Origin of the sequence: Sphingobacterium sp. UBA5639, from assembly GCF_002421245.1 — a bacterium.
GTDB classification, from domain to species: Bacteria; Bacteroidota; Bacteroidia; order Sphingobacteriales; family Sphingobacteriaceae; genus Sphingobacterium; species Sphingobacterium multivorum.
The window spans coordinates 1-57671 of record NZ_DIJR01000035.1 but is presented as its reverse complement, the minus strand read 5'-3'; the positions used below and the strand labels follow the sequence as shown (position 1 = coordinate 57671).

At 41.4% G+C, this 57671-nt stretch carries 58 protein-coding genes, 3 tRNA genes and 1 pseudogene (1 of these 62 running past the window's edge); 30 read left to right on the top strand and 32 right to left on the bottom strand.

The window, feature by feature from the left end; all coding sequences use genetic code 11:
• From glmS to B4Z90_RS22315, 6 genes are all read right to left on the bottom strand, one after another.
• Positions 1-192: the 5' portion of a glutamine--fructose-6-phosphate transaminase (isomerizing) gene (gene glmS, locus B4Z90_RS22340; RefSeq protein WP_112376348.1), read on the bottom strand. It extends 1650 nt beyond the left edge of the window; only the first 192 of its 1842 coding nucleotides appear in the window; the start codon lies at positions 190-192; the stop codon falls past the left edge of the window.
• A 150-nt stretch (positions 193-342) separates the two neighbouring features.
• On the bottom strand, positions 343-3525 hold the full coding sequence (locus tag B4Z90_RS22335) for an efflux RND transporter permease subunit (RefSeq protein WP_145326907.1): 3183 nt from the start codon (positions 3523-3525) through the stop codon (positions 343-345).
• Positions 3526-3589: 64 nt separating this feature from the next.
• Positions 3590-4645, bottom strand: coding sequence for an efflux RND transporter periplasmic adaptor subunit (locus tag B4Z90_RS22330; protein WP_070561150.1), 1056 nt, complete (start codon positions 4643-4645; stop codon positions 3590-3592).
• Between the two features lie 14 nt (positions 4646-4659).
• A complete protein-coding gene (locus B4Z90_RS22325; RefSeq protein WP_112376346.1) occupies positions 4660-6003 on the bottom strand; it encodes a TolC family protein in 1344 nt (447 codons plus the stop codon).
• A gap of 28 nt (positions 6004-6031) precedes the next feature.
• Entirely contained in the window at positions 6032-6631 is a 600-nt protein-coding gene (locus B4Z90_RS22320; protein ID WP_286803305.1) for a TetR/AcrR family transcriptional regulator, read from the bottom strand.
• A 254-nt stretch (positions 6632-6885) separates the two neighbouring features.
• Positions 6886-7557, bottom strand: a complete 672-nt coding sequence (locus tag B4Z90_RS22315; RefSeq protein WP_075992906.1) for an NUDIX hydrolase — start codon at positions 7555-7557, stop codon at positions 6886-6888.
• A 185-nt stretch (positions 7558-7742) separates the two neighbouring features.
• On the opposite strand from B4Z90_RS22315, the gene pfkA reads away from it, so the two are divergent.
• From pfkA to B4Z90_RS22255, 12 genes are all read left to right on the top strand, one after another.
• A complete protein-coding gene (gene pfkA, locus B4Z90_RS22310) occupies positions 7743-8720 on the top strand; it encodes a 6-phosphofructokinase (protein ID WP_075994837.1) in 978 nt (325 codons plus the stop codon).
• 17 nt (positions 8721-8737) lie between these two features.
• Entirely contained in the window at positions 8738-9589 is an 852-nt protein-coding gene (locus tag B4Z90_RS22305) for a hypothetical protein (protein ID WP_070561153.1), read from the top strand.
• A 4-nt stretch (positions 9590-9593) separates the two neighbouring features.
• The gene (gene gap / locus B4Z90_RS22300; RefSeq protein ID WP_070561154.1) at positions 9594-10592 is read left to right on the top strand and encodes a type I glyceraldehyde-3-phosphate dehydrogenase; all 999 of its coding nucleotides are present in this window, start codon (positions 9594-9596) and stop codon (positions 10590-10592) included.
• A gap of 175 nt (positions 10593-10767) precedes the next feature.
• Positions 10768-10843 (top strand) — tRNA-Phe (locus tag B4Z90_RS22295).
• 50 nt (positions 10844-10893) lie between these two features.
• A tRNA-Gly gene (locus tag B4Z90_RS22290) sits at positions 10894-10966 on the top strand.
• A 5-nt stretch (positions 10967-10971) separates the two neighbouring features.
• Positions 10972-11056: transfer RNA gene (locus tag B4Z90_RS22285), tRNA-Leu, on the top strand.
• A gap of 190 nt (positions 11057-11246) precedes the next feature.
• Positions 11247-11576: an ArsR/SmtB family transcription factor gene (locus B4Z90_RS22280; protein ID WP_112376344.1), complete on the top strand. Its 330-nt coding sequence runs from the start codon at positions 11247-11249 to the stop codon at positions 11574-11576.
• Between the two features lie 39 nt (positions 11577-11615).
• Positions 11616-12185, top strand: coding sequence for a DUF6428 family protein (locus B4Z90_RS22275; protein ID WP_201639152.1), 570 nt, complete (start codon positions 11616-11618; stop codon positions 12183-12185).
• A 15-nt stretch (positions 12186-12200) separates the two neighbouring features.
• Positions 12201-12620 carry an arsenate reductase ArsC gene (locus B4Z90_RS22270; protein ID WP_201639151.1) on the top strand — a complete coding sequence of 140 codons (420 nt, stop codon included), beginning with the start codon at positions 12201-12203 and terminating at the stop codon, positions 12618-12620.
• 22 nt (positions 12621-12642) lie between these two features.
• Positions 12643-13716: an ACR3 family arsenite efflux transporter gene (gene arsB / locus B4Z90_RS22265; RefSeq protein ID WP_286803304.1), complete on the top strand. Its 1074-nt coding sequence runs from the start codon at positions 12643-12645 to the stop codon at positions 13714-13716.
• A gap of 45 nt (positions 13717-13761) precedes the next feature.
• A complete protein-coding gene (locus B4Z90_RS22260; RefSeq protein ID WP_204991107.1) occupies positions 13762-14670 on the top strand; it encodes an SMP-30/gluconolactonase/LRE family protein in 909 nt (302 codons plus the stop codon).
• A 601-nt stretch (positions 14671-15271) separates the two neighbouring features.
• The gene (locus tag B4Z90_RS22255; RefSeq protein ID WP_204991106.1) at positions 15272-17797 is read left to right on the top strand and encodes a GAF domain-containing protein; all 2526 of its coding nucleotides are present in this window, start codon (positions 15272-15274) and stop codon (positions 17795-17797) included.
• Positions 17798-17837: 40 nt separating this feature from the next.
• On the opposite strand, the gene B4Z90_RS22250 is transcribed toward B4Z90_RS22255, so the two are convergent.
• The 7 genes from B4Z90_RS22250 to B4Z90_RS22220 form a co-directional block, all read right to left on the bottom strand.
• Complete coding sequence (locus tag B4Z90_RS22250; protein ID WP_239468852.1) at positions 17838-18077, bottom strand: hypothetical protein; 240 nt, start codon at positions 18075-18077, stop codon at positions 17838-17840.
• A gap of 131 nt (positions 18078-18208) precedes the next feature.
• The gene (locus tag B4Z90_RS22245) at positions 18209-18412 is read right to left on the bottom strand and encodes a cyclic nucleotide-binding domain-containing protein (protein ID WP_236586045.1); all 204 of its coding nucleotides are present in this window, start codon (positions 18410-18412) and stop codon (positions 18209-18211) included.
• 392 nt (positions 18413-18804) lie between these two features.
• The gene (locus B4Z90_RS22240; RefSeq protein WP_112376341.1) at positions 18805-19311 is read right to left on the bottom strand and encodes a helix-turn-helix domain-containing protein; all 507 of its coding nucleotides are present in this window, start codon (positions 19309-19311) and stop codon (positions 18805-18807) included.
• Positions 19312-19732: 421 nt separating this feature from the next.
• Positions 19733-21052 (bottom strand): NAD(P)-dependent benzaldehyde dehydrogenase MdlD, encoded by a 1320-nt coding sequence (gene mdlD / locus B4Z90_RS22235; RefSeq protein WP_112376340.1) that lies wholly within the window; start codon positions 21050-21052, stop codon positions 19733-19735.
• 444 nt (positions 21053-21496) lie between these two features.
• On the bottom strand, positions 21497-22423 hold the full coding sequence (locus B4Z90_RS22230) for a helix-turn-helix domain-containing protein (protein WP_112376339.1): 927 nt from the start codon (positions 22421-22423) through the stop codon (positions 21497-21499).
• Positions 22424-22481: 58 nt separating this feature from the next.
• Positions 22482-23258, bottom strand: coding sequence for an SDR family NAD(P)-dependent oxidoreductase (locus tag B4Z90_RS22225; RefSeq protein WP_201639146.1), 777 nt, complete (start codon positions 23256-23258; stop codon positions 22482-22484).
• A 152-nt stretch (positions 23259-23410) separates the two neighbouring features.
• Positions 23411-24061 (bottom strand): transcriptional regulator, encoded by a 651-nt coding sequence (locus B4Z90_RS22220; RefSeq protein ID WP_201639145.1) that lies wholly within the window; start codon positions 24059-24061, stop codon positions 23411-23413.
• Between the two features lie 330 nt (positions 24062-24391).
• On the opposite strand from B4Z90_RS22220, the gene B4Z90_RS22215 reads away from it, so the two are divergent.
• On the top strand, positions 24392-25387 hold the full coding sequence (locus B4Z90_RS22215) for an aldo/keto reductase (protein WP_286768083.1): 996 nt from the start codon (positions 24392-24394) through the stop codon (positions 25385-25387).
• A 78-nt stretch (positions 25388-25465) separates the two neighbouring features.
• Positions 25466-26389, top strand: a complete 924-nt coding sequence (locus tag B4Z90_RS22210) for a helix-turn-helix domain-containing protein (protein WP_201639143.1) — start codon at positions 25466-25468, stop codon at positions 26387-26389.
• Positions 26390-26452: 63 nt separating this feature from the next.
• On the opposite strand, the gene B4Z90_RS22205 is transcribed toward B4Z90_RS22210, so the two are convergent.
• On the bottom strand, positions 26453-26713 hold the full coding sequence (locus B4Z90_RS22205) for a hypothetical protein (protein WP_112376336.1): 261 nt from the start codon (positions 26711-26713) through the stop codon (positions 26453-26455).
• Positions 26714-26971: 258 nt separating this feature from the next.
• Here B4Z90_RS22205 and B4Z90_RS22200 point away from each other — a divergent pair, with 258 nt between their 5' ends.
• The 4 genes from B4Z90_RS22200 to B4Z90_RS22185 all read left to right on the top strand — a co-directional run bounded on the left by B4Z90_RS22200 (position 26972) and on the right by B4Z90_RS22185 (position 31569).
• A complete protein-coding gene (locus B4Z90_RS22200; RefSeq protein WP_286803302.1) occupies positions 26972-27796 on the top strand; it encodes an SDR family oxidoreductase in 825 nt (274 codons plus the stop codon).
• 64 nt (positions 27797-27860) lie between these two features.
• Entirely contained in the window at positions 27861-28772 is a 912-nt protein-coding gene (locus B4Z90_RS22195) for a helix-turn-helix domain-containing protein (RefSeq protein ID WP_286768085.1), read from the top strand.
• Positions 28773-28954: 182 nt separating this feature from the next.
• The gene (locus B4Z90_RS22190) at positions 28955-30016 is read left to right on the top strand and encodes a fatty acid desaturase family protein (RefSeq protein ID WP_204991101.1); all 1062 of its coding nucleotides are present in this window, start codon (positions 28955-28957) and stop codon (positions 30014-30016) included.
• Positions 30017-30084: 68 nt separating this feature from the next.
• Positions 30085-31569, top strand: coding sequence for a DHA2 family efflux MFS transporter permease subunit (locus B4Z90_RS22185; protein WP_204991100.1), 1485 nt, complete (start codon positions 30085-30087; stop codon positions 31567-31569).
• Positions 31570-31713: 144 nt separating this feature from the next.
• Here the strand turns inward: B4Z90_RS22185 and B4Z90_RS22180 are convergent, their stop codons facing one another.
• Entirely contained in the window at positions 31714-32730 is a 1017-nt protein-coding gene (locus tag B4Z90_RS22180; protein ID WP_112376328.1) for a hypothetical protein, read from the bottom strand.
• 195 nt (positions 32731-32925) lie between these two features.
• Here B4Z90_RS22180 and B4Z90_RS22175 point away from each other — a divergent pair, with 195 nt between their 5' ends.
• Positions 32926-33303, top strand: a complete 378-nt coding sequence (locus tag B4Z90_RS22175) for a hypothetical protein (protein WP_112376327.1) — start codon at positions 32926-32928, stop codon at positions 33301-33303.
• 77 nt (positions 33304-33380) lie between these two features.
• Here B4Z90_RS22175 and B4Z90_RS22170 read toward each other — a convergent pair whose 3' ends face one another.
• Positions 33381-33722 carry a winged helix-turn-helix transcriptional regulator gene (locus B4Z90_RS22170; protein ID WP_112376326.1) on the bottom strand — a complete coding sequence of 114 codons (342 nt, stop codon included), beginning with the start codon at positions 33720-33722 and terminating at the stop codon, positions 33381-33383.
• 105 nt (positions 33723-33827) lie between these two features.
• Here B4Z90_RS22170 and B4Z90_RS22165 point away from each other — a divergent pair, with 105 nt between their 5' ends.
• From B4Z90_RS22165 to B4Z90_RS22155, 3 genes are all read left to right on the top strand, one after another.
• Positions 33828-34790: an aldo/keto reductase gene (locus tag B4Z90_RS22165; protein WP_286803300.1), complete on the top strand. Its 963-nt coding sequence runs from the start codon at positions 33828-33830 to the stop codon at positions 34788-34790.
• 206 nt (positions 34791-34996) lie between these two features.
• Positions 34997-35563, top strand: a complete 567-nt coding sequence (locus B4Z90_RS22160) for a hypothetical protein (protein WP_112376325.1) — start codon at positions 34997-34999, stop codon at positions 35561-35563.
• Between the two features lie 22 nt (positions 35564-35585).
• Entirely contained in the window at positions 35586-36521 is a 936-nt protein-coding gene (locus B4Z90_RS22155; RefSeq protein WP_112376324.1) for a 1-phosphofructokinase family hexose kinase, read from the top strand.
• Positions 36522-36599: 78 nt separating this feature from the next.
• Here B4Z90_RS22155 and B4Z90_RS22150 read toward each other — a convergent pair whose 3' ends face one another.
• From B4Z90_RS22150 to B4Z90_RS22120, 7 genes are all read right to left on the bottom strand, one after another.
• Positions 36600-36770 (bottom strand): hypothetical protein, encoded by a 171-nt coding sequence (locus B4Z90_RS22150; protein WP_172462506.1) that lies wholly within the window; start codon positions 36768-36770, stop codon positions 36600-36602.
• Complete coding sequence (locus tag B4Z90_RS22145) at positions 36757-37113, bottom strand: hypothetical protein (RefSeq protein ID WP_112376323.1); 357 nt, start codon at positions 37111-37113, stop codon at positions 36757-36759. Before B4Z90_RS22145 ends, B4Z90_RS22150 begins: the two co-directional genes overlap by 14 nt.
• Positions 37114-37243: 130 nt before the next feature.
• On the bottom strand, positions 37244-37687 hold the full coding sequence (locus B4Z90_RS22140) for a DUF5675 family protein (protein WP_070561182.1): 444 nt from the start codon (positions 37685-37687) through the stop codon (positions 37244-37246).
• Between the two features lie 14 nt (positions 37688-37701).
• The gene (locus B4Z90_RS22135) at positions 37702-38256 is read right to left on the bottom strand and encodes a DUF6266 family protein (protein ID WP_286803296.1); all 555 of its coding nucleotides are present in this window, start codon (positions 38254-38256) and stop codon (positions 37702-37704) included.
• Between the two features lie 70 nt (positions 38257-38326).
• Positions 38327-38971, bottom strand: a complete 645-nt coding sequence (locus tag B4Z90_RS22130) for a DUF6266 family protein (protein WP_070561184.1) — start codon at positions 38969-38971, stop codon at positions 38327-38329.
• Positions 38972-39391: 420 nt separating this feature from the next.
• On the bottom strand, positions 39392-39775 hold the full coding sequence (locus B4Z90_RS22125) for a hypothetical protein (protein ID WP_070561185.1): 384 nt from the start codon (positions 39773-39775) through the stop codon (positions 39392-39394).
• Between the two features lie 100 nt (positions 39776-39875).
• Positions 39876-40898 carry a hypothetical protein gene (locus B4Z90_RS22120; RefSeq protein ID WP_112376322.1) on the bottom strand — a complete coding sequence of 341 codons (1023 nt, stop codon included), beginning with the start codon at positions 40896-40898 and terminating at the stop codon, positions 39876-39878.
• A gap of 190 nt (positions 40899-41088) precedes the next feature.
• Between B4Z90_RS22120 and B4Z90_RS22115 the strand changes: the two genes are divergently transcribed.
• The 5 genes from B4Z90_RS22115 to B4Z90_RS22095 all read left to right on the top strand — a co-directional run bounded on the left by B4Z90_RS22115 (position 41089) and on the right by B4Z90_RS22095 (position 44315).
• Entirely contained in the window at positions 41089-41475 is a 387-nt protein-coding gene (locus tag B4Z90_RS22115) for a hypothetical protein (RefSeq protein ID WP_286803293.1), read from the top strand.
• Between the two features lie 85 nt (positions 41476-41560).
• Positions 41561-42568, top strand: coding sequence for a helix-turn-helix domain-containing protein (locus B4Z90_RS22110; protein ID WP_112376320.1), 1008 nt, complete (start codon positions 41561-41563; stop codon positions 42566-42568).
• Positions 42569-42602: 34 nt separating this feature from the next.
• Positions 42603-43277 (top strand): hypothetical protein, encoded by a 675-nt coding sequence (locus tag B4Z90_RS22105; RefSeq protein WP_112376319.1) that lies wholly within the window; start codon positions 42603-42605, stop codon positions 43275-43277.
• Between the two features lie 296 nt (positions 43278-43573).
• Positions 43574-43741 carry a hypothetical protein gene (locus tag B4Z90_RS22100; protein ID WP_286803289.1) on the top strand — a complete coding sequence of 56 codons (168 nt, stop codon included), beginning with the start codon at positions 43574-43576 and terminating at the stop codon, positions 43739-43741.
• Positions 43742-43877: 136 nt separating this feature from the next.
• A complete protein-coding gene (locus tag B4Z90_RS22095; protein ID WP_204991099.1) occupies positions 43878-44315 on the top strand; it encodes a hypothetical protein in 438 nt (145 codons plus the stop codon).
• Positions 44316-44380: 65 nt separating this feature from the next.
• Here the strand turns inward: B4Z90_RS22095 and B4Z90_RS22090 are convergent, their stop codons facing one another.
• Genes B4Z90_RS22090 through B4Z90_RS22075 form a run of 4 tightly spaced genes read right to left on the bottom strand, consistent with a single transcriptional unit; the run spans position 44381 to position 50766 of the window.
• Positions 44381-45736, bottom strand: a complete 1356-nt coding sequence (locus B4Z90_RS22090; RefSeq protein ID WP_286803287.1) for a RagB/SusD family nutrient uptake outer membrane protein — start codon at positions 45734-45736, stop codon at positions 44381-44383.
• Between the two features lie 17 nt (positions 45737-45753).
• Positions 45754-48960, bottom strand: a complete 3207-nt coding sequence (locus B4Z90_RS22085) for a SusC/RagA family TonB-linked outer membrane protein (protein WP_112376316.1) — start codon at positions 48958-48960, stop codon at positions 45754-45756.
• A gap of 3 nt (positions 48961-48963) precedes the next feature.
• Complete coding sequence (locus B4Z90_RS22080; protein WP_112376315.1) at positions 48964-50373, bottom strand: TlpA family protein disulfide reductase; 1410 nt, start codon at positions 50371-50373, stop codon at positions 48964-48966.
• Positions 50374-50391: 18 nt separating this feature from the next.
• On the bottom strand, positions 50392-50766 hold the full coding sequence (locus B4Z90_RS22075; RefSeq protein ID WP_112376314.1) for a hypothetical protein: 375 nt from the start codon (positions 50764-50766) through the stop codon (positions 50392-50394).
• 937 nt (positions 50767-51703) lie between these two features.
• Between B4Z90_RS22075 and B4Z90_RS22070 the strand changes: the two genes are divergently transcribed.
• The 3 genes from B4Z90_RS22070 (at position 51704) to B4Z90_RS22060 (ending at position 53620) form a co-directional block, all read left to right on the top strand.
• On the top strand, positions 51704-52105 hold the full coding sequence (locus B4Z90_RS22070) for an XRE family transcriptional regulator (RefSeq protein ID WP_204991098.1): 402 nt from the start codon (positions 51704-51706) through the stop codon (positions 52103-52105).
• Between the two features lie 362 nt (positions 52106-52467).
• Positions 52468-53415, top strand: coding sequence for a zeta toxin family protein (locus B4Z90_RS22065; protein ID WP_204991097.1), 948 nt, complete (start codon positions 52468-52470; stop codon positions 53413-53415).
• Entirely contained in the window at positions 53399-53620 is a 222-nt protein-coding gene (locus B4Z90_RS22060) for a hypothetical protein (protein WP_112376309.1), read from the top strand. The genes B4Z90_RS22065 and B4Z90_RS22060 overlap by 17 nt, the downstream gene beginning before the upstream one ends.
• Before the next feature lie 165 nt (positions 53621-53785).
• Here the strand turns inward: B4Z90_RS22060 and B4Z90_RS22055 are convergent, their stop codons facing one another.
• The 5 genes and pseudogenes from B4Z90_RS22055 to B4Z90_RS25240 form a co-directional block, all read right to left on the bottom strand.
• Positions 53786-55588 carry a hypothetical protein gene (locus tag B4Z90_RS22055; RefSeq protein ID WP_286803281.1) on the bottom strand — a complete coding sequence of 601 codons (1803 nt, stop codon included), beginning with the start codon at positions 55586-55588 and terminating at the stop codon, positions 53786-53788.
• Between the two features lie 287 nt (positions 55589-55875).
• Positions 55876-56157, bottom strand: a complete 282-nt coding sequence (locus tag B4Z90_RS22050; RefSeq protein ID WP_286803280.1) for a hypothetical protein — start codon at positions 56155-56157, stop codon at positions 55876-55878.
• A 162-nt stretch (positions 56158-56319) separates the two neighbouring features.
• Positions 56320-56513 (bottom strand): annotated as a pseudogene (locus B4Z90_RS25250) (integrase core domain-containing protein); the annotation flags it as partial.
• Positions 56451-57110, bottom strand: a complete 660-nt coding sequence (locus B4Z90_RS25245) for an IS3 family transposase (RefSeq protein ID WP_370445169.1) — start codon at positions 57108-57110, stop codon at positions 56451-56453. The pseudogene B4Z90_RS25250 and the gene B4Z90_RS25245, both read right to left, overlap by 63 nt.
• Before the next feature lie 26 nt (positions 57111-57136).
• The gene (locus B4Z90_RS25240) at positions 57137-57427 is read right to left on the bottom strand and encodes a transposase (protein ID WP_414712623.1); all 291 of its coding nucleotides are present in this window, start codon (positions 57425-57427) and stop codon (positions 57137-57139) included.
• Positions 57428-57671 lie beyond the last annotated feature (244 nt).

Genomic DNA, 57671 nt, shown 5'->3' with positions numbered 1-57671 from the left:
CTGTAGATCTTTTCCGTACACAAACTCTTCCAAGTTTGCGACTTTACCTGTTTTTTTGTAAACATCGATCTGCTCACCTTTATGCAATGCCACTCCAGCACTGTCATAACCACGGTATTCTAACTTTTGTAATCCGTCAATGACGATACCATACGCCTGACGATAACCTGTGTATCCTACAATTCCACACATGTATGTCTCAATTTTAAGTGTATATTTTGTTAATGCGCCGCAATGTAATAAAAAATATTTACGCAATCGATTGATTAACCTAAAATTAACACAAAAAAGGCGGCTAATGTTTTATTAGCCGCCTTTTTCTATTGTAAAATGTATTATTTTTTAATGTTCTGCCACGTCGACATGGTCATAATCTTCCTTCATCAAGGCTTCATAATTTGTCTTTTCTTTCTTTCCAAAACGACGTTGAAGACTGTCAAATATGGAGTACACCACCGGTACAACAACCAAGGTTAAAAATAAAGAAGATAACAAACCACCAATGATAACGATCGCCAGACCTCTATTCATATCGGCACCGTCTCCAGTAGCGATTGCGATAGGAATCATACCAAATACCATGGCAATTGTCGTCATCAAAATCGGACGAAGACGCGCGTGATTGGCTGCCACCAACGCATCGTGTGTATTATCGCCAGCTTCCTTACGATGGTTGGCAAAGTCAACCAGCATGATCGCATTTTTGGCCACCAGACCAATTAACATGATGATACCCAAAATCGTAAATATATTCAAGGTCTGATTTCCCAGCGCCAAGAACAATAGGGCTCCGATAAACGACAATGGAATCGAGAACAAGACCACAAATGGTGTGATAAAACTATCGTATAAAGCAACCATTACCAAGTATACTAGGATAATAGATGCCAATAAGGCAATACCCAAAGTACCAAAACCTTCGGTTTGGTTTTCCATATTACCACCCCAGATAAAGACGATACCCGGTTTACGCGGCAGTTTTTCAAACTGTGCCTGCCACTCTTGTGCTACGGTACCCATTGGTCTACCGATTGCCTGTCCCTGAATGGATACTGCCGGCGACTTGTCGCGACGTTCCAACAACGTAGGTCCCGAACCAAAAGTTACATTGGCAAATTGATCCAAAGAAATAGAGGCACCCTGATTATTGATAAATTTCAGATCACGTACGTTGTCGATATTGGCACGACCATTTTCCGCATAGCGGATATTGATATCGTACTCGTTATCACCCGCTCTGTATTTGTTATCCGTATTTCCTGAAAATGCCGTCTGCATTGTCATCCCCACAGTAGAGACATTCAGTCCCAAAGAGGTCATTTTATCACGGTCGATCTTCACATTGATCTCAGGGTTACCCGCTTCAGAAGTCAATTTGACACCCGCAGCCCCAGGAATCTTACGTAATTGATCTGCCGCCTTCTCTGCAAATTCCTGTGCATCTTCGACAGAAGCACCGATAATGGTCAGCTTCAATGGTGCCTGCTCCGCTCCCATGATACCCACGTTGACGGTTTTGATTTTTGCACCGATCAGTTTATTTTCCAGTTCACGCTTCAGCGTCGCTGAATACACCTGTGAGTTACCCTCAAAATTTTCCTTGTCGAGGATCACGTGGATCTCCGATTTATAACGCGAACCCGTTGTTGAAGCCATACCGTCCGAAGACTGCCCCACTGTCGTAATAATTTCTTTGACATCAGGTTTCGATTTAATGTAAGCCTCCGCTTTTTGCGTCAACAAGTTGGTCTTCTCCAGGGAAGCATCTTTATCGAGTTCCAACTGGATGAAAAACTCCTTACGGTCGATACTCGGGAAGAAGTCCGAACCAATATACCCCATACCGACCAAAAAAAACGATGCAACAAGTAAACCGATTGCCAAAAACAACGTAGCCAATTTCGTACCGACGTTCTTTAAAGCCCAGGTCAACAATCCCGCAACCCAATGTGTAAAGCTGTTCAAACCGCTTTCAAAACCATGAATAATACGACCAAAGAAAGAAGTTTTGCTCAAGTGCTCCAATTTACCGAAACGCGAGTATAACCAAGGCACTACCGTAAATGACACCAATAAGGATAATAAAGTCGAGATGATTACCGTCACACAGAATTGTGCCAGGATATTGGCCACCAAACCCGTAGACATCGCGATCGGCAGGAACACTACCACGATAACCAAGGTGATCGCCGTTACGGTAAATCCGATTTCCGAAGCACCATCATAGGCCGCACGCACCTTGTTTTTACCCATCTCCATGTGGCGGTGAATATTCTCGATAACAACGATCGCGTCATCCACAAGAATACCTACTACCAGGGATAAACCGAGTAAAGACATCAAGTTTAAGGTATAGCCCATCAAAAGCAAGCCAATAAAGGTAGCGATCAAAGATAATGGAATCGCCACCATGGTAATCGCCGCATTACGTAAACTTTGTAAGAAGAACAACATGATAAAGCCCACCAATGCAATGGCAATCATTAAGTCATGGATCACGTTATCGGCTGCATTCAAGGTAAATTCTGAAGAGTCATTGGCAACCAGAATTTTAATATTCTGTGCAGCATAATCCTTCTCTACACCAGAAATTACTTTTCCGTCTTTATCGTGTACCGCAATGGTTTTCTTGACAGCTTCGGACACCGCTACCGCATTTGCATCAGACTGTTTAAAGACCTGCAATAAGATTGTATTCTGACGGTCCAGGCGGGCTACTTTTTCAATCTCTTTAATACCATCCCGCACATCGGCGATATCGCGCAGATAAATCTGCACCCCTGCCGGCGTTGTGATCGGGAGGTTACGCAGCTCCTCGATTGAAGTTACTTTACCCGAAAGACGGATGGTTGTCCGGTTATCACGAGTACTGACGTTACCTGTCGGGAAATCGAGATTGGATGATGCTACAATTTGCTGTACCTGCGAAATTGTCAGTCCATAACCTTCAATTTTCTTCGGGTCTACAGAGATCTGGATTTCACGTTCCTCACCTCCGATCAGGTCCACTTTGGCAACACCATTGATCCGCGCAAAGACCGGCTGGATTTTATTGTCCAAAAGATCGTAGAGTTCTTTTTCCGATAAGTTGGACGTGACGGCCAAACTCATTATGGCCACATCATCCAGGGAGAATTTGGAGAGTGAAGGTGTCTTTACATCATCCGGCAGATCGTTGATCACGGCATTGATTTTCCGTTGAGCATCCGTAAGCAGGAAGTTGACATCCGCACCGTTGTTGAGGGTAATCATGACAATCGATACCCCTTCAAGGGAAGTCGACTCCACCTTTTTGATACTTTCCAAGGATGAAATGGCATCCTCTATTTTTTTGGTCACCGAACTCTCCACCTCTGCAGGTGAAGCTCCCGGATAGACCGTCTGTACCGTAATGACGTTAATTTCAAATTTAGGGACCAATTCATAGCCCAATCGCGTATAAGAAAACAACCCGCCTAATGTCAGTATTATAAATAATACGATAATTATACTGGGGCGTTTTATCGATATTTCGGTAATTTTCATTCGAATAATTTATTTTTAATAGCTATGCAACCGAGGTTCCATCTGCTACCGATTACAGTATGCTCTATTTAATAATCTCTACAGGGCTTTGGTCAAATAGATTGATCTGACCCGAAACAATCACTTGATCCCCATTTTGCAAACCACCTAAGATCTCGATGTAATCACCAAAGTTTCTACCTGATTTGACGTTTGTTTCGATGGCTTTACCGTTTTTCAGCACAAAGATCTTGTTGTCGCTCACACTACCCACAAAGGCATTACGAGGTACGATCAACGTATTGCTAGCAACACCTTCACCGAAGATGGCTGTACCGTACATACCAGCACGCAATTGGTTCGATGCATTATTTACCTCGATTTCCACCGGGAAGTTTAAGCTACCATCCGATTTAGGCGCAATAAAAGTTACTTTACCTATAAAGCGTTGGTCTGCATATACACTCGCTGTCACATCAACAGATTGACCGATCCTTAAGGTAGCCACATTCTTTTCGTCTACATTGACACGCAATTTCAAGGTGGCGACATTGACAATATCGAAGGCTGCAGCGCCCACATTTAGGTAAGTGCCCGGTTCGATTTTACGTGCATTGACGATACCCGATACCGAAGTTTTGATGGTCACATCGCCAGCATTCAATTTAGACGCTTTTAAGTTATTTTTCGCATTCTCAAATTGCAATTTCACCTGGTCTAACTGTTGTTTGGTTACACCACCTGTAGAGAAGGCACTTTCAAAGCGATGCAGATCGGCCTGCGCATTGGTAAATGCAGCCTGCGCATTCGCTACGTTCACATTCAGTTTATCGCCCTCGATGATCGCCAAAGTCTGTCCGGCGCTCACATGAGAACCTTCATCAACCAATACTTTCACCACTCTACCTGCAGTCTCAGCTGAAACAGTTACTTCTTGTTTCGGAGAAAATGTTCCGTTAGCCGTATAACGTAAGTCCATGGAAGATACTTTTGCCGTATCGATACGCACTGCAATAGCCACATTTTTCTTTGCTACCTCTGCAGTTTCGGCCTCATTTTTCTTTTTATTTTTATTTAACACAAAAAATATTCCTGCTAGACCAGCAGCAATAATAAGTAAGGTAATAATTCCGCGTTTCATATTGTATTAGTCAATTATTCTTTAATTAGTGATTTAAGATTTCCATTCGCTTTGATCAGCTGCACTTCAGCAATTTTATAATCGAGCAAAGAGGTATTTAAATTATTCTGGGCATCTGCATAGGCATTTTCCGCATCCAAAAGATCGGTCAATGTTGCCAGACCATTTTTGTAATTGTTGTTAGTATCTTCCAGCACTGATTTTGCCAAATCCACGTTCTTACGGTTTGACTCAATTGTTAACAAAGAATTTTTAATCTGAACCTTGGAGTTTTCTGCTGCCAGATTCAGTGCCAATTTTGTATCCGCGATATCAACCTGCAACTTATCGATATCGATCTGTGCCTGACGAACTTTAGAACGTGTGAGGAAACCATTGAAAATAGGAACCGTCAAATTAAGACCAATTCCTGAAAATCCCGACCAATTTACACCTTCAGCTTTCGAAAAGATTGGGAAAACAGGTCCCAAACCCTGACGACCGTAATTCGCAGTCAAAGATAAAGTGGGGTAGTATTTGGATGCTTCAGCTTTTTTGTTCAACTCTAGTAATTCATTTTGTTTAGTGAGCACCTGGATCTCCGTTCTACTGGACACATCAAGCGGGTCATATATGGCATCCAGAGCAACTGTTTCAAACGTTGACGCCGGCATAACAATCTGCTCCGACATCTGCATACCAATGACAAATTTTAGTGCATTCTCTTTTAATTCAACGGCATTAATCAGCTGCTGGCGAGAAGCTTTCAAATTTGTAACGGCTACATTTGTACGGTCAAGGTCAATTTTCTTCGCTAACCCATTCTTAAAAAGTCCTTCGATGACATCCCTAGTTTTGGTGGTACTTTCCAAGTTATTGTCAACCGTTTTTAACTGCAATTTGGATTGATAAACATCATAATAACTATTGGCCACCTTTTCGATCAATTGCTCATCGGTCAATGTTTTGTTGATCACATAAAATTCGCGTGTCGTCTTGGCAGCTTTCAGTCCAGTAAATACAGTTTGATTAAATAGCTGTTGGTTTAAGCTTATCGAATTTGTCGATTGCCATTTTTGTCCAAAAGCAGCCATTACTGTGGTTCCCGGTTGGCCCACAAGCTCTCCTGGTAAAGCGACCTTTTGAATCATTGGATTGTAAGTGATACCACCGTTAAAATTGACCTGTGGTAATGCACCCGATTTAACTTCCGCAATTTTATGTTCGGCATTTACGACATCGAGACCTGCCTTTTTCGCATCAGCCTTGTTCTGCAAAGCAAATTTAATCGCATCACTTAAGCTCAATTGTTGCTGTGCATGACTCTGGAAAACCATCGTACCTAATAAAAGGCTGGCTAGTATTCTGATTGTTTTCATTCCTAATTTATTTATCCTAATTTTATATCTACTTTTTATTTATACCATTAAAAAAAAGCTTGGTAGCCAGCTTTTGCTTTTGCAGCACTTCATCAAAACGATCCTGATTTGGAATTCCTGAAATGATATCGGAGATATTGCACATCAGGGATAAACTCTTCATCAATTCCACATAGATTTCGGCCGTTTCATAGAGATGCTCCCCATCGATTTCACCTTTTTCGGCACCGATCTCAAGGATCTCAAACAAGGCTTTCACATCACGGTCGTGTAGGCACTGGAAAAAATCCTGAATGGAAAGTCCCTTGATCCATTCCAGATTTTCATTCATGTGCAACATATAGTATTTCCGGACAAATGCATCGCGCAGTTCCAAAATTTTAATGATCAGCTCGTAGGTGGTGCCCACATGCACAGCCACCATCTTCTCCTCCTCTTCCCTATATTCATCCGTCAAACGCACAATCACATCCCTTATAAGTGCATTCTTTTCCGAATAATAGTAATACAAATTCGCTTTGGTAATTTTTATATCCTCCGCAATTTCATTCATCGTAGTCTTACTAAAACCGTAATGCATAAAGCGTCTTATCGCCGCATGAATGATTTGATCTTTTCTATCTTCCATTCTTCAAAAAACTCCTTTCTACTTTCTGACTTTTATCAAAAATTGTTCAAAAATATAAAAAGTAACATGTTGGACAAAATAAATTTTGAAATTGTAATAATTTTGATATTAACCTGACAACAAAACCTTCATGACTTCGCAGACACCAGCAGCAATGAAAGCAAACTGAAGGTTCTTTCTGGCCAATAAGATCAGACACTTTCAAAAAAAAAGGCAAACTCGAAAGTTTGCCTTTTATTATACGAACAGATCTATTAGAATGCGACCGTGTTCTGAAAATGTTTTAAAAACTTTCGTTTATCCAATTTATAGAGCCTTGCTGCACGATAGGCTACTCCAGTCTGCACTTCGTCGAGCTCTTTTAGAAAGCCATAATTCTGCATTTTCTTTCTAAAATTGCGTTTATCGAGTGGTTTATTCAAAATTCCCTCATACACCAGCTGTAGCTGGGTGAGTGTAAATTTTTCAGGCAGCAGCTCGAAAGCAATCGGCTTATAGGCGAGGCGGCGCTGCAACCGCTCCAGACAGAGGTCCAAAATCTGCTTATGGTCAAAGGCCAGTTCAGGTACATTCCGAACGGGGAACCATTTTGCCTGCTTCATATAGTTTGTAACAGGTTTGGTTTTCAATTTGGTATTATCCAGCTGCACGAGGGCGTAATACGCCACCGTCAGAATACGTCCCTTTGGATGCCGTTTTAATCCGGCAAAGGAATGCAGCTGATCCATAAATACATCTTTCAAACCTGTATTCTCATACAAAATTCGTTTTACGGCATCTTCCATCTCTTCGTCATTATCCACGAAAAAACCTGGCAATGCCCACCAATCCTTAAAAGGATATTCATTTCTTTCGGCCAAAAGAACTTTTAATTCTCCTTCGTGAAAGCCTAATATGACACAGTCAACGGTAAAATTACTATACAAAACTTCTAAATTTATTTATGTGCAATATACTGAGCTAAATTTAGCGGTTACTAATCATCGGGTTATCTGTAACAATTATACGCTTCCTAAACGTGATGCGCAAAAAAATATTGAAAAATTTATTCAAAGTGTAGAATATACACTATAAAAATCTTATATTCGTAAAACCTAAAATATAGCGTGTGATAAAAGAAATTAAAAAAATAGGTGTATTGACGTCGGGAGGTGATGCTCCTGGCATGAATGCCTGTATTCGTGCTGTCGTTCGAACAGCATTACATAAAGGATTGCAAGTAACGGGTATTTATCAAGGATACCAAGGTTTGATCGACGCAAATTTCATTGAAATGGATACGCGTTCGGTCAGCAATATTATACAACGTGGTGGTACAATATTAAAAACCGCGCGTTGCATGGAGTTTAAGACGCCTGAAGGCCGTCGAAAAGGCTATGACAATCTAATCGCTGCCGGTGTAGATGCCTTGGTGGTCATTGGTGGTGACGGTACCTTTACAGGTGCTAACTTCTTCTCCAAAGAATTTGAAATACCTATTATAGGTATTCCGGGTACGATAGACAACGACCTTTACGGTTCTGATTATACTATCGGCTACGATACAGCCAACAATACTGTCATCGAAGCGATTGATAAAATCAGAGATACTGCGGCGTCACATGAACGTCTTTTCTTTGTTGAAGTGATGGGCCGTGATTCAGGCTGTATCGCCTTAAATGCCGGTATTGCTGGCGGAGCCGAAGCCATTTTACTTCCAGAGAAAGAAACGGCCATTGACGATCTAATCCGTCATTTAGAAGACGGTGCCATTAAGAAGAAATCGTCATCTATAGTTATTGTTGCAGAGGGCGACCAAAATGGTGGTGCTTATTATGTCGCAAAAAAAGTAAAAGAAAAGTTTGATCATTACGACACGAAAGTTAGTATATTAGGGCATTTGCAACGGGGTGGTTCTCCGACGAGTTTCGACCGCGTGCTTGCGAGTAGATTGGGCTTTGCTGCGGTCAATGAATTATTGGCCGGAAACACACGAGTTACTGTTGGGCTTCGTGGTAATGAAATCAAGACAACTCCAATTGAAGAAGCAATCAGCAATAAGGAAATTAAACTTAGCCCTGATTTATTGGAAATGGCTGAGATTTTATAATCGTAATTTGAACAGACATGATAGCAGTAGTATATAGTGGATCTCGATTTTCAGACTGGCGGTTGGCCGACAAGGGGCGGATCACTACGGGGTTCCGCATGAACGGGATCAATCCTTATCTTCAGGATGAGCGCTCCATACTACAGCATTTGCATAAAAACACCAATTTGATCAACAATGCCGAAAAAATCAGACGGATCTATTTTTTCGGAGCGGGATCTTCCTCGAAGGAACGTAAAGATAAAATAAAAAACGTCCTCGAACGTTTTTTCGTCAATGCGCGCGTACGGGTTGATCATGATGTCATTGCTTCGGCAATTTCCACTTTCGGCGACGAAAGAGGAATTATTGGCATCATTGGCAGTGGATCAAATGCAGCTTACTATACAGGGAAAAAAATCATTGACAACAATTATGGTCTAGGTTATATTCTGGCCGATGAGGGGGCGACAAACTGGAATAGCCAGCAGCTGCTCAAACATTACATGACGGATACCTTACCTGTTGATCTGCGGGACAAACTGGAAAGAGAATTTAACATCGATAAGAAAACCATTTTGGAAAGGGTGTATATTTCCCCACAACCGACAAATTTTCTGAATTCATTTACAGACTTTGTCCTCGAAAATAAAGATCATCTATTCATTAGTCAATTGGTTAAAAATGGGCTTCGTACGTTTATAAAAACCTACATCAAGCCCTTAATGAAAGAATATCCGGACAGTGACGTAAACTTTACGGGTTCAGTAGCGTTTAATTATGAGCACTTGCTTCGGGAAGTTGCCACAGACGAATTTAATATCAGTATTGGTAATGTTGTAAAAGAACCGATACATAATTTAATTAAATATTATATCAATAAAAATTAAGAATATGAAAATTGGAATTAACGGATTTGGACGTATTGGTCGTTTAGCATTTAGAGCGGCTATCAATCGTCCAGAAATTGAAATTGTTGGTATCAATGACTTAGTTGAACCAGATTATATGGCTTATATGTTGAAATATGATTCAACACATGGCAAATTTGACGGTTCTGTAGAAGTAAAAGACGGTAACTTGGTTGTTAACGGAAAAACTATCCGTGTTACAGCTGAGAAAGATCCGGCAAACTTAAAATGGAATGAAGTAGGTGCTGAAGTAATCATCGAATCTACAGGTTTCTTCTTGACGCAAGAGTTGGCTCAAAAACACATCGATGCAGGTGCTAAAAAAGTGGTGATGTCTGCTCCAGCGAAAGACGACACCCCTACTTTCGTCATGGGTGTAAACCACAAAGAATTGAAAGCCGATCAACACATCGTTTCAAACGCTTCATGTACAACAAACTGTTTAGCGCCTATCGCTAAAGTATTAAACGATAAATTTGGTATCGTTGAAGGTTTGATGACAACAGTACACGCGGTTACAGCAACACAAAAAACTGTAGACGGTCCTTCAGTAAAAGACTGGAGAGGTGGTCGTGGTGCATACCAAAACATCATCCCTTCATCTACAGGTGCTGCTAAAGCAGTAGGTTTGGTTCTTCCAGAATTGAAAGGTAAATTGACCGGTATGTCATTACGCGTTCCTACAGCAGACGTTTCAGTTGTTGACTTAACAGTACGTTTGAACAAAGGTGCTTCATACGAAGAAATCAAAACTGCAATGAAAGAAGCTTCTGAAGGCGAATTGAAAGGTATCTTAGGTTATACTGAAGACGAAGTTGTTTCTTCAGATTTCTTAGGTGATGCACGTACATCAATCTTCGATGCAAAAGCAGGAATTTCATTGAATGATAACTTCGTTAAAGTTGTCTCTTGGTATGACAACGAATGGGGATATTCAAACAAAATCGTTGACTTGGTATTAGAAGTTGGTAAATTGTCTTAATCAACTCGACCAATATCCTATAGAGGGGCTATTCTACACGAATAGCCCCTTATTTTTTTTCCTTAAAAATCAGCAGGTTGGCGTTTAAACGCAAAAAAAAGCGCTTTTAGCTTTCGTAATTCAAATAATCCGTCTATATTTGCATCATCAATAAGGCAGACAGCTCAATTGAAAAGGTGCCATAGCTCAGTTGGTAGAGCAAAGGACTGAAAATCCTTGTGTCGCTGGTTCGAATCCAGCTGGCACCACCAAAAGGGAAGAACGCAAGGTTCTGACAGATTGAAAGAATAATAATTCCAATGCGAAAATAGCTCAGCTGGTAGAGCACAACCTTGCCAAGGTTGGGGTCGCGAGTTCGAATCTCGTTTTTCGCTCACCTGCCTAGGTGGTGGAACTGGTAGACACGCAGGACTTAAAATCCTGTTCCCGTTAAGGGAGTGCGGGTTCGATTCCCGCCCTAGGTACAAAAAGAGACGCCGAGTATCGGTTGTCTCTTTTTTTTTACACCAATATAACCCTTTGCTCCAAAAGTTGATATTAGGCCATTTCGAGTTCGATTTGAGCGCAATACTTCGATTAATATCATCGTAGCATAATTTTTATGTTTACAATTTGGGATTTTAGAAAAATTAATCGTAATATTGCAATAATATTATGGGACTTACTAAGACAGAAATATTCACAGAAGAGCAGAATCAGCTCGCCACAATGCTCAAAGCGTTGGGCCATCCTGCCCGTATTGCGATCCTTCAATCCATCATCCATGCAAATTCGTGTATCTGTGGTGATCTGGTTGAGGAACTAGGATTGGCACAGCCAACAATTTCCCAGCACCTTAAAGAATTGAAGAATGCGGGTATTATCCAGGGCACCATTGAGGGTGTACGGGTATGCTATTGCATTGAACCGAAAGCCTGGAAATTATTGAAAACAAACCTGGCAGCTTTCTTTGACTCTTATAAAGAGAACACAAACTGTTGCTAAAAAAATTTACATCAATTAATCGTTAAATTGCAATATAGCATGAACAACTCCGAATTTATCAACTGGGAAACGTTTAAAACGCAGCTCCAGCAAAACCCGAATCAAATTTTACAATTTGAATATGCAGCAGGTAAATGGGTAGATCCCTCCTACCATATCACAGAAATCAAACAGGCTCCGATCATATCCGTCGATTGTGGTGGCGTAATGAACTCCTGGACTGAAATCATTGTCCAACTATGGGAACCAAGGGAAACAGAAGAAGGCCGTGCAATGCAAGCAAGTAAAGCGATGTCTATCGTGGATATCGTTGAAAAGAAATTACCGCTTAATCCCAATGCTATTGTAAAAATTGAATTTGGCAACTCGCAGTTCGATACACGCCAAATGTATCCGGGTAATTTTACCGTATCCGGACAAGATTTAATCGTTAACCTTACTCCAGATTATACCCAGTGCAAAGCCATTAACCGCGGGGGAAGCTGTGGCACCACTTCAGATGGAGAAGAATGCTGCGCACCCGTTGCTAAAGCCGAACCTGTAAAGCTGGAAATGGTTAATCTGGCTGCTGATGGCCCCGTTTGTAAACCTGGTGGCGGCTGCTGCTAATCAAGACATTAAAAAATGGAAAAAATATTGGTACTCTGCACCGGCAACAGTTGCCGCAGCCAAATTGCAGAAGGATTTTTAAGACATTTCGCAGGTAGCCGAGCCGAGGTTTATAGCGCCGGCATAGAAACGCATGGCGTTAACCCTAAAGCCATTCAGGTTATGGCTGAAGCCGACATTGATATCTCATCCCACACCTCTAATCATGTCAATGAGTATGCGGCAATAGACTTTGACCATGTAATTACGGTCTGTGATAATGCCAAAGAGAGTTGTCCATATTTTCCTTCAAGGGCTAAAAAGCTACATTACAATTTCCCAGACCCGGCAAAAGCCACCGGAACGGAGGAAGAAGTTATGAATGAATTCAGAAGGGTACGTGATCTTATCAAAACATACAGTGCTGAATTTGTAGCGGAAAATCTCGATAAATAAACATACCCACTAACAAAAAAATATGTCAGCCAACAACTGCGCCCCAGCACATGAAAGGAAAAAATTGAGTTTCCTCGACCGATACCTTACCTTATGGATTTTCCTGGCGATGGCAGTCGGAGTATCTATTGGATTCCTTTTCCCGTCTTCGTCTGATTTTATCAATTCTTTCTCAAGCGGTATCACCAATATTCCACTTGCCATTGGCCTGATCCTGATGATGTATCCACCACTTGCCAAAGTGAAATATGAAAATATGGGCAACGTATTTAAGGACACAAAGATACTGGGGGCTTCCCTGCTCCTGAACTGGATCATAGGGCCTATTTTAATGTTTATCCTGGCTATTGTATTTCTTCGGGACTACCCCGAATATATGATCGGCCTTATTCTTATCGGGCTAGCTCGCTGCATTGCAATGGTCGTTGTATGGAATGAGCTGGCAGAAGGAAACCGCGAATACGCTGCTGGACTTATCGCCCTCAATAGCATTTTTCAGGTTGTATTGTACAGCGTCTACGCTTATATCTTTATCACTGTTCTGCCTCCAGTATTTGGCATGAAAGGTCTTGATGTTAATATTTCGATCGGTCAGATTGCGGAAAGTGTCGGAATTTATTTGGGTATTCCCTTTGCAATGGGCATAATCAGCCGTTATAGCCTGATTAAGTTAAAAGGAGAAGAATGGTTCCAAAGCAAATTTGTACCCATGATCTCTCCCATCACCTTAATCGCGTTATTATTTACAATTGTAGTCATGTTCAGCCTGAAAGGTGAACTGATCGTTCAGATTCCTATGGACGTTGTCAGAATTGGGGGTCCTTTTGTGATCTATTTTGCCATTATGTTCCTGGTGAGCTTTTTTATCGGTAAACGAATGGGCGCAGATTATTCCAAAAATGCAGCCATTTCCTTTACAGCTTCTGGTAATAATTTTGAGTTGGCTATTGCTGTTGCTATTGGCGTCTTCGGCATCAACAGTGGCCAGGCATTTGCCGGTGTTATCGGTCCACTCGTGGAAGTGCCCGCATTGATTGCCTTGGTCAATGTAGCTTTTTGGTTAAGAAAGAAATATTATAAAGGCCAGGTGATATAGCCCAAGAAAATTATTTATTGCCGGAAAATTGATAAATTAGTTGATATGTTCCATTCAGCTCATTCTCGCAGGCACTGGCCTACACTCTTGCTGTCCGTACTCTTCTCCTTAAATGGCTTAGATCTCAGCGCACAGTTGTTTCATCAGGACAGCCTAAAATTAATAGCCCGACAGTTTGCCTTTACCGAAGGGCCGGCAGTGGACAAGACCGGAGACATCTATTTTACCGACCAGCCCAATAACAAAATCTGGAAATATAGCACCAAAGGGCAACTTGCGCTTTTTAAAGATTCTGCAGGCCGCGCAAATGGACTTTACTTTAACCATCAGGGTCAGCTCCTTGCCTGTGCCGACGAAAAGAACGAAATCTGGTCAATCAGCAAAGATGGTCAGGTTACCGTCCTGCTGACCGCTATCGATGGAAAGAAACTGAATGGTCCAAATGATCTTTGGGCAGACAAGAAAGGTGGCATCTACTTTACAGACCCCTTTTATCTGCGCGATTATTGGCCCCGGAAAAAGCCAGAAATAGCGGGGCAGAAAGTCTACTACCTTCCGCCAGGAAAAGCGAAAAAACCCATCGTAGTAGCTGATGATGTCAGCAAACCGAACGGCATTGTCGGCTCGCCCGATGGAAGATACCTCTATGTCGCAGATATCGAACGGAATAAAACGTACAGGTATACCATTAAATCTGACGGCAAGCTCAGCGGACAGACAGCGCTTATCGATCAGGGATCTGACGGGATGACATTGGACCATTACGGAAATATTTATCTGACAGGCAAAGGCGTTTTTATTTATAGTCCGACGGGCCTGCTGATTGGCCATATTGAAGTAAATGAACCATGGACATCCAATGTCTGTTTTGGAGGTAAAGATCGTACGGATCTATTTATCACTGCTTCAACAGCCATCTATAGGATCGCCATGTATACCCGGGGAGTGGATTAATACCAACGAAAGAAAAAAACATTTTCTTGTCTCGTGTTCCGACCGTATTGAACAAGCTGGAATTTTTGAGCTGATGCTGATAGAAATTGAAAGTGTGTCGACAGCTGTCTTTATCACCTGATAAGTAACAGTCCAGTTTTAAAGGTAGATGATGAAACTATAAGCAATTTTATTTATCTTTATATTGAAATAAAGATTCGCTTAGCTATTCTGGCAAAAGCGATTAAAAATGACCATTTCATCTTTAAATCTAAAATCACTCCGACATGTATAAAACCGTATTAACGAGGCAATTTTACTTAAGCGTAATCGCCATCATAATCCTACCATTTACCACCTTGGGCCAAAGCCTTCCATTACAACTATTACCCCCGGTCATATTGTAGTAGAAGCTGAAATCGAAGGAAAGAAAGGAAACTTTATCTTCGATACAGGCGGGGGGATTAATCTTTTTTTTGAAGATTTTGCCAAAGACCTGAAAAAAAATGAAAGCTATAATTTTCTCACGGCATTTCGCGCAACAGGTGAAAAAATGACAATCCCTATTTACAGATCCTCTACCATTAAATTCAATGGTAAGTAATACGCATTACAAAAATATTTGAAACCGCATCGGTTCGTTCATGTTCTTACACTGCAGTTTTCGAAGCATACAACATTATTTGGAAACACAGTTCAATGGCGTCAATGTCATTGCAGTGTTTTTATCCAGCCGCTTTGGGTTTTCTTTTCGCCGATTATTTTATATTTTTGTACATCTTCCAGCAATAATCTAATTTATTCGGGAACAACCATTATGCAGTTTAACTTCGCCTTTGATTCCAGTCCGTTTAAAACCCTGATCGCTTTTCATAAGATTATACCATCCTTTGAAGCAGCGGCCCTATCGCCGGTTGGCTTTCAGGCCAGCTATGCCCGATCGCTGCTGGAAGAAATCAGCAAATACCCCGAACTTATCGATGGGGTCGAAAAAGCAGAAGACCTGCTGCGCTATGAGCCTATTATCAAGGTGCTGCTGGCCGACCTGTTCCCGAGCTCACTGACACATAATGAGATCAAGGCCATTACCATTCCCTTCCATCTCTATACGTTCAACCATACCGCAAGACTGGAAAAAATATTAGCGGATGCCGGCGATCACTATGAATTTAGCCTTCGTGATATCTCGCCCGATACCTATTACATTCTCAATTGCTGCGTTATCATCAGCCAGTATTATGGCTTTAAGGTGGATGCCATGGATGCCCCCCTCTTTTTGGATATTCCAGACAAGGACAATATCATCCATCATTACCGCGTCCTATTCAATGCCGATTTTATCGATGTCCTTCCGACAGAACGGGTACTCGATCTTACGGCTGAAGATATTACCGAACTGGTCGACAACTTTTCGGATATTGCCCTATGGAAGTCCAAATTCCCCGAGCAGAGCTGGATCCTGAAAGGCTTTTCCATTATGACACTTTTTGATGCGACCATTGAAAATGCGGTATCCAGCTTCAAGAGCAATCTGCTGCGCGAAAAAAGCGCTGTCCAGCTGGCAGAAATAGAAAGCATTTTCCGGTCGATTTATAAAATAAATGATCTGCGCATCGGATTGACCTCCTTTGAAAAGGTCAGGAACGAGTACAACTTACGGATTGTCGAAAAACAGCTGTACAGTCATCTGCTTTACGACTCGACGATCGAGGAATGTGAAAACATGCTCTGCAGCGAGACCTTGGAAAACCTGCTCACCAAGGACGAATATTTTGTTGTACCGGATATTGACAAGCTGCCGCTGGGTGATCCAAAGCAGGCCTATTTTATCAACAAGCTCAAGCAGCAACAGGTGAAGAGCTTTATTTTTGTTCCCCTCGTCGAAGGCGACAAAGTGCTGGGCTTACTGGAAATGTCCTCATCCAAAGTGCGGGAGCTCAATTCGGTCAATGCCAACAAGCTCAACTTCATTTTACCCTTTATCAAAGATAAAGTCTCGAAAGCATTTGCCGAAACTGAAAATCAGGTCGAAGCGGTGATCCAAAAGGAATATACCGCCATACACCCTAGTGTCAAATGGCGGTTTCAGGAGGAAGCCATCCATTTCCTCAACGACCGCGCCTTTGGAAAAGACTATGCCCTGCAGGAAATCGTCTTTGACCATGTTTATCCGCTCTATGGGCAGATCGACGTACAGGGCTCCTCAGAATCCCGCAATCAGGCCATCCGTCAGGACCTCATCAATCAGAGCAAGGAACTGATCGCATTGTTCACGGCGATCAACCAAACGCAGCGATTACCGCTCTTTGAGCAAAAGGTCTTCGATCTGGAAAGAAACCTGACTACGCTGCAGCAAGCGCTGCTGACCGATACGGAACAGCTTATGCTCGATTATTTTAACCAGGATATTCACCCTATTCTAGAAAATTTCAGGAAAAACAACAAAAATAGCGTCGCCACCGAAGCCATCGACCGCTATTTTGAGCGAATCAACCTCTCTATCGGCGGTTTTTATGAGGCCCGACAGGATTATGACAACTCCATCACGCTGATCAATAAAAAGCTGGTGGCCATCCTCGACGAAAAGCAGGTGGAAGCCCAAGAATACTTTCCACATTACTACGAGCGCTACAAGACAGACGGTATCGAGCACAACATGTATATCGGGGCCTCCATCGCTCCCGGTCGGAATTTTGAGCTCTACTACCTACGCAATTTACGGCTGTGGCAGCTGCAGGTGATGTGCGCGATGGAACGCGAGTTTAGGCAGCTCCAGCCCGCCCTTCCGCATCAGCTGGAAGTGACCTCATTGGTACTGGTCTTTGCCACCCCCATTTCCATCCGCTTTCGCATGGACGAGAAGCAGTTTGATATCGATGGATCCTATAATGTACGCTACGAGATTGCCAAGAAACGCATTGATAAAGCCAAGATCAAGGGCTCGACGGAGCGCATCACACAAAAAGGCAAACTGGTTGTTGTCTACTCCAATGTACATGAAGAAACAGAATATATGGGATACATCAACCTACTACAGCACAAAGGATTACTCGACGAAAATATCGAGCAGTTTGAGGTGGAAGATCTGCAGGGACTGGTTGGCCTGAAAGCGATCCGTGTGGGATTCTATTTTCAAGATTTGCACTAAAGTAATTCCTGGTGTTCCATCAGGTAGGCCAAGAAGAGTATCATCTAATGATCTGTTTGCGGATACAGCTCAAACTTTTGGGGTTCATGCCGAGGAACGATGCGATATATTGCATGGGTACGTTGTGCAGCAGATCTGGCTGTTCGGCCATGAGCTTGAGGTAGCGTTTTTCGGCCGTAAGCGTGGCTAGCTCTTTCGATCTCTTCTCATTATAACTCAAGGCTTGCTGAAACACATACACACTAAAGTCTTTAAATGCAGGCGATGGTGCAGTTAGCATATCGAGGTTTGCTTTAGTGATACGCAGCAGTTCGCAGTCGGTGATGCTTTCCAGGTTTTCTTCGGAACGCGTCTGATTGCTAAAATTCTGGTAAGAGCATATAAATCCCGGGGGACAGTTGATATGTGTCGTCAGTTCGTCGCCTTTATCGTTATAATGAAAAGACGTACAAAGCCCGATACAACGAAATAGAGGTAAGCCGGTACTTTTCCCTCCTCTTCGATGATCTGATGTTTGGCATAGCGCACTGGCTCCATATAGTTCTTACACAGATCAATTTCTGCCTCCGATAACTGGCAGTGTTGTTTGATAAGCTGAATAAACTTTGCGTGCATTGTATCTATTTTATTCGTGCCCCTCACCCTTGCGCTATGTACATTCCTCATGCTTTGAGCGTGATATTGCATCCGGGGAAACGTTTCGTTGACTAAACAAATATACTAAAAGCGATTGACATACTAATAAAATTAGTAAACAAATATCAATTTATTGAAATAAATACTTGATTTGAATCAGGATTTGAAAAAGCAAAGTCACGCTTTGCGAGAGCCTTTTATGAAGCAGTGGATATTGCTTCATAACAAATGAAGCAGCCCGGGGGCTGCGTCATTGAAAAAATAGTCTTTGCGAAATGCCATTTAGGGTTTGCGGTTGCTTGCCCTCACCGGTCTGTCTGGTTTATACTCATCCCTGCCTTTAGACCGCAAATGATATACGTTATCCAAAATTAATTATCTCTTTCGTTACGGTGCAAATGGGGCTGTTTGCCGGTATGTTTCTTGATGAAACTTCTGAAATTTGCGACATTACTAAAACCTATTTCGAAAGAAATCTGCGAAATGGATAGATTCGAATGTCTGATCAAGCGGATAGCCTCCCGGACTACAATTCCAGAAATGAATGCTTTTGCAGATTTCCCGCTATTCGCTGCGCAGAGCTCGGAAAGCCTTCTACTTGTAAGTTTTAATTTATTAGCATAAAAACTGACGGACGTACTTTCACGATAATACTTGTATACCAGAATGTTAAAGCTATTAAAGACGATCTGTTCCGATGAACTGCACAGCTTTGATAGGATCCCCTGAAGAGAGAGCCTGTAATGCCCTTCAAGCAAAATTGACTCGACACAGTGATGAGCGACCAGATCCAATATTTCCGGTCCCTGTACCCGCGCCATTTTTATGCGTTCAATAATAGCCGTATCAAAATAGGCCTGATTTCCCATATTTGCCATAAATTTGAAAATTTGAATCCATCAGCCACTGATTTGCCGTGGACGTGCTGGATTACAGGTTTAGATTCTATCAGCGCTTATTCTGGCCTCTCAAAGCCATTTTACCCCGCTAGAATCTCTCAAACCAAATATCAATAATTGAGCTGCCAATCAAAAAAAACAGGGTTTCACAATTGCTATCACACTTATCAAAATAGCAGGTAGTCCCGTGGTTATCAATCCATATGCTTCGATAGCTAGAAAGAGTAGCTAGGTCGAAGTGATTTTAATTAAACAGTTAACTAACCCGATCTGAGGATTCAACAGTTAACTAACCCGATCTGAGGTTGAAACGGAAATATAAGATCCGGAAATACCAAAAAAAAGGACCACCTTAACGGGTGGTCCTGATTATTTGATGAATTGTATGCGTGAGTTATCGCTATTTTACCTGCAGGATCGAACGCTGGTGACTAAAGTTTTCCAGACTAAATCTGCCGTGATATTTTCCCATTCCCGAAGCACCTACGCCACCGAAAGGAAGATAATGCGATCCGACGTGGATCAATGTACTATTGATCTCCGCATCGCCGCTGGTGGTTCTTGCGATCACGTCATCGGCAAATTGCTGACTTTCAGAAAACACATAAAGCGCCAATGGCTTGGGTCTGCTATTGATCTCTTTCAGCACTTCATCGATATTGCTGTAAGTTAAAATAGGAAGGATCGGACCAAAAATTTCCTGCTGCATCACCGCGTCATTCCAGTTGACATCGTCCATCAAGGTTGCTTCAAAATGGCGTGTTTCCAGATCATATTTTCCCCCATAAATAACTTTTTCGGGAGCGGCATCCAGGTATCCCGCTAAATTCCCGATCTGATGCTGACTTACAATCTTACCGATTTTCCCTAAAGATTCATCGTTGTACGTAGCTTTAAGATAAGATTTCAACTGATCGATAAAGGCGCCCTTCACAGATTCATGCACATACACATAATCCGGAGCAACACAGGTCTGTCCGCAATTGATCCATTTGCCGGCAGAAATGCGCTGAACGGCTTTTTCGATATCCGCATCATGGTGTACGATCGTTGGGGATTTTCCGCCCAGTTCCAAAGTAAGCGGAATCAGTTGTTCGGCAGCTGCCTTCATGACAATTTTGCCAACATTAGGGCTTCCCGTAAAAAAGATGTAATCAAAAGCAAGGCTCAATAAATAGGTGTTTTCTTCAATAGCGCCCTGAAAAACGGCAACATATTGTTCATCAAAAGCTTCGCTAACAATATCTTCAATCACCTGGGCAACATGGGGCGTGTTTTCAGAAGGTTTGATGATAGCCGTATTTCCGGCCATCAGGGCACCGATCAGCGGACTGAAAGTCAACTGCACCGGGTAATTGAAGGGACCTATAATATAGTTTACACCGTAGGGCTCATAAATGTACTTACTGATGACTTCCGCTCCCGAAGCATGCGGTTTTGATTTGACATAGGTTGGTTTTGCCCATTCTTCCATATTTTCGATCATATCGTCGAGTTCATCGAGAACAATCTGAACTTCGACGTATTCTGCTTCTGCCCTGCTTTTTCCAAGATCGATATTCACTGCTTCACAGACCGCATCCGTGTAACTCGCAAAAACTTTACGGAAATTTTGCAACTGTCTTTTACGGAATGTGATTTCCTTCGTTGCTTGCGTGCCGAAAAAGTCTTTCTGTTTTTCGAATACTTCTTTTATTCTGTTTTTAATTTCTGTAGTCATTTGTTCGTGATTTTATGCATTTTAAAACACACCTAGCGCATAAACTGTTTGTTTTAATAAAGTAAAAGTGTCTAGTGTGTTTTATATCTTGTAGAACAAGATTAAGATGCTTTGATACAAAACAAAGGTAAAATAATTTTATATTGCGCAAAACATAATATTGTCATATATATTAGCTGAAACCTGTATTCATACCGCAGTTTAACGTTATTATTACCCTTGCAGAGTACGTAATTTTGCCCATTCAAAACTGGACTGTAACACCTATTTTAGGCTCATGAATAAAATTTTCTATCTGAAAGATCTATGGCGGACATCAATACCTTTGAAGGGTTACAACAATAAAACCTCCCTATCCCTGCATTGGGTCAACAGCGAAGGGGTTATAATCTGGGCCAATCAGACAGAACTTGATCTGCTCGGTTATACTCCGAACATATATTTTTACTTTGATTTAAACATCCCTCTAAATTCCAGTGGCGTCTGAGCGGTTTTCTTTTTAAACAGTTTGCTGAAACTTTGTGCATGCTCAAAACCCAGTTCGTAAGCAATTTCATTTACGGTAAGTTGTGTCGTTGATAATTTCTCTTTTGCCCGCTCAATAAGTTTATGGTGGATATACTGCTGCGTGCTCTGGCCAATGAGCGAGCGTAGCATATCGCTTAGATAACCCGCAGACACATTCAACCGCTCCGAAAGAAAATGGACCGTTGGCACTCCCAGAATTACCGAATGATCATGATCCAGATAATCATCCAACAGCGCTTCTGCCTTCAGTAGAATATCATTGTTTATATTTCTTCGCGTAATGAACTGCCGCTTGTAAAACCGATTGACGTAGCTCAGCATTAACTCCACCTGCGAAATAATGACTTCTTGGCTAAATTCGTCTATCCGGTTGTCAAGTTCATTTTTCATGAAATTCAAGATCGCTATCATCGTTTCTCTTTCCTGATCAGATAAATGTAACGCTTCATTCACAGAATAGGAGAAATAGCCGTACTTCCTAATTTTATGGGCTAAAGGGGAACCCAGGAAAAAGTCAGGATGAATCAGCAGCAGATAAGCATAGGTATCCCTATTATATTCTGTGCTGCCCACCAATTGATTGGGCGCAAAGAAAAGCATACTTCCTTCATTAAAATCATAGTACCCCCTGCCGTACTTGAGTTTTCCGCTGTTTTTTGTTATAAAAGTGATCTTGTAGAAACTCAGGACATCGTATATTGGAGCCATAGCGGTATTGAATGGATTATCCTGATTGAAATGGACCAAGCTAATCAGGGGATGCTGCGGTTTTGGTAGGCCAAAAGCTTCGTGACTCTCTGATATGGATATAAAGCGTTTTAACTTATCCTCTTTCTTTTTCATACAATAAATTTATAAAAAAACCTGTAGCTTATAGCTACAGGTCTTCCTTTGTGTAATTCTACCACGGCACTTGACCCCCTTGTTCTGTGCGATAGGTAGCCGGTCCCGTAAAGCTTCCATTGGGTATATCTTCCGCCAGTGCCACGCGTATCGGCTCAAGTGAGCCTTCCTCCACCGTATCTGTACCTTCAAAGTTATTCAGGGCTGTCGCTGTAAAACCCGGACTTACCAGATGCACCTTAACATTTGTATTTTCCAATTCATTTGCAAGAGAAAGGAAAACACCATTTAAAGCGGTTTTCGAAGCGCCATATACGGCATCAAATCCACTACGGAATGCATTGTCCGGATCTGCATTCAGGGTCAGTGAGCCTAGAGAACTTGAAACGGTTACGATCCTAGATTGTTTTGCATTCCGGAGGAAGGGCAATAAGGCCTGTGTTATGGCAAGCGTGCCAAATACATTGGTTTCCCAAACCTGGCGCATTTCAGCTATGGATGTGACGCTTGCCTTCTGGGCACTAAGAATTTCCCACATTGTACGGCCGGGGATCCCTGCGTTTGAAATTGCCGCATTATTGACCAGCAGAGTAAGGTACCCAAACTCATTTTCTATTTTACTAACAGCATTCCTGATTGAATTATTGTCGGTAATATCCAGCTGAATGGCATGCGCTTCACCTTCTATCTGATTGGCGGCATCCTTTCCTTTTTCTAAATCTCGTGATCCAACAAACACATGATATCCATTTTCAGCAAGAGCTTTGGCAATCTGAAAACCAACACCTGTATTGGCACCTGTAACTAGGGCTACTTTTATTTCATTTGTCTGCATGTTAAACTTATTTAAATGTAACAGGACAAAGTTCCGCAACTATGGGCGGTCAATTGTAGCTGAATTGAGGATATTTCTAACCAAAATAAGGGTAGATTCAGATTCAGATTCAACGGTTGGGCGACTGTACTTTATTTATTAATGTGGAATAATTAATTGCGCGCGGGATACGTTGGCGCTGGATAATCCCTATCGACATGCATCTGATTGATCAAAATCTCCTTGATCAGGTGATTCATTCTCTTATCATTGACGTCGATTTTTACGATTTTGTGGCTATAATAGGTGTCGCTTTCAAACTCACTTTCGATTTTCTCGGCGAATGCAGGCGATAGTGATTTGTAGTTAAGTACAACTTCGGTTTCCTTTTCGGCTATTTTTTTTAACGTCAAAGTCCAGATTACCCCATACTCCGGAGAGAAAAAGACTTTTCTCGGCGGCGGTACTTTCAATTTTTTATTCTTTAACGAATACGTATACAGCATATGAATACTTGGTTTGGAAACATCTTTTGCCGCAGCAGTGACCAATTTATGATACTCTTTTTCGTTATCCACAACCGTTTCAATGCTTATCCCCTGCTCCTCGATTTCAAATCGGGCAGTCGAATCTGTACTTCTCAGGGCTGTGATTTTCATCTTGCTGTCGACAAACTGGCCGGACATATCGGGGATGCCCTCTTTTACGCGGTCAAAACTTGCAGCTAAACGCATCGGTACCAATTTAGTCGTCAGCGTTTGCGCATGTAGGCTACCCGCTGCAGCAATAAAAAAGAGTATTATACCAACATATTTTCTCATCATAATTGTTTTAATTTAGCGATTTCAAAACGATTAAAATCTGATCTTGAGACCTGATATTAATGTAAATTACACTTTTTGTCAGTTGTTTTCTCCTGTTGTTCGAAATTTGGCTAATCGCATTTACAATCCGCTGGATATTAATTCATATTCGCAACAGTTGGCTAATCAGATTCAAATCGTTTAAAAAAGCTTCAGAAGATGCCTATAAAGAAAAATTCAGGGTAGCTTAATTAGCGATTAGATCCGTAATTCAGTTACAAGTTTCCGTAATTGGGGTAAACATGCTGCAGGCGCTGCTTCGTAATTTTGGGTAACAAAAATAAGAAGCAGATGAAAACAAGAAAATTAGGCACGCAGGGACTTGAAATTCCAATGATCGGCTTAGGCTGTATGGGGATGAGCAGTTTTGCGTCCACTGGCGATATCTACGGCAAGGCCGACGAAAAAGAATCCATAGCCACCATCCACCGGTCATTGGAACTGGGAGGTAACTTTTTGGATACGGCCGATCTGTATGGACCCTTTGAAAACGAAAGGTTGATCTCTAGGGCCATAAGCGGCAAGCGGAACGATTACATCCTCGCCAGCAAGTTCGGCTTTGAGATTGATGATAAGGACCAGGTGACCTGGCGTATCAATGGTCGGCCAGATTATATCCGAAAGTCTATCGAGCGCTCGCTGAAAAACCTCGATACCGATGTGATTGACCTCTATTATATGCACCGCCCCGACCCGAATGTACCCATTGAGGAAACCGTAGGTGCCATGGGCGAGCTGGTCACAGCGGGCAAGGTCAGGTACCTGGGCATTTCGGAAGTTAGTGCCGAGCAGATCCGCAAGGCACATGCGACCTTCCCGATCACGGCTGTGCAGAATGAAATCTCCCTGTTCGGACGCGAAGTAGAGACCAATGGCGTATACGATCTGACACAGGAGCTGGGTATAGGCCTGGTCGCCTACTCCCCTTTGGGCCGTGGATTTATCACGGGTGAGATCAAGTCGCCGGACGATATTCCCGAAGATGATTTCCGCAGACTTATCCCGAGGTTTCAGGGCGAACAGTTTTATAAAAACCTCGATCTGGTGCGTGAACTCGAACAGATTGGAAAAGAAAAAGACGTTACCTCGTCCCAGCTGGCCCTTGCCTGGCTGATCCAAAAAGGAATCGTGCCGATACCGGGGACAAAAAGAGTGCGCTATGTGGAGCAGAATATCGCCGCTACAGACATCCTATTGACCGCCGAAGAGCTGCAACGCATTGAGGCTATTCTGCCGATCGGACTGGATACCGGATCCCGCGATGTAAGTATTCCGCTGCAATCTTAAAAAATATAAATGCCATGCGAGCAGAAAGCGCATGGCATTTTACTTAAATTAGTCTATTATTTAACAGGCAAAAAGAGCATGTCAAAGAAAGAACCCGTACTGATCAGGATCAATAGTATCGCTGACTATCATGAAGCGCTGCAGTTGCCCAAACCGCAGCATCCGCTTTTTAGCATCACCGATTTCTCCAAAAACAAGCATATACATCCAACGGTCGAGACCACCTTTCAGCTCAACCTGTACTGCATTTCCATCAAAGAAGATGCACAATGCGTATTGGGTTATGGCCCACATCAGTACGACTTCCGGGAAGGCCTGATGACCTTCTTTAAACCCGGGCAGACGATCAGTGTTGATCCCGATACTGCCCATGCCGAAGTAGGTTATTCCCTTGTTTTCCATCCCGATTTTATCCGCACCTATGACCTGGCACACAAAATCGGCAGCTACAGTTTTTTCGATTACGAAGTCAACGAAGCACTTTTTCTGTCCGACCGGGAAAAAGAGCAGATCCGAAACATCGGAAAAGGGATCTTAAGCGAATATGACAGTCCGATCGACAGCTATAGCCAGGATGCCATTGTCAGTTTCATCGAACTGCTGCTGGTGTATTCGCAGCGGTTTTATAACCGGCAGTTTATTACGCGTAAGGTACACAATGTACCCTTGGTGAGCCGGTTTGAACAATTGCTGGATCAGTATTTTGAAGCCGAAACCGAACACAAGGGTTTACCCCAAGTGGGTTACTTTGCTGAGCGGCTGAATATGTCGAAAAACTATTTAAGCGATTTATTACGGTTGCAGACCGGTGAAAGTGCGCAGAACCATATCCAACATAAACTTATTGAAAAAGCGAAAGATCTGCTGTCCAGGTCGGAACTTTCCGTTGCCGAAATTGCCTATCAGCTGGGTTTTGAACAGCCACAGTCACTCAATCGTTTATTCAAAAAGAAAACGGAGCTCTCACCGCTGGAGTTTAGACGGAAGATGGCCTCAAGCTAATATAACATCCTTAAAATCTGCTGTATATTGAGCTGCGGGCCACCATACAGTAGAATTTTTACCTTAAAGGCGATATCGAAGCGATAAATTGCGCCAGATTTCTGTCGCAAAATGCTGATCGGAGTGTCTATTTTCAAAAAACCAGTGGTCGCCTTTTTTTACGATTTTTTGATCAATTCCATCAAGCGAAATTGGCAATTCCGTATCGAGCTTTGATAAAGACTTTTTCAACAACACCAGTTGATAATCCTGTCCTTTGTAAGTTAAACGGAACACCTGTGAACGATGTGGTTCCCCGCTTATCCCGTCAATTGTGCCTTGCATAAATATAGATCTTCTAAAATTTTTAAAATACAGCAATTACGCCAATACGAATACGCCAAAAAGTATAAAATTGAGCAAAAATCAGCTTAACATTGCATCGTTTTTATAACGAATATCAACAAATAATCGTGCCAAAGTCGATGAATTTCCTGCTCCATTGGCGATGATTTTTTTCACACATTTTGATTTCGTCATTTTGGCTACAATCAAGCTCAATTTGGCAACAGTTACCCGATGCCTTCTTTAGACATTTGTGGTATGGAATCAAACAATAACAGCATGCAAAAGACAATTTTCATTACAGGAGCTTCTTCCGGTTTGGGAAAAGCAACTGCCAAATTATTTCAACAGGCGGGTTGGAATGTGATCGCAACCATGCGAAATCCTGAAAATGAAACCGAACTTACCGGGATCGAAAACATCAGGCTATTAAAATTGGATGTTACCGATCCGGCCCAGATCAAAGAAACTGTAGCAAAAGCGATCGCTATAAGTAACATTGATGTCGTTTTCAATAATGCAGGTTATGGTTTAATGGGTGCCTTTGAAACGTTGAGCGACGAAAAGATACTTCGCCAAATCAACACGAATCTGTTGGGTGTATTGCGGGTTACACAAGCCTTTATCCCCCATTTTAGAGCACAGAAAAGTGGTTTATTTATTTCAACCACATCAATTGGTGGATTTATGGGGTTCCCGTTACATTCGATGTATCATGCCACAAAATTCGCCTTGGAGGGCTGGAGCGAAAGCATGTCCTTTGAACTGAAAAAATTTGGAATAGCCATCAAAACAGTTGCTCCGGGAGGAATAGCGACAGATTTTGCAGGTCGTTCTTTGGATCTAAACCGAGCTTCGGACTATCAGGACATTGAAGACAAACTGTTCGAACAAATGGGTCTGATGATGCAAAATGCATCCACAGCCGAGCAAATTGCCCAAGTGGTGTATGAAGCCGCCACAGACAATAAAGATCAGGTACGTTATCTGGCATGCGAAGATGCACACGCACTCTATGAAAGACGATTACAAATCGGAAAAGAAGCGTTCAGACAGGAAATTGCAAAACAATTTGAGGCCTAATTTTTAAATCAGCAACTGCCTTGCGAGGCAGTTGTTTTTTGTAAATTTGTATAACAAAAACAGGATGCATAGTATCAATTCCATATCCGAATTTCATCGGCAATTGTCCTTGCCGGCCCCATTACATCCGCTCGTCAGTGTAATTGATGTAGCTGGAATTAAACCCGATGAAAGCGACATCTGGGAGCAGTTCTACGTGAATTTTTACAGTATTTCGCTCAAAAAAGATGTTACTGCAAAAATAAAGTACGGCCAACAGTATTACGATTTCGACAAAGGAACAATGAATTTTATTGCGCCCAAGCAGATTCAATCGTTAACGATTGCCGAAATCAGAAAGATGAATGTCGAATGCGGAAAAGGTTACATGCTGCTATTCCACCCTGATTTTTTGTATACCCATCCCCTGACCACCAAAATAAAAAACTACAATTTCTTTTCGTATGCGCTTAACGAAGCGTTACATCTCTCCGAACGGGAAGAAAAAGACATTATAGAAATTTTTCTTAAAATCGAACAAGAATATCAGCATATCGACAAGCATACCCAAGACATTATTTTGTCGCAAATAGATATGCTCTTGCAATACAGCAACCGTTTCTATGAGCGTCAATTCATTACTCGAAAAGCGGTTAACCATGCGCTGCTGACCCAATTGGAAAAATTGCTGGACGATTATTTCGACAGCGAAGAAACCTTAAAACAGGGGCTTCCAACCGTAGAGTATTTAGCCGAAAGCCTCCATGTATCAGCACGATATTTAAGCGATTTGCTACGTTCCGTTACCGGTAAAAACACACAGCAGCACATTCACGATAAGTTAATTGAAGAAGCCAAGGAACAACTTACGGCGACAAGCCTTTCCGTGGCCGAAATTGCCTATAAGCTCGGTTTTGAACATCCGCAATCGTTCAACAAACTGTTTAAGAAAAAAACCAATGTTTCACCTTTAGCATTCAGGCAATCGTTTAATTGACAGAACAGTAATAAATAAATTTTAGTGTTAATCCCGCTGACCTGTTCTCCGGTAAATTGACCTTTAACAATCTTTAACTTTACGACCGCGATATTTCAAATTTTATATGGTACATTTACATTGTTCTATCGCTCAAGATCGAACGTAATAAAAATTAAGAATATTTCTCGAGTAAAAACCCAATGTCCCAGTCAGTAAAATTCAGCAATGTCAATACATTGTTCTCTAAAACGTTAAAACAAAAAATTAATAACTATTTTCAAAATTCACTTCAGCCAAGAACCGGGAATGGTAAGATCTATCTTAAAGCCTCTATCCTCCTGATCAGCTTTGCGGTATTGTATCTCCTTCTGGTATTCGCACCTTTGCATTGGAGTATTTCAATAGCATTATGTATCATTTTCGGAGCTAATCTCGCTGCGATTGGTTTTAACATTATGCACGATGCTGGTCACAATTCTTTTTCAGACAATAAAAACCTTAACACTGTGCTGTCCTACTCGCTCAATCTACTGGGCGGCAATATCTACTTTTGGAAGCTCAAACATAATATTGCACACCATACCTATACAAATATCGATGGCGAAGATCACGATATCGAAGTCAAGTTTATGCGTATACACCACGACCAAAAACTTCGGAAACACCATCGCTATCAGCGTTTTTATTTTCCGCTTCTCTATGGAATCTCCTATTTAGCGTGGATCTTTTATCAAGATTATGAGAAATATTTCCGTGGACGCATGGGACATAAAACCGAGCAATTTCATTTTCCGGTCAAAGAGCGTATTATTTTTGGGGTCAGTAAGCTCATTCACTTCAGCTTATTTGTCATCCTTCCGATCATTTTCGTCGGGTGGCTGCCCACACTTATCGGTTTGCTGATTTCTGGTATTGTGTGTGGTATGAGTCTGGCCACCGTATTCCAGCTGGCCCATGTGGTGGAAGAAACCGAATTCAAAACCATTGACCAGTCAAAGGTCGAGGAAGAATGGATGATTCATCAGATTCAGTCCACCGCAAATTTTGCTACGGGCAGCAAAGCACTTACCTGGTTGCTTGGCGGCCTCAATTTTCAGGTTGAACATCACCTTTTTCCAAAGATCAGCCATGTTCATTATCCTGCGCTCAATCGGATTGTGAAGCAGACCTGCAAGGAATATAAAATACAATACAACGAGTTTCGAAGCTTCTGGACAGCATTTAGATCGCATTTAAAAGTGCTGGAGGCCATGTCAAAATAACCTCGTTATTAGCGAGTCCATTTCCTTTGTCCCTTGCCGATACATGTTGGTCATTTAATTGCCTTTAAATGACTTTTCTTTTTTCCGATAGGCTTACTTTTGTCGCACATGTATCCCGTTCGGGATTGAAGAAGAGCAAAATGAAGAAAGAATCACGCATCATATCGCTCATTGTTGGTGGCACACTGTTTATGGAGATGCTCGACACCACAGCGATATCCACGGCCTTACCCAAAATGGCACATGATTTTGAGAGTAATGTTGTACACCTCAGTGCGGGCATTACTTCATACACCGTCATGCTGGCCGTATTTATACCGATCAGTGGCTGGATCGCCGACCGCTACGGCGCAAAAAAAGTGTTCAATACCGCAATTATAGGATTTATACTTTCGTCGATCGCTTGTGGACTGAGTACCAACTTGACATCTTTCGTTATAGCGCGCATCTGCCAGGGTACAGCCGGAGCACTTATGGTTCCGGTTGGTCGTCTCATCGTACTGAAGCATACGGCAAAGAAAGATCTGGTCGATGCGATCGGTTATATTGCCTGGGCCGGATTATTAGGCCCTATTGTTGGCCCCGTACTGGGTGGATTTTTTACGACCTATTTTAGCTGGCACTGGATTTTCTTTATCAACATACCCTTCGGCGTATTTGCGCTGTGGGCCGTGCATACATTTATTCCGGCAATGGAATCTGAAAATAGCCGTCCACTTGATATTATCGGTTTTTTAATCAGCGGGATTGGCCTCGCCGGCATCATGCTGGGTACCGAAATGATCGGCGCTGCCAACGGAGATTATACCAAACCGCTTGTCACTATCCTGGCAAGCTTTGCCCTGATGGCTATTGCGGTATGGCACTCCAAACGTATACAGTACCCCTTGATCGATTATCGTATCCTCAAAATAAAGACTTTCCGGGTTACAGTCTATTCCGGCTCGATTACCCGTATGGTGATCAATGTTGCTCCTTTTATCTTGCCCCTTATGCTACAGCTGGGTTTCGGACTGAGCCCATTTCATGCAGGCCTCCTCTATATGGCCAACATGCTGGGCAGTATGAGCATGAAGCCCGTAGCCATTTGGATAACACGACGGTTTGACTTCCGTAGGGTTTTGATTGGGAACGGTATTATTTTAACAATTTTTACGGCCGGACTTTCCCTGCTTTCCCTGCAAACGCCAATCTGGCTTGTGGCCATCGTATTCTTTTTCTCGGGGCTTACCCGGTCGCTCCAATTTACAAGCCTGAATACGTTGGCCTACGCAGACGTACCCAATGGACAGCTCAGCAATGCGAATACGTTGTACAATACGGCACAGCAAATGGCACTGGGTATGGGTATCGCCCTGGGAGCGGTAACACTTCACCTTGCAAGCAGCTATTATCAGGATACCGTTTATCAGATGCGGGATTTCAGTTTGGCCTTGCAGTTAATTGCTGGCTTATCCCTGCTATCCTTAATCGAATATTTCAAAATTAAACCAAGTGACGGGGCCAATTTAAGGGGTTTGCCTTCACAAAAAGAAGTGCAGAAGGCCGCTTAGTCCTTTAAATATTAGGTGGACTTTTCGGTATTGGGTAGGCTTTTCGGACTGTAGCCAAATTGTTTTTTAAATGCATAGTCGGTCAGGGAAATGATGCACTATATTTGAAATATACCCGTTTGATCTTTATCATAGCAGAATTTATCAGTTCAATGGTATAAGTTGATCCCAGCCCTTATGCCGCAGATTATGTGCGTTATCCAAAAAATCTTTTAGCTTTTTTTCTTTTCGCATCCATTCGTTTACCAGAAGCAGGTTTCCGATCTCCATTTCCGTCATGTTCAACCGCAGGCATTGAAACACCTCCTTACGAAACTCCAGTTGAGACGCATTAGGCGAAATTGGAAAATGGATATGCATCATATTCACTCTACAGGTGCTACTTATACGGAAAAACCATTTGTCAAGCCCTCTTTTTTCTAGCTCCTGCAAAAAACGACCGGCCTCTAATCGCGTACCATCAATCAGTACAACTTGTTTTTCTCCTCTTTTAGAAAAATAGAAAGGAACATCAAACATACGAACAACATCTTTTCGCAATGCACTTAGATCGAATCGAGCTTGGATGTAAAGCACATCATAAAGTGATCCGATTGGGATACTTTTATCCAATTCGCTTGGAGGGAGTATGGTGACCACTTTTTCTACAGGAACTGTTTTTTCTGGTAACAGATCGCTGAAAAGCGTCAATGCGTTTGTTGGCGTAAACCACCATAATTGTCCTCTGATAAAAACATAGCTTACGTAGACCAAGCATCCTGTAGCAACAAGAGGCATATAATGGAACAAATAATTTATAAAAAACATATACGTACTACCGCTACGTACAAAAGCGATTAGATAGATAAAGCAGAGATAGACCATTAAAAGTGCTAAGGATGTGGACAGAATGGCCCATAACAGTTCTGATACTGGCAAACTATTGGTCTGCAAGCGTCCCCTTCTAAAGAGTTGCAATTCCGGATATTTTTTCTGCCAATGGATCCACAAAACTTTCAGCCGAACACGAATGAGCAGCGCAGCAACGACTATTGCCAAAGCAAATGCTAATGTCCAAGTCCAATAGGCTGGCGTCCAAATTCTATTTAACTTAAATCCATTATTTGCAATTAAATTAAAAATCGAAGAGACAAAAAAGCTCTCAACGAATAATCTTAACATTTTCATATCATTCCACCAAATACTGTTATTAGACTAAGGTTTATATTGTTTGAACATCTAATTTATTAAAATTAATCAAGTATTAAGCAAAATTGAATCTTCAAAAAGAAGATTATCCTCCAAAATCACGGAGGTTATTCCTTGGCATTCGTTTAAGTAATCTTTAAAATAAATATTTGCCAAAAGAGAATTTTTATGAAAGAAAACTTAGACGAGTTTGGTTTGGCAGCTAAAGTTGCCACACTTCTCGCGCTACCTAGGGTAGATCGCGCACTAGCGCTGCAGCTTATGAGAGATAATTTTGTGGACTGGATGGAGCACAACTTTAATCTAGGCTCCAATCAGGCGGATAAACTTAACCAACTTCCCGCTGAGCTTAGTCAAAAACTTGGCATTGCGATCAGCAATTACCTCATGGAGGACCATGTACTTCAAGTTCGAAAAGACGAAAAGAAAGATGAGGATCCAGATTTCACAGAGCTTTGTATATACGGGGTCGAGGAATGGCTAGATGGAGAACCTGAAGCAGAACCGACTCCCCTGTATATACGGATTTCATATAGAAATGCCTAGCCTTATAGTAAGGAATAGAAATATAACTTATGGGTTCCGATATGGACGCATGCACATCCCCTATCGAGCGGGATTTCTCATAAAATCTTTTCCAATTCATTTCTGTGATCCTCACCCCATTGGGCTGTTACCGCGATGACTGGTATAAGGCTTTCACCGAGCCCAGTCAGTTCATATTCGACTTTCAGCGGAAGCTGATCAAAGACGACTTTATTGATTAATCCATGTTCAATCAATTGGCCAAGCTGCGCATCAAGTACACGGCGGGTTGCATTGGGGATTTTCCGCTGCAGTTCACCCGGACGCTTGATACCTGAATGTATGGCCCAGAGCAGGTTTATTTTCCATTTTCCCTGAACCACTTGTAGGAACAGATGTAAACCGCAATCTAAATTGATCGGAAGCTTTTTTTCATACATAGCTGCTATATTTTACGAAGGCATAAAGTGGGTATAGATAAATTTATCCGTAATTGACACGGTTACTTTATGCCCTTAACTTTGCAACAAAGTAAATATAAAAATATGAAATACAAGTTATTTGGATCAAAAACAGGACTGCATGCCAGTGAAATAATTTTAGGAGCTGCCAACTTTGGAACCAGAAAAGGTTACGGAGCCGATCCCGAAGAGTCAAAAAAGATTTTAACAGCTTATGCTGATGCAGGTGGTAATTTTATCGATATATCGGATGTTTACCAATTTGGAGAGGCAGAAGAAATCGTAGGCAACTTTTTAGAGGGGCAGCGAAGCAATTTTATTATCTGTTCAAAATATACCCGAAGTAGTGATCCCAACCCTGCGATCGGTAATTTTGGGAATAACCGTAAATCTATGCGACAGGCTGTTGAAAAAACTCTAAAAAGATTGAAGACGGACTACATCGATATTTATATGCCTCATTATGACGATGGCGTAACTCCATGGGAAGAAATAGCCATGGGACTTCAAGATCTGGTCAGCGAAGGAAAAATAGTGTATGCAGGACTAACTAATTTCCCGGCATGGAAGGTGTCGGCCATTGGATCAGCAACAAAACTCAGTGCTTTACAGATTGAATATAATTTATTACAACGTACCGCAGACCGTGAACTGATCCCGATGGCAAAGGAATTTGGTCTTGGTGTGATGATGTACTCGCCAATGGCTGGCGGCCTGCTGACCGCAAAATATAGAAAAGGAGAAGCTGGGCGAATCAGCTATTCTTCTGGCGCTGAATATTCCGAGGACGAGAAAACCAAACTGATCATTGATGAACTGGTATTAATCGCGGAAAAATATGAAGCAAGCCCCGGTCAGATCGCGTTTGCATGGAATTTATCAAAAGAGGCATTCCCATTACTGGGAGCACGCAATAGCAATCAATTTGAGCAAAGTATGACAGCTACTGAAATTAATTTGACAGCTGATGAGCTGACCAAACTAGATGCTTTAAGCTCCATTAGCCTCGGGTATCCGCACGATCTGCTGAATACGGTACGTGGTTGATTTTGTAATCGATAGTAATTCTTAAAGTATATGAACTAAATTTGAATTTAAAATTGCGCCGCATGGCCAAAAGTGATTCTATTTCAGTGAACAGCATGCATTCCAGCAGTAGCATTGCTGTTAGATTGTAAGGGGACTAAAGAGATTCTTTTCGTATATTTACCCTTCTATTCGACGGGGGCATTAAATAAAATACAGGAAAGAAAATGAGTCAATATTTTTGGATCGCGGTGCCCGCGGAGCTATTTTTTCAGCATTGCGGAGAAACGATGGAAAAACATCGGGCTCAGGCCTATGTTGAGACGATAAACCGTCGTTCAGGAAAGCGCAATATTGTAAAATATAGCAAAGAAAATCAGTCGGCATTTTTGGAAAGCTTTTCATCAGCAGATTATCATGGGTTTTACCTATCCACCTACCCTTTTGCAGATCGGGAAACCAGCGTAGATTCAGGTGTCTTCTATGATTCACCTGTAGCCGAATATACCATTGCAGGAAGCGGGGGCTATGAAACTGACCGGACAAGGGAAATTATCCACTTGCGTCAGATCATGAAACAAGCGGACAAATCCGCAAAAGCATTTTTTGCGGCCTTGCAGCGCAGCCTCAAAAAAATCCCCGATCTACGCGATACCCTGAGCAGTGGAAATAAAAACCATTTTTACCTGCCGACATCAAAAAGTATTATTCCCCAAAATGCCCATAGTCGGCTTATAACACTACCCTGGGAAGAACACTGCCTGAGCAAAGACCTGGTCTACCAACAGCAATGATTCAAATTTATAACATAAACAAATGGCAAAATCTATTTTAACAATTACCCTGAATCCATCCATAGACAAGAGTACCCGTGTACAACATATCGTTCCTGAAAAGAAATTACGATGTGAAGCGCCTGTATATGAACCAGGCGGTGGGGGAATTAACGTATCTCGGGCATTGAAAAGACTTGGTTTGGCATCAACAGCCCTTTTTACATCCGGGGGAAAGACAGGCAGTTTACTCGAAAGCTTATTGAAGCTGGAAGATATTGCTATAGAACCTATTTGGGTGAACGGCGAGACCCGCGAAAACTTTATCGTGGTTGACAGCGCAACGAATCAGCAATATCGATTTGGGTTGCCAGGCGAACAGTTTGAGTCCAACGAACTGGAGGGGATCAGGACTTCGATTGAGGAAATCACCTATGTTCCGGATTTTGTCGTTATCAGCGGTAGTATGCCCGCTGGTATGCCGCCCGAGTTTAAACGATCGCTGATCAATACGTACAAAACGAAGGGCAGTAAAATAATCATTGATACCTCTGGCGATGCACTTCGCCTTGCACTGGAGGAAGGTGTCTTTTTGATCAAACCAAATGCCGGCGAGCTTGCTGCGCTTGTGGGAAAAGAGGAATTGGGGCATTCCGATCTGGATATGGCCGCCCAGCAGCTAATTTCGGAGGGTAAAGCAACTTTAATCGTTGTCTCTTTAGGTGCTCAAGGCGCTATATTATATTCAAAAACAGAACGAATACAGCTGCCTTCCCCACTGGTCAAGGTACGCAGTACGGTGGGCGCAGGTGACAGTATGGTTGCCGGAATGGTGTCTGTCTTAGCCCAACAGGGAGATCTGGAGCATGTCCTTCAAATGGGAATCGCCTGTGGCTCGGCCACGACGATGGCGGAAGGAACTGGGCTATTCGCTAAGGAAGATGTCGATCGGCTGTTCTCGGAAATAAAAAAAAGATAAATATTGAGGATTCTGCCTTACTAATGAAGATATTGCTTTACAAAAAGGCGCACAATCCCGTGCGCCTTTTTGTTCTGCTCATCTTTTCCGTTTACCCAGTTTCGCCAATAACCTACTTGTGGCAAAACTGACCAGGGTACCCAAGGCAGCCGTCAGGGCTGTCTGCAATACATCGCCCAACGAGATACTGGCCCAAATGGAACAGATGGTACCGCCGATGGCCGAGACGCGGATATCATTCACTTTCATCCATCGCGCTCCTTTCTACGGTATTTTCGCTTCCATTTTTAACGGACTTATTCTCCCTGACGCCCACCGAAGCATCCTTATCGGTAGGCGATTCAGCTGCCGACATCGTATCATCCATTGCCGACTGATTCCTTTCGCCATCGTCCGGATTGTATTTCCCTTCCTGCGGCTCCTTGCCATCGTCTATCTCGGAATGTGATTTAGCCTCATCCAATACCGTTTCTACAATACCAAGCCCCAAGGCCAGGTATTTTAATACATTCCCCACCTTAGCCGGCAGCTTAACAGGTGCCGCCAACAGCAGCTGCAGCACCTGTCCTACTTTATTGAAGATCTTTTTCATCTGTATAAATTTGTTTTTCAATTGAGATGAAGCTATCAGATTTATTCATTCCCCAATATGATTGAATAAATCATGATGGTTTCATGTTTACTTTTTTAAGGATGATCATTTATTTAGCAGGAACCGCTACTCACTCGACCTGTACTTCGACCAGTCCCTGCAGCATTAGTTCGACCACTAGCGGATAGAACTTTTTGTAGGCGACACCCGAGGCTAACAGGCGATAATCACCATCCTCCAGTACATATTGCGCGCCTACCAGGATGCAGCCCGCAGTCTCTTTGTAGCTGTTTCCTTTGTGGAAGTAGACATAGCTAAAATTCGGAATATCAAGCATCTCTAACATCCCGCGATGCATTTTTGGGTAAGCGTCGTAGTAACGGCCATTCATTGCCCCCTCGCGGTTAAAACCCAGCGGATAATGCCCGACAGGTATGGCAGTCTCGCCCCTAATCTTCACGGGGCGCGGAATATTCTCCAGACCGTAGCAGACAAATTGATTGTTCAGGTAGATCTCGGACAGCGTGCTATGCTTGCCCTGTTTTGTACGAAGTACTTTTATCGTTGATTTCATACGCAAGATTTAAATTAGAAAAGACCGAGGTACTGACTTCTGGAGTACAGGTTTTCGTCACGATCATGTAGGAACAGGTACAGGTGCACCGGCCGATCATGCAGGATGGATGGCAGCTCGATCGTCATTTGGAGATCCTTGCGCAGCACCTGTTGTTCATTGATGGCTGCCTGCTCGCCAATAATATCATAAGCAAAGAGTATGACCTGGTCATCCCATTGGTTATAATCTTTGATGTTGGATTCGGTTACATCCCAGCTCAGCTGAATCGTATTTGACGTACGTACACAGGTATTCACCGCGAGCGGAGACAGCATGCCATTGCTTATTTTTGCGAGAGCGGGCACTACCTCAAAATCCGGATATTCCCCCTGTATCACATTCGTCAGCGTATGCGACATGGCGCGGCCAAAAGCCGCCTGCACCGTGCACTTGCTATGGGCAAAACCTTTGCGGATGAGCGGGTACAGCGGATTCAAAAACCGGCGTGCCAGCCGAAAACGCTCCTGCGCAGCCTCCCTACGTGTCGGATCTGTAACCTGCTTTTTAAACTCAGAAATCACCAGCATGTCTTATCGTTTTGTGTTCAAAAATCAGGAGGAGCCACATGCTCCTCCCGTTCAATTAATCCTTCAGTGGCTAAGCCAGGTCAAATTCGCCCAAATACGTACTTTTGGATACCTTTTCGGCCTTGCGGTCGGTAAAGAAGATCCAGACATGCCCCTTGCCACCGAGCAGGTGGGCCGGGATCTGGATGTCTATCGTACCGGCAGCACGGGTGGGCGGTGTAGGTGCCGTCATAAATTCATCCTTTTCGGGTGAATAGACCAAGATAATGACCTGATCATCGGCCTTGGTCTTGTACAGGCTGTTGAGGATGGTATCCCAGTAGATAGAAAGAATTCCATTATCCACAGCAGCCTCCATGCCGCCGCCGTTGAGGTAAGAGCCCGTACTGATTTCGATCTTGCTGTAATCCAAGCTAAAGTTTGGATAAGTACCGCTTACCGCCTGTGCGATGTTGAGCTGCAGTGCCACGTTTGTGGGCGTCATCTTTTCGGTTTTGGAAAGCCCAAACCCCACCTGCAGGATCGGCGTGATCGGCATCAGAAATTTGGAGATTTTCAGGAAACGGTCCTGTTGGATCAGCTGTTCTTCGGACATCCCTTTCGTCCGCTTTTTGGGCAGGCCTTTGAGGTAGTTGATGGATTTCCAGGACGAAGCTATCACAGCGCCCACTTTACCACTTGCTCTTCCGATTACACCATTGTTGATTGTTGCCATGTTGTTATTTTTTTTAAAAAGTTAAACCCCATAAAGCTTTCATTTATACCGGTATGTATTGCTTTACTTCGACAAACATACCACATCACATAGCCCCTTGTCAATAGCATAAAACAGGTTGGCGGAGACTCGTCGGCGGCAGCCCGTCTTTTGTCGGCGTGTTGTCGGAGGCAATCGGGCATATTCCAGGTACACCGCCGTCTGGCACTTCAAAAACTACGGGTTTGTGCAGCAGTCTCGGGCCTTTGCTTCGCACCTGATTCGTACCTGCTTCGGATCAGCAATAGATCTTGTACAGATACTGACCAGACCTTCACCAGTCTCCGAACAGGGAAATACTGTTCAGCAACGGATTAACAGTGGCTGCTTTTACATGCAGCCCCGAAGACAATACGAAGCAGGTACGAATAGTGTAGGGATTTAAGGCATTTGCCGCGGCCATTTTTTATATTCGGCCACATACAGCTGCACCACATCTTTTTTGAGAAAGAGATCCGCATTACCCTCTTTATAGGTGGCTTTGAGCAGGCCTTTGGCGATACGGCGCTCGATGGTGCGCACACTTTTGCTCAAAAAATAGGCGACTTCGTGGATGGTCATTGTACCGGTCAGCTTGTGGAGCTCCGTATACTGCTGTTCTTGCAGCAGGTCGAGGATACGGTCCAGCTTGGCCGCTAAGGGCGTATATCCGATGCCTGATTTTAATTGAAAAGAATAGTGGATTTTAAGGTGAATAGCTGTCGCATTGGACACAAAACGGGGGGTGATATCCTGTTGATCAGGAGATCCTTTTACAAAAAACATAAACGGGTAAGGTTAGCTCGACTAACCGCCGAAATCCAGCGCAGCAGCAGACCTGTTGTCTACTGCGCTCGGTCTATCTAAGTTTATAAAGTGGGATGATTCAATTGAGCCGAATAAGGTTATCCCATCCCTCATGCTCCAGGTTATTGACGTTATCCAAAAAATCCTTTAGTTTTTTTTCTTTGCGCATCCATTCAGTTATCTGCAGCAGGTTGCTGATCTCCAATTCCGTCATATTCAACTTGAGGCTGTCAAACACTTCCTTACGAAACTCCAGGTAAGTGGCATTTGGCAATATCGGTTGACGGACGTGCATCATATTTACCCTACAGGTTTTATTGATGCGGAAATACCATTTATCAAGCCCCAACCTTTCTAGCTCCTGCATGAAATGATGGGCTTCCAAACGGATACCATTGATCAGGACGACTTCTTTTTTTCTTTTTTGGGAAAAATAAAAGGGCACATCAAACATACGTACAGCATCCATCTGCAAGGTATTTAAATTGAATGGCGAATCTTTATGCAGCACATCATAGAGTGATCCGATTACGATAGTCCTATCCAATGCACTTGGAGGTGCTATAGTTCCCGCTCTATCTGTTGTGTTTTCCTGCGACATGACCTCTTTCCCTAACAAAGCCATCACATTTTCAGTTGTTAGCCACCATAATTTGCCGTTACGAAAAACATAGATCACGTAGGCTATAAAGCCTAGACCAATAAAAGGCATATAATGCAGCAGATAGCTTCTTAACAAGCTGTACGTATCTTCGCTGCGGACAGAAGCGAAACAATAGATAATGAAGAGATAAATCGATAGAATCGATATAGTTGTAGCAAGAATTGCACAGCAGAGCTGACCTTTGGGTATACTCTTGGTCATGACCCTCCCCTTGCTCATGAGTATCAAATCAGGGTACCGCTTCTGCCAATAAGTCCCAAAGGCTTCAAGAAACATCTGCGTGAACACGACCGCAACACCAATCGCAATTGCAAATGCCACCGTCCACATCCAATAGGTCTGTGTCCAAAATCGATTCAGATAAATACCGTGATTTCCGATTAAATTAAAAAGCATGGAGATGAGTAAACTCTCCACCGTTAGTTTTAATACTTTCATATGCTATGTCAAGCTCTCTTAAATGGCTTAGGTTTCTACTGGTTTACAGATCCAATTTACTAAATAAAATCAAATATTAAGCAAAATTCAATCATCCAAAAGAAGATTATCCTCCAAAACCCCGGAGGTTAGGACAGGGCGGTTGCTAATTTGATCTATTTAAATAAATATTTGCAAAAACACAATTTGTATGAAAGAGAACTTTGACAATCCAGGTGTGGCGCAAAAAGTAGCCACCCTTCTTGCGCTACCCTTAGCGGAGCGCGCGCTCGAGATGCAACTTCTTAAAGACGATTTTGCAGTCTGGATGGAACACAATTTTGACTTGAAGCCCCATCAGGTGGAGCAGCTCTATGATTTTTCACCTGGATTTCGGAAACAACTTGGCACAGCGATAAGCAATTATCTCATGCAGGGCAACGTACTTCAATTTCAAAAAGAAGACAAGGGAGATGATGATGATCCAGATTTTAAGGAGCTTATGGTTGACGGCCTCGATGAATGGCAGGATGGTGTGGCGACGATGATGTTCACTCCGCTGTTTATCTGGATTTCCTACACCGGTCCGCAGCAGTAATCCAACCCTACGTTATCCAAAAACCATTTCCCCCGATCATACCGAAATCCTGACCGGGGGGATTTTTATTGACCTATACACCATTATGAAAACAGCACTACAGATCGATATCGCACAGGTATTTGACCAGCCGATCAGTCCGAGAACTGATACGCTCAAGCCAAGCATAAGCATGTCCAATGCGGACTATCAACATTACGAAAACCAACATGGGCAGGCCTGCCTGCAGCAGTTTGACGGCATGCTCGGCTACATCAATATATTGGATCTGCATATACCTGCCGATATTGTCATTCCGATGCAAGTCACAGCGTCGGATATGCATATCTTTTATCTCTTGACAGAAGATCGTGCCATTCAGATCAGGGATGTTCAGAAGCGCATCAGTTACAGCATCTCTTGCAATCGCGGGCGCTACTTCTACTTAACCAGAAGTGATTATGAAATCCATGTTCCTGCCGGAAGGTATACCCTCGTTAACTTTTATTTCCGCGGCAGCATTTTCCGCGATGGCAATGAGCGTCCCTTCCAGTTTCTTCACGCCTTGATCCATGCCTATCGAAAACAAGATCCGAATTCGTGGTGCAGCATCGATTTCCGTGCTGGCATCAGGACTATTTCATTGCTAAAAACCATTGCGTCAAAAATCAAGAAAGGCGACCTCGACAGTGAGGTCAATATCCTCTGGGGTATCAAGAAACTGATCCAGCTATCGAAGGAAAAGATCTTTGAAGAATATGACAAGATTTCGGAATCCCACATCAAATCCAAAGAAGCCCATGCCGCTATTAAGCAGGCAGTAGCCGAGCTTGGCCAGGATTTTAAACTGGAAGATATTGCCTGGCAGCTCGGAATCAGTATGGACTATCTGCATCAGCTTATCCAACTTTACTATGGACAGAGTCCCCAAGAGCTGAAAATAGAATTCATGCTAGATCTCGCCAAGAAATATATTGTAGACGGAATGCCTACCGATGCAATCGCCTATGAACTGGGCTATGCGTCACCCAGCAGTTTTGCACGCTTTTTTAAAAAGAAAACCGGCATGACCGCAACCGAGTTTTTTATGCGGTATAACCAAGACTATTTATAAATTTATTATTAAATTAACCTAGTGACCTAAAAACATGAAAGAAATCATTCAAAAAATCGGAAAATTTTTCAGCGCGGTCGGAAAACTTTTTATCGCTGAGCCAGCTGACAAAAGCAAGATTATTGCGAGAAAAGTCTGTGGAAAATATAGAGCCTGGAAATATGGCCCGCTACGTATTTGTATCGAGATGGCCGCCTCCTATTTCCCTGAAAATTATCAACTTGATGAAGAGGTACTCAAGGCAGCAAATGCTGCTGGCAATATTTATTCTCCAAAGGCTATGCTTTATTACCTTTTGTCCCATGCAAGGAAGATAGCAGCACCGCGGCAGCCATTGCCCATTAAAACGAGCTATAGCTATGTGGCATGGCAGATGATCAATCTATCAAAAGTGGATATCGTCACAACCCTCACCAAACACCCCCGTTTAATAGAAATCCGTGAGGAAACGCTGGAACTGTCTGCTGCGAAAGCCGAGATACTGATCTTGAGCAGCGGTGGTGATTATCTTGAAGTAAATCATCTTCTTTCGAAGATTGACCTGACACATAAATATGTCATTATCTGTTCTGTTTTTGAAGAAGTCTTTATACGCGATCATATTCTTTATCGAGTAGATCGGAAAATTAAGCCAAATTTTAAAAGCGAAAACGAATATCTGGCATTCATTGACGAGATTATCCAAGAAGCCACCACAATACACCTTTGAAAATTTAACCGCAGCATCCCCTCCCGAGGGGATTTTTTATTGCCATACCCTATCATCACTTCAATCCGGTACATACCCGACTCCAGATTCGGCCAAGCCCAGTGCTCTTTTAAGGCCGAACTTTGGTATAAGTTAACGACGAAAAAGTTAGCGGGATAAAAACGAAGAAACAATAAAAGCCCAGTGGGCATGCTGCGCTAAGGATGCGCCACTGCCGACAGACAAATGGATCAGGTAAAACAAAGTTTTATGAACAGAAAGTACCATATATTGAATAGGATGATAGCCATTTTCCGTTGCATCGGAAAGCTATACTCGTCCCTGAGGACGCAGGTGCATCTGCTGTCTATGCCCAAGGGTTTGGTCTGCAGACTGGTCAAAGACAAGCTTCAGCTGGACACTTTGCCGCATCGGATTGCCTTCGCCCAGAAGAGAGTTGTACAGCGAACGTTGCACAACCGTAAAGGGGCACTGTTCACGGAAATCCCGGATGGCCCTTAGGGGTCATCTGGGAACAGGCAGGCTGCGTATCGGGATGCAAAGCCGGCCAGCGAGGTCTGCTAAAAGACACCCAACAAAATAAAAATTAATAAAAGTTTTTTGAGGCAACCTTTTTTTGACCGTATAAAAAAGACCACAACCATGATTTCAAAAAAAATCATTAAAAATAATAAAAGATGGTTCAGTGCGTCTGCGCTAGCCACTATGGTCGGAATTGCGACCCTAACATTTGCTTTTAAGCCAGATGTTAAAGACAGTTCAAACCACAATGCCAATAAAGTATTTGCTACTAAGTGGTATCAATACAATGGTAGTGGGTCAAGAACTGCCGAAAGCAACTATACCCTGTTAAGCACACAGCCTGCAAATGAAACCGAAGCGGCAAATTTATGTCCGAATGTAGGTGAGATCTGTGTAATTAATGCGCCGGAAGGTAGTGGAATGCACCCTGCTTCGTTTTCAACTGCATTTAAAAACGAAATCAATAATGCGCAAGCCAGCGGTGTGGAAACGACTAATGTTAAATTAAGAGATTAGTTGTAAATTGAGATTAGTTGTAAATAAAGGAACTGGAGGCCGATATATGGGCCCCCAGTTCTCTTTTAACGCTCATTTTGTGGAAGTCCGGTAATTTCAATTATTTTTAACGGAATCAAGCTGATATACCGATTATCATCCTGTTTTAATTCAAACAGTTCGTTATCCAGTTTCCTGACCGGATAGATACGGTACCGATCTTCTTTATTCAGTCTTCTTATATCCGACCAACGTACACCTCTAAAAACCAGCTCCTTTCTTCTTTCCGACAAAACAATATCCAATGCCTGTTGGGAAGTACTAGCCTGTATTGCCTGATATTTGCCTTTCAAAAATCGTTTTTCAAGCATAAGATTCAGATATTGCACTGCAGCCGGTATATTGTTCAATCTTGCATAACATTCGGCCAAAATCAGGTATTGTTCATCCGTAGCAAGACCATTAAAATAAGCACCTCCATAACTCCCGTCATAGCTCGCTTTTACTGTAAAAGAACCGTCCGTGTTAGCTTTAAAAAAGATGTCTTTACGGAGATCGTTTTCCGCATAACTCCTATACAAGACAGTATCTATTCTGCACCTTGATGTGTACAGCAACGACGATTCACTAAAAGAACGGCTTGCAAAGATCACTTCCTCATTAAATTTTGGGATGGGTACTGCTGCCGTTGGACTTAATGAATTATAGTCCATCAGCTTACTATAAATTCGCAGGCAGGAATCGGCATACAACGCGGCATTTTTATAATCCCCCATATTTAAATATATGCGGCCGAGCAGTCCGAAAGCAGCAGCTTTGCTTGGTCTGTTTTTCGTTTCTGAATTCTCAGGCAGGAGCCGAGCAGCAGTACGCAGGTCGTTTATCATTTGGGAATAGCATTCGCTAACGGTCGCCCTCACCGAAGGAATAGCAGGATCAGGATTCAGACGCAGTGGAATGCAGGGGGCCGATAAAGTATTTTCCGCATATTGCGGTGCAAAGATCTGTGCCAATTCATAAAACATAAAAGTCCTAAAAAACAATGCAGATCCCCGAACTGCATCAAATTGGTGCATATCATCAGGCTCGTTCTTAGCTACTGCATCAATTTCATCCAAAACAACATTAGCATAAAAAATCGCACTGTAAGCATTTACCCAATCGCTAAAAAGCTCGCCCTTGTCATTCCAAATATAATTATTGCGGGTATTTATGTTGGAAATCGCTTTGAAACCAGTAGCGGTTAGATAATACGTGTCTGCATATTCTTCTCCTGCTCTTGGAGAAGACATATTCATCTTTGTATAGTTATCCAACAGTGCCCACAAATCTGCTATCGTAGCTGGTATAGCTAATTTTTTATCAGGTTTTGCATCAAGATATTTCTTGCATCCCAAAAACATGCTACAGAGTATAACGATGAAATAGAATCTAGTTTTCATAATTTAAATCTTTTAATTTAGAGACTTGTCTTCAGCCCAAAAGCAATGCTTAAAGGTGCTTTTAAACCACTAACAAAATTGGGGTCCACTCCTTTCTTATTGGCTTTCCATAAGATGATATTCAGGTTGTTCAGATAGGCGTAAATCTGGATCTGTTTAAATAGCCCCCTTTTGTTGATGCTATAATTTATCTGCATGTCATTTAGCCGGATATGATCGCCCCGTTCAACCGTAGCTTCTGAAAGAGCATAAAAGTTGTCACGGTCATTATCTAATGGATAGGTAAACGAAGGTACATTTGTCAAATTTTCATCGCCTGGCTTTTGCCAGCGCTGCGCAAAATCGCTATGCCCCTTCCCATAACTTGCCAATAAAGAATAGTCAATGGAGTTGCGCCTGAAATAATAATCAAAATTGTAGCTGATGTTGAGCGAAAATGATAGATTTTTCCAGGATATATCATTGCGTATTGCCCCGAAATATAAAGGTAAGGGCGAGCCATGAAATACCGCATCCGATAATAGTGAACTATAGACGAGATTATAGTAGTCTTGACTAAGCTCGCCGTTATAAAAGCCCTGGGGATTACCATTATTGCCATCCAAGCCTGCCCATTTATAACTCACCACCATATAGGGCATTTTTCCTTCAATTGAAATTAAATCGCCACTGTTGACATAACTATTTGCATATACTGACGGTTTTGTCAGGAAACGCGTAAGTTTATTCTTTACGTAGCTGAACAATACATTAGAGCTCCATTTTACGGCACCGGTTGTATTTACAGAGCTTAGGTTTATATCCAACCCTCGTCCTTCCATATTGGCACTGTTGGTCACCATACTGCTAAATCCTGTAGAAGCGTCCATCGTCTTATTTCCCAGCATATCCCTTACATTTTTATTGAAATATTCGATAGTTCCAGAAAGCCTGTTACCCTTTAACCCAAAATCAAGCCCCATATTGAACATCCCAACTTTTTCCCATCTCAAATTTGGATTGGGCGGATTGGTAATGGTTGCATAAGGAAGTTTTACCTGACTTGCAGTAGCGGGCTGATAGTTCATAATTACCAGGGCGGATTGGCTCGCTGGAAGATTACCACTAAAACCATAAGTAAGTCTTAATTTTAGATTTGACAGTCCGTCAATCTTGTAAAAAGGTTCATCCGGAATATTCCACAAAACTCCTGCCGACCATAGCGGCACTCCTTTTCTATTTGTTTCTACTCCAAATAAATTTGAAGCATCTTTCCGTGCACTTCCTGTTACCGTATATCGCTTTTTATAGGTATATGAAACATTACTATACAACGAAATAAAACGGTTCAACAAGGAACCAAAATTCTGATTCCCATCTATCCTATTCGACCCAAATAAATTATTGTAACTCGGAAATTCCGTTACATAATCTACGGGAACAAAAGTGAGCAGATTATCATCGTAGCCATAAGTTCGCGTTGTTTTACTTTGAGTTTTTATCTCCCTCGCTTCAATCCCAGCAATTGCGACAACTTGGTGATCGTTTTTCCAGTTCTTGTTGAAATTCAGCTGAGAACGGATTGAGTTTTCGGTCAACTGACTCACATTTTCATCAAGGATACCTCCATAAGGAATATTTCGGATCATTTTACCGGACGATATATCTGTAAATCTATTGATCAGGTCACGTGCGAAATAGGTTTTCGCACTATGGTAATTCCTACCATTTACATCATACGTACCATATTGATAACGGACATCCAATTTTAAGGCGGATGAAAAACTATATGTACCATTCGCTCCGATCCGCAGGTCTTTACCCCTATTTCTATTGTCGGCTAAATCCAATTCTTCTAACGGCCTATAAGACCAGTCCAATAAACCCGTCGTTTGCAGGCTATCGATATAAGATTGGCGCAGATTCCGTTCAATAGGCAAGGGATTACCCGCTTCATCAGCAAATCTTGTATACGGGTAAAGCTGTCTATTTCCGATCGAATAGGCTCCAAAATAACCACCGGGACTGTTGGATTGGGTTGAATTTTGAGTATATAATATATTCGTGCTAATTTCAAGATTTTTAATAGGTTTCAGACTTTGATTAAACCGAAATGTGAACCTCTCACTGCTATTGCCTTTTAACTCGCTGGCTGTCTTATCATAACCGGTACTCAGCACATACTTTATCTTTTCATTCCCGCCATTCAGGTTCAGCGCATACTGTTGGTTAATAGCTGACCTGTAGAGGTATTTTTCAAAATCGTTCCGAATATCAATCTTTCCCAATGCTTTAATCTGCTGCTCAATAGCAGATATGCCAGCCAAGTCACTTTCCGGAGTATTTTTCTGCTTTTCCAGCAGTTCAATCAGTTGTCCAACTGGAGGGTGATAATCTGTGTCATTCAGTTCATTATCATAAAAGCCATTTTTGAACAAAAACTTTTGCGCTTCAATATAATCTGGGGTAGACATTATTGAAATGTTAAAAAGATTAGGCTTTTGTGCAATCGTGAGGTTCGTATTCAGATCCAAATGAACCGACTGATTGTACCTGCCTTTTTTCGAGGTGAGCACAATAACCCCATTTCCTGCCCTAGCACCCCAGATAGATGCCGCTGCTGCATCCTTCAATACCGATACCGACGCTATATCATTTGGGTTGATATTGTTGATATCCCCCTCATACGGGAAATTGTCCAATATGATCAGCGGATCATCGGAAGCATAAAGCGTACTGACTCCCCTTATTTGAAGTTTCACCTGGTCGGCATTTCTTTTATCGACTAGTAAACTGCCTGTCACTCCCTCCAGCCTCGAAAGTACGTCGGGCCCTACCCTCCGGTTAAACAAGGCACTATCAATATGTTCAAATGAGCCCGTAGCCCTTTCTTTTGGAATATTCTGATACCCCGTGTTGATGACACTGACTTCTTCCAGCGCCATTATCTCTTTACCCATAGGAATTAAGAGCATTTCCTTTTGGGGAAGATCCACCTGTATTTCCTTCTTTTTATATCCCGTATAACTAATCGTCAAAACCACCGTTGGTTTATCGGTTTTTAAACTGAATAGTCCACCCTCATCAGTGACAAGGACATTTGCTTCTCCATCAACTTTTATAGTACAATGCGATAAAGGCCTATGCGTATCTGTATCAAAAACTTTCCCCAGCAGCGTAGTTTGAGCGATCAACCCTTTCATTCCGGCTAAGGCAACGAATATTATTATTACTATGTTTTTCATGGCTTATCGGATTTTATGGATGGTAAATGTTTCTATCTCCCGATCTTCCAGCGTACAAGCATAGCCCTCAGCTTCAAGCGATGTACGTAAAGTTATGAGGTCTTTACACTGCATAATCGAGGAAGAAACTAGCTTAGTTGGATCATTCGTTTCATCCACAATCAGCGGAACTGAAAAAATCGTATTATTGAAGTTCCAAATTAGGTCAGATAGTTTGATACCGACCTTAATCCTATTTCTAACGGTTTTTGTAGAACGGATGACAAGGCATTGCATATTGGTTCTGTTTAAATATCCCGCTATGCCAAAATAGCGTTTAAGGTCTTGCGCCAGCATATCGTTAAAATCTGCAGAGCTTGTATGTTCGGGCATCACCGCCTCGTAACAATAGGTATTTTCCCTATTCCAGTCCTCACTATAAACAGCTTCAGGCCGTACGTACATGCTTTTTTTAGCGGTCGGATATACATATTGCTTTGCAGATAGTTCGGGTATGGATTTTCCCCATGCGATCACACAAAGGTTTACCAACCTTATATTGATAAAGTATTTACGGACTGATTTGGCTATGCTATCCCTAGATGTACCCACAGTTGGGTTCACACCATTCAGATGCCCTGAAAACATTGTATAATAAATTTTTGATGGCACTGGAGCCCCGTTTTCTGTAGATGTGAGCAGCGGCATGTCCTTATTAAATTGGAGCATGTCATTTTTCATTGTCCAGTTTAGCACTTTGCCTTCCAATACCATACTAATGTTTGCAGCATTGGCATATTCAGACCATGTGGTTGCCCTAAGTATTCCCTTTTTATCAATCCACACCAAGTGTGAAAATAATTGATGCGGGAAAACGGTGGAAAGCAATGTGTCACCAGTGACAAGTGAGAAGTTCAGCTTCTTTCCAATTTCATTACGCTTTATAAAAGTATTCACAATATGTTCCTTTTGAAAGGTAATGGGCACTATCGCTATTTGGTCGCTGAAATCAGCCTGTAGCTTTTGCAATTTTGGAAGGGCTGCTACACAAGGGCTACACCACGTCGCCCAGAAGTCCAAGATAATGAGCTTTCCTCTGTAGTCATTTAAAGAAATGACTTTTTTACCATCGGAGTGGTTTACAACCTGCAAAGGCGTACTCCATAGTGATTCGGGTATAGTATCACCGATCTGCAAAGGAGTTGGCCCGTAGGCCCCGCTGTCCTTGCGGGGCGTCTGAGCCGATAAACTAAACATATGAAATACAGCAATGCAAGTAAAAAGCATTGTTGTATTCTTCAATGCCTTTAAAAAACAAGTTAAATAGGATTGAAAAACTAGTATGAATAAGATTACAAGTAGTGTAATCTGTATAACTGGAATATTGACTACCTTATCCAATAAGGCCGAAAATGATTTTGATGTTTTTATCATCTGCTTATGGATTAGGTATTATTCTGAAATTCTATTAAAGAAACTATGGATCCTTTGTTTGGCTTCCAGATCTGCGATTATCGTTTCTGCAGGTTCAGCAAAGGCAAATGGCACCGCATCGATTTTGATCTTACGAAAGTGCACCAGAAAATAAGCGATCAGTACACGGCACACTTTCATCAAAAAGGTGTGCATCTGCTTTACATCAGCAGCATCTTGTTGTTCCTCGCCCTTTCTATAGTTTTCAAAGAGTGCCAATAGGCTTTCCTGACAGTCATTTATTGTATTTTGGGACCAGAACTCCCGAATGGTATTTAATGGATCGTATCCATTGTCGTATATTTCATAACATGCTAGCTCAAAGGGCAGCAGGTTGTTTGTTTTTTGGTTCATAATTTAGTTTCATCAAGTATGACAAGCCTTCGGGTGCTCGCTCAGATACAGACATAGCTTCCCCCTTCACGAAAATTTCGCGTTCAAAATGGCTTGTCATTGCACAGATCAAATGCGACCTATGCCAAATGGACAAATAGGATTAAAAGTCCGAAAAGCGCCGAGATACAATTTCAAGGCATAAATAGGGTTCATTATGGCGCTCCCTGCCGGAAAGAAGTAAATACCGACCTACAGCGATATTGGATTGCAATAAAAACTACGGATAAAAAGTTTGGACTCAACAAAAATTTACTTAATTTTAAAGTGGAAAAATAAAATAAAGCTGTTTCATTGACCAATATTACCTTTTTAAGCAACTTAATAAATGTATAGGTCGGTGACAGGCGTAAATAGCGGGAAATTAGACTGAACTGGGTTCAGCTGTCTTTGCATTTTAAGGAAAGTCAAGACATCTCCTTTTTATTGCTTTTTACAGCCTGTTTTATATGTTGCTATCTATTCAGGCGCACGTATGATGTTCTTTAAAAGTGATTTGCGGGAATACCTCGCGTAGCGATCTTTGATCGAATGCGTGTAATGGGTAGTGTGTGTTGTGTTCGTTCTCATAATTGTTTTGGTTTATGTGAACGAGCTGGAATTAAGAAGGCTGGAACTTGTATCCTGCAATCATCCGGGAACTAGCAATCCCACAGCGTAACAATCAACAAGCCCAGCCTAAAGATTGCGCAAAGATACACAATATCTTTAGACATGGGTTAAACTTGCTGCCTTACGCTGAATTTTCAATTGCTAGTTTCGGATTCAAAGGCTCGTTCAACTCATGGTCTATTTAAAATAGACATAGTTAACATATTTATTACCAATCCTTGATTGGGTACACAAATATAAAAACAATCATTAAGACCACCAAACATTTGGTGGTAAAAATTTTGACATGGATGAAATTTATAAAACGAAAGCTATATTTCGAATTGAGTACGAATTAATCTTTAATATTAAAGGCCTGCGTGGAGAAAGGGGGTGGTCACAGGAAGTACTAAGTGGAAAAATGGGCTTAGCTGAAAATTTTGTTGGAAAATGTGAGTCTTTAGATCAACCGGAAAAGTATAACCTCCGCCATTTAGGAATATTAAAGAAGGTATTTGGTTTGAAAAGCTTGGATGATTTTTTCCCCAATGGAATTCCTAAAGATGAGCAAATTGTAATACATTATAAAAAAGTACCTAAGAAAAAGGCTGACGGGTCTGATTCGAAATTGATGGAAAACGTAGTCGTTGAGATTGTAGTTGTTGACGCGGAGACCAAATCGGAGGGAAATAAACAGAATAAGAAATAATAATTACATGACTATAGTTGGCAAGATTCAATATTTTAAAAAATCTATGAGGAAATTCAGATTCTAAGGAATTGCTATCCTCATTTCAATGTTTACGTCATCTTCTTTTAGACCAGTAAATGAAAACTTTAAAGTAATTTATGAGATACTCGTAGCGTTTCGATTTTTCATTATATTAGTATAGTAACACTCTCATATTTTCTAAAATTAAATTAATAATGTTTATATTTACCATAAATAAATGCCATTAGAAACAATCCCCTTTAATTTGATCCTAGAGCAACATTCACTCTGCCCCGTCGCATATGGCTCACCGAATTTTATAGGAATATTAATTAATAACAGTTACAAAAACGTTTTAAATGGCGAATAGGACAAGTAGACCATTGAATAACTTCGAGTTAGTAGAGCACTTTTTAGAAAATGCTCTTTCAATTAATATCAATGATGATGAAATGTATAATGTTGTTTCTCAAGTAGTATCAACAGAACTTAATATAGAGAATTTCGATGAATCTCTTATAAGCTTAAATAGTAAATCCTACAGAATAAGCAAATATAGAAAGGATTCCGAGAGACTCTCGCTTCAAAAACAAATAGTTTTGGAGTTGTTAACTCAGGAAAGGTTAAAAAACGATGAAGACATCGTATTAGGTAAAGGTGGTGCATTCCCATTGAAACCTGTCAAAGCAGAGAGAAAAGCATTTATTGTGATTGGACTACCAGCATCCGGTAAGTCGGGAATATCCAATATAATTGCTGATGAATATGGCGCCATCATATTAGATTCAGATTATGCTAAGAGAAAATTACCAGAATTCTCTGCGTTGCCTTTCGGAGCAACTTTGGTACATGAAGAGTCTGATAAGATAGTTTTTGGAAATGGCAATCAGAAATCGTTTAAATCATTATTTGATCATTGTATTGAAACAGAAGCAAATATAGTTTTACCAAAAATTGGAAGCAACGTAGAGAGTATTATAAAATTAATTGAGATTTTGAAAAAAGCCAATTACTTTGTACATTTAACATTAATTGAGTTGGATCGTGTGAAAGCTACTAAACGAGCCCTTAAACGCTTTCATATTTCGAAAAGATATGTACCATTAGGATTGATTTTTGACACTTATGCTAACAACCCAACAACAACATTTTATAAGATAATAACTCACAACAATACGATTTTGGATAGCTTCGGTTCCGTTTCAACTGATGTAAAAGAAGGCGAAAAACCAAAAGGAATAATATCGTCCGGAAATAATCCTGTTGATTTATTTATGACTAAAATTAAAGATGAAAAAAAGAAGTAACAAAGAAGAAAAAAAAAATAAGGAATTATCAGAGTATCCGGTAATTTATTCTTATATATATGAAAGGGAGGTTGATGATATAAATCGATTAGCCAATAAAATAGACACTATAAAAAATCGAAGAAAGTCTACCCCTCCAATCAGCAAAATAATTATTGGTTATAAAGTTGAGAATGGTAAGGTAGTCCCTATTTATCAAGATTAGTAATTCAATTTTCTAACGTTATATATTATTTTTTCATTAAAATAAAGAAGAATAAACACAATATTCTAAAAAAACGTTATATAGAAACAATGTGTTATTGTCTCGTCTTGAGAAAACTTTTAAGATTTGACCTTTAATCCTAAATATGTTTCGCATTATTTTAAACTAGTTCATAGGGAAAATTTGCGCTTTCCTAGATTCTTTAACATCAATAATAACACAATTCTCTTCTCTAGGATTATTATTGATATCAAAGTATTCATTATGAACTTTATTCCCCTCAATCATCGCTTCATCAAAACTTATCTCTCCAATTTGGGTCATTTCCAAAAAAATAGTGAACTTGTCAAACTTTATTCCCAGATACGAATGTTCTGGCACGATGATGATTAGAGGACAATAACCTAACTTTTCTAGACAGCTGGCCATAAATATAACTAAATCAATACAGTTTCCGCCGCTATTGCTAAAGGTGTTATCTGGAAGGTGGACTTTTTGATGAAGAGAAGTTGTTCCCTTATAAAGACTGAAGGTTTTAGAGACATACTTCATTTTTGATGATATTTGACGATATAATGCACCAATTTCTTTAGTAATAGTACCTAAATCTTCTGACATTCCTTCAAAGCCACTAATTGATTGCGCTGCTTCATTTATAATTCTTTCTACTGATACGGAATTAGGGGTTACCCATCGTGATAAAAATGAATAAAAATAGTATTTATTAGACTTTCCTAGATCCTCGCTATCATACACAAATGTCTCCTTTGGTAATAAATTTAGCCGTTTAGAATCCTCGTATATAAGTGTATCTTTATAGTAAACTTCCACAAAAAATTGCACAGATGAATGTTCATTCAATTTAGACAAATAGACATCATTCAAAATAGGAAAAAGCGGTATACTCAAAGTATTCAAGGGATCTAAATAAACAGTTTCGACGCATCTATCCGATAAACCTTTAATTTCATATACAACTTTTATTTTTCTAATCTGCTCACTCATATTAGAAATAACTAAAATAATTGGAGAGTATTTGCCATCGTATACTTCTTTCAATACATTAAAATAGGCTGAAACAATATTTTCTGTATTAAATAAAAGATTTGCAGAAATCTCGTCGTCATGATTTAAAAAGAAAAAATAATCTTTATATAAGTATTCATCAAAGTGATATTTAGGCGGAAGTTCATTAATTAATTTTTTGACAAATCCGCCATGATAGTTGTTTCCAAAATTTAATTCTAATGGAATCTCCCATAATCTTTTATCTTCGTAATCTCCAAATGTCTGTAAGGCTAAGAAAGACTCTTCATTTATAGAGAATGAATTAGGTTTATTTACAGTATATTTTTCAATTATAACTTTTTTATAAGGAAGAAAAATTCCTAAATATAATAAGGAAAGCTGCTTTTGCTTAATATGAACGTCTGCATTTTCGATTTCGAATGATACTTTGTATTCAAATTTAGTATTAAATTCCGCCCAGAAAACATCATTTTTCTTTGAAGCAAGTCTTCCTTGATGAACGACAGCCGAAATGTAATCTGATTCAAATTCAGGCATATCTTTTACATCAATATTCTTACTAGAAGATCTTGCATGTGGTAGCCAAACATTTAAACTATAAGATGTTTTTATTAGTGATAAGCTAGAATCTCCATACTTACATTTCGCTTGTACATAATTACAATTACTACTCTGAGAAGTAGACATTATAACCAAAGGAGCTAAAATCTTATCATTTCTAAACTGGACGTTGGAAGTTTGGATTTTCCAGTTATCTTTCAAATAAATTTCATTTCCTATCCCCCTATCACTATCCAATTTGAAACTTATTGATACTACGGCTTTATTAAAATCAAGTAGATCTATTCGTAATTCCTTTACTGTACAGGTAATTACATCAAACAAATTAGGTAAAAAAAGAGGTACTTCAAATTTAGTTGTTATGCCATTAGATACCATTATAAGCTCTGCTTTCTGTGAATTATATGGAGTATAATTCAATACTTCATAAGGAAAATATTCACACTCGGTATTACAGTATATCCAGGAGCGTATCTCTCCGCAGCACTTACTACATATCATTTGTCCTGATTTCAGACATCTTCTCTTCCCTTTTACTCTTTTACAAACAGTACATTTGTTTATCATATTGAACAATTATTGATTTTGCAAGGTAGACTTACCTGTTTTTTTTTTTTTTGCGAAAGAGATTATTTTTTCCACATCTAGTTCCAAAGACAGAGGAGTTAATCCGTAAAGAAGCTCCATTGATGTCGTATTGCTTCCTCAGGTGTTGTACCTAATTCATCAGCATATAAATTACGTTTAGATCCCTTTGGGGAATCATTAATAATAACCATAGCCATTGGCTTACCTGACCAATCGGAATGCTGAGATTCTATTTTACATGAGCATACGATATTTTCTCTATAAGAGCCATAAAAGGTATCATAAGTATTTAATTCAATTGGCGTTCTCTTACTGTAAGAAATCGGTTTAACATCACCCGACACTCTAAATTCGTTCAATTTTAATTTCTTCTTTGACATTTACAATAGGCTTTATGCAAAGATAACCTATTGAAAATAATTCAACACACTATATTTGCATATTTCGCATTAAAGCGCCTCAAGAATTGTGCTGGATAAAGTACCCCATTTTTCCGACAGCTGAGATTGGACTTTTCTAATTTACGTTACTAATTGATTTATTTGTTGTTTGTTTCTAATATTTTTTGATAATTCCGTTGGTGTAAGATTCCCAAGACCTTCATGGGGTCTATTGTTATTATATTCATCCATCCATGCCTGGGTATGTTCTCTTACTTCTGACAAGTTGAAAAATAAATAAGCATCCAAAATTTCTTTGCGATAACTTCGTTGAACCGTTCGATGTAGCCGTTCTGCATAGGCTTACCGGGCTGGATAAATTGAATAGCGATGCCTTGGTCTTTACACCAGAGCTCAAAATGATGACTGGTGAATTCAGGACCATTATCTACGCGTAGACAGAGCGGTTTGCCCCGCCAGTCTATGATTTGTTCAAGTGTCCGAGTTACCCGCAAAGAAGAAATTGAAGTAGCTATTTCGATACACAATATCTCACGGGAACAGTCATCCATCACATTAAAAGTTCTAAACCTATTTCCACTGGCCAAGCTATCGCTCATAAAGTCCATGCTCCATTTTTGATTAATGCTGCCCTGTTGTTCCAGAGGCTGTTTCTCCCGAGCAGGTAGCCGACGTTTGCCACGTCGTTTCTTGTTCATATTTAGCAGCTTATATACTCTGTATACTTTTTTATGGTTCCATGGCTTACCTTCTCTGCGCAGGTAGGCATATAGTTTTCGGAATCCATATACAGGATGTTTGGCGGACAGATCATCTAATGCAGATATGACTGCACTGTCATCTTTCTTACTAACATAGTAATATTGTGAACGGCACATGCCTGTCAATTTGTAGGCTCCGGTGACACTCAAACCGTGATCCAGGACAATCTCCTGGGTTAACTGTTTTTGCTGCCGGAGCCCCAACCTTTTTTTGTGATGACTTCTTTTAGGATATCATGGTTCATACTCAGTTCGGCAAACATCTTTTTCAAACGTACATTTTCTTCCTCAAGTTCCTTTAGGCGTTTGACTTCTGAGGCTTCCATGCCTCCGTAACGGCTCTTCCAGTTATAAAATGTGGCTTTGCTAATTTCCAGCTCACGGCAGATGTCTTCGGTCTTTCTGCCTTCTTCGCCCTCTTTGAGTGCTCGCACAATCTGGCTTTCTGTAAAACGTGTTTTTTTCATTTTATTACTTAAATCTAAACATTTATGTCCAGTTTTAAGCTGTTTGATTTTTTGGGACACTTACATTACCACCAACATTATTTTTGAGGGGTCAGTATGATCCGGAATAAGTTCATCTAAATCTTATAGAGGGGTCAACATCTGCCGGAATAGCATGCGATAACTCAATGGAATTGCGCATATACTCCAGTGCAACGTACAGGAATCATGGGGTCAATTTACGGTTCTTCCCCACTTTTGGTGG

Coding starts and splice junctions, on each gene's coding strand:
- B4Z90_RS22335 (WP_145326907.1), bottom strand. CDS start 3,525: ATGAAAATTACCGAAATATCGATAAAACGCCCCAGTATAATTATCGTA.
- B4Z90_RS22330 (WP_070561150.1), bottom strand. CDS start 4,645: ATGAAACGCGGAATTATTACCTTACTTATTATTGCTGCTGGTCTAGCA.
- B4Z90_RS22325 (WP_112376346.1), bottom strand. CDS start 6,003: ATGAAAACAATCAGAATACTAGCCAGCCTTTTATTAGGTACGATGGTT.
- B4Z90_RS22320 (WP_286803305.1), bottom strand. CDS start 6,631: ATGGAAGATAGAAAAGATCAAATCATTCATGCGGCGATAAGACGCTTT.
- B4Z90_RS22305 (WP_070561153.1), top strand. CDS start 8,738: ATGATAGCAGTAGTATATAGTGGATCTCGATTTTCAGACTGGCGGTTG.
- gap (WP_070561154.1), top strand. CDS start 9,594: ATGAAAATTGGAATTAACGGATTTGGACGTATTGGTCGTTTAGCATTT.
- B4Z90_RS22280 (WP_112376344.1), top strand. CDS start 11,247: ATGGGACTTACTAAGACAGAAATATTCACAGAAGAGCAGAATCAGCTC.
- B4Z90_RS22275 (WP_201639152.1), top strand. CDS start 11,616: ATGAACAACTCCGAATTTATCAACTGGGAAACGTTTAAAACGCAGCTC.
- B4Z90_RS22270 (WP_201639151.1), top strand. CDS start 12,201: ATGGAAAAAATATTGGTACTCTGCACCGGCAACAGTTGCCGCAGCCAA.
- arsB (WP_286803304.1), top strand. CDS start 12,643: ATGTCAGCCAACAACTGCGCCCCAGCACATGAAAGGAAAAAATTGAGT.
- B4Z90_RS22260 (WP_204991107.1), top strand. CDS start 13,762: ATGTTCCATTCAGCTCATTCTCGCAGGCACTGGCCTACACTCTTGCTG.
- B4Z90_RS22250 (WP_239468852.1), bottom strand. CDS start 18,077: ATGCTAACTGCACCATCGCCTGCATTTAAAGACTTTAGTGTGTATGTG.
- B4Z90_RS22245 (WP_236586045.1), bottom strand. CDS start 18,412: ATGCACGCAAAGTTTATTCAGCTTATCAAACAACACTGCCAGTTATCG.
- B4Z90_RS22240 (WP_112376341.1), bottom strand. CDS start 19,311: ATGGCAAATATGGGAAATCAGGCCTATTTTGATACGGCTATTATTGAA.
- mdlD (WP_112376340.1), bottom strand. CDS start 21,052: ATGACTACAGAAATTAAAAACAGAATAAAAGAAGTATTCGAAAAACAG.
- B4Z90_RS22230 (WP_112376339.1), bottom strand. CDS start 22,423: ATGAAAAAGAAAGAGGATAAGTTAAAACGCTTTATATCCATATCAGAG.
- B4Z90_RS22225 (WP_201639146.1), bottom strand. CDS start 23,258: ATGCAGACAAATGAAATAAAAGTAGCCCTAGTTACAGGTGCCAATACA.
- B4Z90_RS22220 (WP_201639145.1), bottom strand. CDS start 24,061: ATGATGAGAAAATATGTTGGTATAATACTCTTTTTTATTGCTGCAGCG.
- B4Z90_RS22215 (WP_286768083.1), top strand. CDS start 24,392: ATGAAAACAAGAAAATTAGGCACGCAGGGACTTGAAATTCCAATGATC.
- B4Z90_RS22210 (WP_201639143.1), top strand. CDS start 25,466: ATGTCAAAGAAAGAACCCGTACTGATCAGGATCAATAGTATCGCTGAC.
- B4Z90_RS22205 (WP_112376336.1), bottom strand. CDS start 26,713: ATGCAAGGCACAATTGACGGGATAAGCGGGGAACCACATCGTTCACAG.
- B4Z90_RS22200 (WP_286803302.1), top strand. CDS start 26,972: ATGGAATCAAACAATAACAGCATGCAAAAGACAATTTTCATTACAGGA.
- B4Z90_RS22195 (WP_286768085.1), top strand. CDS start 27,861: ATGCATAGTATCAATTCCATATCCGAATTTCATCGGCAATTGTCCTTG.
- B4Z90_RS22190 (WP_204991101.1), top strand. CDS start 28,955: ATGTCCCAGTCAGTAAAATTCAGCAATGTCAATACATTGTTCTCTAAA.
- B4Z90_RS22185 (WP_204991100.1), top strand. CDS start 30,085: ATGACTTTTCTTTTTTCCGATAGGCTTACTTTTGTCGCACATGTATCC.
- B4Z90_RS22180 (WP_112376328.1), bottom strand. CDS start 32,730: ATGTTAAGATTATTCGTTGAGAGCTTTTTTGTCTCTTCGATTTTTAAT.
- B4Z90_RS22175 (WP_112376327.1), top strand. CDS start 32,926: ATGAAAGAAAACTTAGACGAGTTTGGTTTGGCAGCTAAAGTTGCCACA.
- B4Z90_RS22170 (WP_112376326.1), bottom strand. CDS start 33,722: ATGTATGAAAAAAAGCTTCCGATCAATTTAGATTGCGGTTTACATCTG.
- B4Z90_RS22165 (WP_286803300.1), top strand. CDS start 33,828: ATGAAATACAAGTTATTTGGATCAAAAACAGGACTGCATGCCAGTGAA.
- B4Z90_RS22160 (WP_112376325.1), top strand. CDS start 34,997: ATGAGTCAATATTTTTGGATCGCGGTGCCCGCGGAGCTATTTTTTCAG.
- B4Z90_RS22155 (WP_112376324.1), top strand. CDS start 35,586: ATGGCAAAATCTATTTTAACAATTACCCTGAATCCATCCATAGACAAG.
- B4Z90_RS22150 (WP_172462506.1), bottom strand. CDS start 36,770: ATGAAAGTGAATGATATCCGCGTCTCGGCCATCGGCGGTACCATCTGT.
- B4Z90_RS22145 (WP_112376323.1), bottom strand. CDS start 37,113: ATGAAAAAGATCTTCAATAAAGTAGGACAGGTGCTGCAGCTGCTGTTG.
- B4Z90_RS22140 (WP_070561182.1), bottom strand. CDS start 37,687: ATGAAATCAACGATAAAAGTACTTCGTACAAAACAGGGCAAGCATAGC.
- B4Z90_RS22135 (WP_286803296.1), bottom strand. CDS start 38,256: ATGCTGGTGATTTCTGAGTTTAAAAAGCAGGTTACAGATCCGACACGT.
- B4Z90_RS22130 (WP_070561184.1), bottom strand. CDS start 38,971: ATGGCAACAATCAACAATGGTGTAATCGGAAGAGCAAGTGGTAAAGTG.
- B4Z90_RS22125 (WP_070561185.1), bottom strand. CDS start 39,775: ATGTTTTTTGTAAAAGGATCTCCTGATCAACAGGATATCACCCCCCGT.
- B4Z90_RS22120 (WP_112376322.1), bottom strand. CDS start 40,898: ATGAAAGTATTAAAACTAACGGTGGAGAGTTTACTCATCTCCATGCTT.
- B4Z90_RS22115 (WP_286803293.1), top strand. CDS start 41,089: ATGAAAGAGAACTTTGACAATCCAGGTGTGGCGCAAAAAGTAGCCACC.
- B4Z90_RS22110 (WP_112376320.1), top strand. CDS start 41,561: ATGAAAACAGCACTACAGATCGATATCGCACAGGTATTTGACCAGCCG.
- B4Z90_RS22105 (WP_112376319.1), top strand. CDS start 42,603: ATGAAAGAAATCATTCAAAAAATCGGAAAATTTTTCAGCGCGGTCGGA.
- B4Z90_RS22090 (WP_286803287.1), bottom strand. CDS start 45,736: ATGAAAACTAGATTCTATTTCATCGTTATACTCTGTAGCATGTTTTTG.
- B4Z90_RS22085 (WP_112376316.1), bottom strand. CDS start 48,960: ATGAAAAACATAGTAATAATAATATTCGTTGCCTTAGCCGGAATGAAA.
- B4Z90_RS22080 (WP_112376315.1), bottom strand. CDS start 50,373: ATGATAAAAACATCAAAATCATTTTCGGCCTTATTGGATAAGGTAGTC.
- B4Z90_RS22075 (WP_112376314.1), bottom strand. CDS start 50,766: ATGAACCAAAAAACAAACAACCTGCTGCCCTTTGAGCTAGCATGTTAT.
- B4Z90_RS22070 (WP_204991098.1), top strand. CDS start 51,704: ATGGATGAAATTTATAAAACGAAAGCTATATTTCGAATTGAGTACGAA.
- B4Z90_RS22065 (WP_204991097.1), top strand. CDS start 52,468: ATGGCGAATAGGACAAGTAGACCATTGAATAACTTCGAGTTAGTAGAG.
- B4Z90_RS22060 (WP_112376309.1), top strand. CDS start 53,399: ATGAAAAAAAGAAGTAACAAAGAAGAAAAAAAAAATAAGGAATTATCA.
- B4Z90_RS22055 (WP_286803281.1), bottom strand. CDS start 55,588: ATGGTATCTAATGGCATAACAACTAAATTTGAAGTACCTCTTTTTTTA.
- B4Z90_RS25240 (WP_414712623.1), bottom strand. CDS start 57,427: ATGAAAAAAACACGTTTTACAGAAAGCCAGATTGTGCGAGCACTCAAA.